Source organism: Staphylococcus sp. GDY8P54P (genome assembly GCF_017892645.1).
Lineage (GTDB): Bacteria > Bacillota > Bacilli > Staphylococcales > Staphylococcaceae > Staphylococcus > Staphylococcus ureilyticus.
In genome coordinates this window covers 1-57,671 of sequence record NZ_JAESLN010000009.1, presented here as the reverse complement: position 1 = coordinate 57,671, position 57,671 = coordinate 1, and the positions used below count along the sequence as shown (strand labels likewise).

Here is a 57,671-nt window from a genome sequence, read left to right as displayed (position 1 = left end):
AAAGATATGATGAATATTGCTTCTAAAACAGCAGAAGTAATGAAAGATAGTTTTTCATTAGAAATGTGGGGCGGCGCAACATTTGATGTTGCTTACAACTTCTTAAAAGAAAATCCGTGGGAAAGACTTGAAAGATTAAGAAAAGCTATTCCAAACGTTTTATTCCAAATGCTTTTACGTGCATCTAACGCTGTTGGCTATAAAAACTATCCAGATAATGTCATTAAAAAATTTGTGAAAGAAAGTGCTGATGCAGGTATAGATGTCTTCCGCATATTTGATTCATTAAATTGGATAGATCAAATGAAAGTGGCAAATGAAGCCGTTCAAGAAGCAGGTAAGATTTCAGAGGGCGCTATTTGCTATACAGGTGATTTCTTAAATAGTAATCGTTCTGATATTTACACATTAGATTACTATATAAATATGGCGAAAACACTTGAATCAGAAGGATTCCACATTTTAGCAATTAAAGATATGGCCGGTTTATTAAAACCAAAAGCTGCGTATGAATTAATCGGTGAATTAAAAGCAGCGGTCAATTTACCAATTCATTTACACACACATGATACAAGCGGAAATGGGCTATTAACTTATAAAGAAGCTATAGATGCAGGTGTAGATGTCATTGACACAGCAGTTGCATCTATGAGTGGTTTAACCAGTCAACCTAGTGGTAATTCGTTGTATTATGCACTGAATGGTTTCGGTAGAAGCATGCGTGCAGATATTGATGGTATGGAAGAATTATCACATTATTGGGGTACTGTACGTCAATACTATAGCGATTTCGAAAGTGATATTAAGTCACCTAACACAGAAATTTATCAACATGAAATGCCAGGTGGACAATATTCGAATTTACGTCAACAAGCGAAAAGTTTAGGCTTAGGCAATAGATTTAATGAAGTGAAAGATATGTATAAACGTGTTAATTTCTTATTCGGTGATATTGTTAAAGTAACACCTTCATCAAAAGTTGTTGGTGATATGGCTTTATACATGGTTCAAAATGATTTGGATGAACAAACGATTATAAAAGATGGATATAAATTAGATTTCCCTGAATCTGTCGTATCATTCTTTAAAGGAGAAATTGGTCAGCCGGTAAATGGATTCAATAAAGACCTTCAAAAAGTGATATTGAAAGGTCAAACACCATTAACTGAACGCCCAGGAGAATACTTAGAGCCAGTCGATTTTGAAACAGTGAGACAAGAATTAGAGGAAAAACAACAAAAAGAAGTCACTGAGCAAGATGTAATCAGTTATGTGTTATATCCTAAAGTCTATGAACAATTTATTTCGACACAAGAACAATATGGCAATGTATCACTTCTAGATACGCCAACATTTTTCTTTGGCATGAGAGCAAATGAAACTGTAGAAATTGAGATTGATACAGGTAAACGATTAATTATTACACTTAAAACGATTACAGAACCTGATGAAAAAGGCGTACGTACGATATTTTATGATATGAATGGTCAGGCTAGACGTATCTTTATACAAGATGAAAATGTGAAAGCCAATGCCAGCGTTAAACCCAAAGCGGATAAACTGAATCCAAATCATATTGGTGCACAAATGCCAGGATCAGTTACAGAAGTAAAAATTACAGAAGGTGAATCTGTGACGAGTGGGCAAGCATTATTGATTACTGAAGCTATGAAGATGGAAACAACTATTCAAGCACCATTTGATGGTGTCGTAAGAAAAGTGACAGTACAAAATGGTGATGCGATTGAAACAGGAGATTTATTAATAGAAATTGAAAAAGAGCAAGAAGATTAAACTAAAAAATGCTGGGATACGGTTAACGTATCCCAGCATTTTTGTAAGTTAATTAAAGTAGATTATCCGCCACTTCTTATCGTTCTTAGCATCAATACAATAAAGTAAGCAATTAAACCAAACAATATTGTTATGAATAGTGCGTGCAATAAAGCAATTAATAAATTCACTTCAGTAATAATAGATAAAGCACCTGTAATCACTTGTAAAATTATTAAAATAAATGCAGCGGTATAACCAAAACGAATTGTTCGATTTTCTTTGTAATTATTAATTGCGTGTATAAACGTAATTAAAATCCAAATAAAAGCGATTAAAGCCATACCTCTGTGAGTGAAGTTCACCCAATCTTGTACGTTATGAGGTATTAAATCATTAAATGGAAGCGGCCATTGACCATAAGCTAAACTTGCTTCTTTATGTCTAACTAAAGCTCCAGTATAAATCGTTAAATATACAATGACTGCCATAATCCATGTGTAGATTCTAAGTGGTTTACGAATAAATAATTCATCAGCTTCGTATTTACGGTCTACTTCAAAGATAATTAACGCTAAAACAAATACTGAAGAAAATGAAATTAATGAAATACCAAAATGTAACGCTAAAACATAATCGTTTTGTTGCCACATGACTGCTGCTGCACCAACAAGTGCTTGTAATAATAAGAAACCAATACTAATCATGCATAACGGTTTAACTTCTTTGATATAACCAATATGTTTCCAAGCAACTATCACTAGCCATAAAACAAGAATTAAAGATAGACCTGATACTGCACGATGACTTAATTCAATAATTGTTTGTATAGGCAAATTTTGAGGTAAAAAAGCACCATGACATAACGGCCAGTCAGAGCCACAACCATCAGCTGAACCAGTTTTAGTAACTAGGGCACCTCCTAGCTGTACAAATGCCATTATTATCGCTGCCAATACAGATAACCATTTCAGGTTTTTTTTGTTAAACAAGAATTAACCCCCCACAAATAAATAAAACAGAATATGAGTAATGGTTCAGCTCAAATGATAAAAACCATTATACTGTAAACCAAAGACTCTTTACATTTACTTCTTTATTTTTAAATAAAACTTAATTATTATTATAACAAGAAATACACTTCTAATTGTGTCACAAAAATGACTATTTGTGAATGTCGATAAAGTGTCACAAATAACTTTGTATAAATGTAGTCAATGACCTTAAATTGATATATCATTGTATTATATGGAAAATTTAGGAGGGAAATTATGAACAAAGAACAAACTTTGTCGCATAATTCTAGTCGTGTAACGTTTAAAGAGTTACAACAAATTATTAAGATGGGACTAGTACAGGGCAATTTAATTCCAGCGTTTGCCGGTTCATGGCTTGCAATTGTGTTGGCAAATCATTCCTTCCTCTCGTCAATACCACAGATTTTAATGATGTTGGTAGGTTCGACATTAATTATGGGGGGCGCATGCGCTTTAAATAATTACTATGATCAAGATATTGACAGTATCATGCCAAGTAAACAGCAAAGACCTTCAGTTAATGGGAAAATTTCAAATAGAAATTTATTATTACTTAGTTTTGGAATGATGCTCGTAGGGGAAGCATTATTATTTGCTTTAAATATACCATCCGGTGTAATTGGATTGTTAGGTATCGTTGGCTATGTGTCATTTTATTCAATTTGGTCTAAACGTCATACAGTTTGGAATACAGTAATTGGGAGTTTTCCTGGTGCTGTACCACCGTTAATAGGTTGGACAGCTATCGAGAGTAATATTAGTATAATTGCTGTAGCGCTATTCTTAGTAATATTTTGTTGGCAACCAGTACATTTTTATGCATTGGCAATAAAACGTAAAGATGAATATAGCTTGGCAAATATTCCGATGTTACCTTCTGTTAAAGGTTTCAAACGCACGAGAGTGAGTATGTTTATATGGCTAATATTGTTATTACCATTGCCATTATTATTGAGTGATCTTGGTACAACGTTTATGGTATTAGCTACGTTATTAAACTTAGGCTGGTTATATTTAGGTTTAACTAGTTTTAAAAAAGATTCAGATCAAACAAAATGGGCAACAAAAATGTTTATTTATTCTTTAAACTATTTAGTAGTTTTCTTCGTACTCGTTGTTGTTGTTTCATTAATTAAAATGTTCTAATAAATATTAATAAGGATGGAATTTATGAATTTACCAATCTTACCTACAATTAGCACAACATGTATAGTGATAAGCGCAATCCTTATTGCAATCGGATGGCGTAAAATATGGAAAAGAGAAATCGAAAGTCATAAAAAATTTATGTTGCTTGCTGCCGTATTTGCGCTAACGTTTTTTATTATTTATGCTTCGAGAACGATATTTATTGGTAATACTGCTTTTGGCGGTCCAGAATCAATTAAGATTTATTATACAATATTCTTAATTTTTCATATCAATTTAGCTACCATTGGTGGGTTATTGGGACTTTTCCAAATTATCACTGCGTTCAAAGACAAGTTTAAACTTCACAGATTTGTAGGACCAATTGCATCAATTGTTTGGTTTTGTACTGCTATCACAGGCGTGATGGTTTATGTACTACTCTATGTATTATATCCAGGCGGAGAAACGACATCATTATTGAAAGCAACTTTCGGTTTTATAAATATACTTAGCTAAGGATGCGAGAGACTAATCTAGCTAAAATATTGATTATATCTAAAAATAACCTGCGACACTTTTGTGTCGCAGGTTATTTTTATTTAAAGGTTACAGATACATTTGGATTTATTTTATATTAATAAAAATGTGAAAATATGAATTAAGTGTAGAAGCATCTTAACCTAAGATAAATATCTATTTAAGTGTTTTGCTGTAACAGAAGCAGTGTTTGTTAATAGACCATCCGGTTTCCCTTGATATAGTAATTTGCCACCTTTATTTCCAGCATATGGACCAATATCTATAATCCAATCCGCATGCGTCATCATTGTTAAATTATGTTCAATGATTATCACAGTGTTCCCTTGCTCAATTAAATTATCAAAACTAGCTAAAATAATTGGTATATCATCTTCATGTAAACCAGTGGTAGGCTCATCAAATACAAAGATATGGCCGCTTACAGTGTGTGTTAAATACTTGCTGAGTTTAACACGTTGTATTTCACCACCAGAAAGTGTATCAAGTGTTTGACCTAAACTCATATAATTTAAGCCAGTTGCCTTCAATGATTGTAAAGGTTCTGCAATAGACCTATTTGTATGGAAGAAATCTAACGCTTCATCCACCGTTAAGTTTAATATATCTGCTATTGAATAGCCTGCAATCGTTGCACTTAATACTTCAGGTTTATATCTTTTACCTCCACATACATTACAAATTTGAGTGAAGTCTGGCATAAACGCAAGCTCAGTTTTTAACACGCCTTTGCCATGACACTCAGGACAAGCGCCTTCAGAGTTGTAACTGAATAATGATTTCTTTAAGCCTGTATGATTACTGAAATAGTTACGAACGTCTTCAAATATATCAAGATATGTTAATAAATGAGAACGACTTGAAGCGTGCACCGGTTTTTGATCAATAATAATAGCATCAGTATTATTTTTTAAGCCCCCGTGTATAAGTGTGCTCTTGCCAGAGCCAGCTACACCGGTTACCACAGTCATTGCATGTTTAGGAATACGCGCTGAAATATCCTTTAAATTGTTTTGCGTCATATGGTTTAAGTTAATAAACGCATGAGTTGGTCTTACTTTTGATTTTAATTTGTGTTTTTTCTTTAGTGCTTGTCCAGTACTAGAATTTGATGATAACAGACTAGAATAACTACCAGTGAAAATAATTTCACCGCCATTTTTTCCGGCATAAGGTCCTAAATCTATGATGTGATCAGCGATTTTGATAACGTCAGGGTCATGCTCTACAACTAGAACTGTGTTACCTTTGTTTTTAAGCGATTGAATAATTTCATTTATTTTTTGAATATCCTCAGGATGTAGCCCGACACTCGGTTCATCAATGATATAAACTAGGTCACTTAAAGGACTATTTAGATGTCTGATAAGTTTAATACGTTGAGACTCTCCACCTGACAGGGTCTTCGTTTCACGATCCAAAGTAAGATAGTTAAGACCGATATAACTAAGAGATTCTAATTGCTTTAGCAAAGGGTTAATTATAAATTGTGCTTTACTAGATTCTAGTTTTTTTATGAAATGCATCGCATCATCAATAGATAAGTGTGTGAAATCAGCAATATCTAAGCCGTTAATTTTAGATTTTAATACATTTTGATTTAATCTCTTGCCATCACATGTCGGACATTTTTGTGACGTCACAACTCTTTCAATATCATTTTTGAATTTATTTTTTTCGAAATTATCATTTAATAAAAATGAACGTCTGAATCGATGAATCAGCCCTTCGAATTTTGCAGTTTTTGGCCAGTTTTCAGGAGGATTTTTCAATTTGGTAGGTTTCGTGTATAACAAAGTATCCAATTCTTCTTTAGTATAATGCTTTAATTTCTTGTCATTATCAAATAAACCTGAATATAAATAACGTTTACCACGCCAACTATCCGGTCTGAAAGAAGGGAAACGGATTGCATCTTCATTTAAAGATTTTTCAAAATCTAATAACTCTTCTAAGTTAATATCTTCTATGTATCCAAGGCCAGAGCATGTTTCGCACATACCTTTTGGGTTATTAAAAGAAAAGATATCAGAATATCCTACAAAAGGTGTACCGATACGTGACCATAATAAACGGACTGAAGCATATATATCAGAAATTGTACCTACAGTTGAACGTGAATTTCCCCCTAATCTTTTTTGATTGATAATCATAGCTACGGGTAAGTGTTCTATTAAGTCTACGTTTGGTTTACTATATTGTTTTAATTGGTTTTGTATATATGTAGAATATGTTTCGTTAAGTAAACGTTCAGATTCGGCAGCAATTGTATTGAAGACTAATGATGACTTACCTGAACCAGAACGACCAGTGAATACAGAAATTTTATGTTTTGGTATATCTACGGAAATATCTTTCAAATTATTTTGTTTCGCACCGTGAATACGAATGATTGACATTTTTGTCACCCCTTTATTTATTTTATACCCAAAATTTTATTGTCTATTAAGTCGTGTTAAGATAATCTATGATGAAAATGTAAAGGGATGATTACAAATCAATAAATTTGAGGACATGCCTTGCTTGTATCTGTTATAAACATGTACAATAAACCAAAGAATAATGTAGGTGGATGAGCGATGAAGAAACTGATAATTAAAGTTATTGGTGTATTAGTATTGATTTGTTTTATAATTTATTTATTTTACTCACCGCGTTTGAAATTCGATGTTTTAGAAAATCCTAATAAAGATACGTCAAAAACAACACAAAATAAAGATTTTCGAAACACAAAAACAAATGTTGAAAATCCAAAGCTTAAAAAAGGTGTGGGTACTTGGATTGGACAAGATTTACATAATTTAACTGAAAATTATGGACAAGCTGATAGAGTGTATGCATATAAAGGTGGTTTTAAAAACTACGTCTTTAAACAAAAAGATCAATATTATCTTGTAACAACTAAAAAAAATAAGATTAAATCTGTGTATGCCACTGGTAAAAATGCTAACGCTAATCCGGTAGAAATTGGTGACAATGCATCTCATGTTTTCGAAAAGTACAGTATCAATCCGGAACCGACGATTAAAGCTAATGGCAAAACGTATGAAATAGAACTTTCTGATTCAGATATGAAAACACAGACATTAATTAAATTTAATGATGTTTATGCACAAATATATATTGATCAACAAGCTAACGAAATCGTAGGTGTAAGATATTTAGATAGTGAAGCATTAATGGCATTTAAACCTTATCAAATGATAACTGCACAAGAAGATAAAAAGGTGAAAAATAATTATAAAAAAATACCATATGAACAGAATGCAAATCAATTGATGACACTTTATGAAATAACTAATGAAATGCGTAAATTAAAAGATGCAAAACCTTTAAAAATCAACAATGACGTAGCTCATATCGCATCATACAATTTATACGAAGCTATTGATACTGACAGTGTAGAATTCACAGAAGATGCATTAAAACAAAAGCTGAATGAACAAAATATTTCTTTTGTTTCCACTAGTCAAAATGTGGGTTATGATTTTAACGAAGTACCAACTTTAATCCACAGTTGGTTAAACTCTGATATTCATAGATCAAGGATGTTAAATTCTAAATACAATGAAGTTGGCGGCGAAGTGTCAAACGGATATTATACAATTATTTTCATTGAAGATAAGTAGGAGAGATTATTATGATAACAGAAGAAACGGTGAATATTCTTGATGATATTGAGCATTTAAGTGATAAAATACTTGATTCACGATTATATCATTCATTTAAAAAAGCAGAACAAAATTTACAAGAAAACGATGAAGCACATTTACTCTATCAAGCCTTTTTAAAATCAAAAGAACAATATGATGAAATCATGAGATTTGGTAAATATCATCCAGATTACCAAAAAGTGATGTTAGAAACACGTAAACGTAAACGTGCTTATGAAATGCTACCTGTAGTTATGGATTACAAACAAAAAGAGGTTGCATTACAAAACTTAATAGATGAGGTTATCGTGAAAATAGCTTATGCTGTATCTGAAAATGTAAAGATAGAAACTGGCAATCCATTTTTCCAAAAAGATGCAAGTGGTTGTGCTACAGGTGGTTCTTGTAGCTGTTCTTTATAGCAAATCAACGCTGTAGTGTTAATTCATATAAAAGCTGGGCACTTGTAGTGACCCAGCTTTTGTATAATTATTTATTTCGATAGGTGTTTTTAAAACGTTCTGCTAAATCAGGTCTATCAGTGACTAACGTATGCACCCCAGTTTTAACTAAATCATTCATTAAATCTAAATTGTTAATGCCATAAAAGCCTGGAACGATGTTACGTTCATTTAACCACTGAATAAATCTAGGAGAAGTCAATTTAATACCATTAAAATTCACTGGCATTTGAAATGTATGTGCTTGTGGTTTAAACGTGTTACCTAAACCTGATTTGAATTTTAAGAAGCCTTCTGCCACTTCATTTTGGCTTGCGCCAATCGCTATTGTATGGTTGCTTTCTTTTTTGAACAAATTAATTTGATCGCTTTGAAAACTAGTAACTAAAACTCGATTTTGCGCGTGGTTTTTAACAATGATATCGTAAATTATTTTAGGTGCTAATTTACCTAGATTACTTTGTGAATCATCTTTAAGATCAACATTTATCAGTGTGTTAGGATATAATGTTAATAATTCATCAAAAGTCAGTATTTTAGCGTCAGGATGATTACGATAAGGTGTTGAGCCGTTTAAATCCTTGAAATGATAACCTGCGTCTAGTTGTTTTAATTCAGTTAAAGTATGTGTTGCTACTTTTCCAGAGCCATTTGTTGTACGATCAACATCTGCATCATGAAAAACCACTAATTGTTGATCTTTAGTCAATCTCACGTCAATTTCGAATCCGTCTACGTGATGTGATAAAGCATTGTCAAATGCGAGTTTTGTTAGCTCAGGTTTTACTGCCATACCACCACGATGTGCGAAAATGTACGGTGCAGGCTTAGAGAAAAAAGCTGGAACTTCTTGGTTCGTAGGTTTAGCTTTATATTTAGAAAAGAAAATAACACTACCTACTAAACCAACCGTACCTAAAAATGCACCTTTTATTAATTTGTTTATTGTTGTCATGCGCAAATCCTCCTTGATTTGAGTATATACAGTAATATAGCAAATGTTAGCTATTGTTCAAAATAATTGTTATTTATTAATAGAATTAGGCATGATATTATAAAGTGGCTAATAAATGGAGTGATGATAGTATGAATATTGTATCTAGAACAAGTTTAGTTATATATTTAAAACATATGAAACACGAACGCCAAATTAGAAAATTTGGACATATAGTCAGTACGAATAAGTTACAACGTTATGTTATTATGTATATAAATGAAGAAGAGGCTGACGCTATTGTAAACAAACTGATGAACTTAAAATATGTAAAACATATAGCAGGTTCTCCTTATAAATATCTTAAAAAAGAGTATCCAAAAGAACAACATGAATTTTCGTGATTGTATTAAATTTAAATATTTTTTATTAACAAACAAAGTCACATTAGCTTTAAATATAACTACGTGACTTTGTTTTATTTAAGACTATTGTAATGGTGGTATCCATCGTTGAAGTCTCAATACACTGATTAAATAATTGAAATAAATACTGTTGGAATGAAAATGCTCGGGTGGTTGCACATCAATTTCTTTCACATCAATGTTGAAGCGTGCTGCTTGTTCATTAATTAAATTGAATTTTTTATTCGAATGCGGATACGGATATTTAACTGCATTTACCATAATATACATCGCCTGAAAATGTTGACCTTGAGTAGGTTTCATAATAATAGCCACTGAAGATAATTGTTTATCAAAAGTAGGGGTGTGGAAGTAAACGATATGCTCGATTCGTGCGTGATTGTATTCAATGAGCGTTGTAAATTCAAATAAGTCTGTAAGGCCCTCGCCCAATTGTATAAAGGCTTGTTTCATTTTGCCCCTCCTTTCATGCAGTATGTATTATATAAAAATAACTTAAAGAATGGAAGTGTTTCTCAATGAGAGTGATTTCTGGAATCCATAAAAGTAAACCACTAGAAAGTATGGAAGGTCGTAACACTCGGCCTACGATGGACAAAGTTAAGGAAGGAATTTTTAACAGTCTACACGAAGTATCAGGCATTGGGTTAGATTTATTTGCCGGAAGTGGTGCCTTGGGTATTGAAGCATTGTCTCGAGGAATGGAAAAAGTGATTTTTGTAGATCAAAATTTCAAAGCAATAAAAATTATCAAAGCGAACCTTCAACATTTAAACATTGATGAACAAGCGGAAGTTTATAAAAATAATGCAGATAGAGCACTTAAAGCACTTTCAAAAAGAGAAATACAATTTGATGTTATATTTTTAGACCCACCTTATGATAAGGGATTAATTGATGAAGCGTTAGACGGAATTATAAAGTTTAATTTATTAAAAGAAAATGGTATTATCGTTTGTGAGTTCAATCATAAAGAAGAGATTGATACAAAATCATTTCATGTGATTAAAAGATATCACTATGGATTAACAGACACTTTGTTATTAGAAAAAGGAGATTAAAATGTCTACAACTAAAGCAGTGATTCCAGGAAGTTTTGATCCAATTACATATGGTCATATTGACATCATTGATAGGAGTGCCGATCGCTTTGATGAATTGCACATTTGTGTTTTGAAAAATAACAACAAGTCGGGCACTTTTTCAGTCGATGAGCGCATTGAGTTAATAGAAGCATCTGTAAAACACCTTGATAATGTTACAGTACATCATTTTAATGGATTACTTGTAGATTTTTGTGATGAAATTGGTGCGCAAACAATTATTAGAGGTTTGAGAGCTGTAAGCGATTTTGAATATGAATTGAGATTGACTTCAATGAACAAAAAGTTAAATAGTAATGTAGAAACGATGTACATGATGACAAGTACAAATTATTCCTTTATTAGTTCCAGTGTAGTGAAAGAAGTGGCTGCATATAAGGCTAATGTATCCGATTTTGTACCAGAACATGTTGAAAAAGCATTGAATGAAAAGTTTAAGAAATGATAAAGAACCACTTCCCAACTTGTTGGGTTAGTGGTTCTTATGCATGAGCAGAAGCTCAAGTAATCCAAAATACACTTCCCAACTTGTTGGGTTAGTGGTTCTTATGCATGAGCAGAAGCTCAAGTAATCCAAAATACACTTCTCAACTTGTTGGGTTAGTGGTTCTTATGCATGAGCAGAAGCTCAGGTAATCCAAAATACACTTCCCAACTTGTTGGGTTAGTGGTTCTTATGCATGAGCAGAAGCTCAAGTAATCCAAAATACACATCCCAACTTGTTGGGTTAGTGGTTCTTATGCTTTCGAGCAACAGAGAGAAAGTCAACAATGTACACCTGTGATGAAAAATTCCTATCAAAAGGATGATAACCATTAATAATAATTCGAACTCACTATTTAATAAATTAAAAGAAACGAAATTAGCCTTTTCGTTTGAAGCCTTAAATATTGAAAACTGGAATCAAGCATATGAAGCTATCAATTTTATGTTTAATCACGTCACTTTTAAAAGTAGATTAGCTAAAAAAACACCAAAGAAACACGGCTATTTTGTTGCGATATGGCGTAAAAATGATCATGGAAACAACGTACCTTTTAATTATGATGAGATGGAAGATAAATTAGTTATTAATATATTAGATGGAGTGAAAAAAGGACAATTCATTTTTCAAAAAGAAATTCTTATGCGCAAAAATATTTTAAGTTCTGAAAAGCAAAAAGGGAAGATGGCTTTTCGTGTTTATCCAAGTTGGGAAAAAGACTTAAACAAAACTGCAAAACTTACTCAAAATTGGCAACTCGACTATTTTGTAGATTTATCATATGATGTCGATGAACAGAAACTAATTGAATTATATACATAGTGTTGATTCGAGCTGTTTAATATAGACATCAGTCATTTTCGTACGCTATAAATACGAAAACTAAATGAGACAAACGGATTTATTTTGATAAAAGTCAAAATGTAGGTAATTAATTACCATTATTACTGAAAATACCTATGAGATACTACTATTGAAAATTAAGCTAAATAATAAAAATAACGCTATATATAAAGCCTGTAAATAAAATTCTAAAAATTTGGTTACAGGCTCCAATACTAGGATCTTGTTTTAATTGTTTTGATTAGCATTCAGTCATTTTCAGTACGTATGACATGTGTATTGAAATCTGTTTCTGTATGGTGTGTGAGCAAATTATAAATATTTGTTGAATGGATTTCTCGTTCAAATAAATGCGCGTTTTGTTGATTTATTTGCGTAATAAAATGACGTTCTGGAAATTTTTGTTTTAAGTATTTTAAATATTGTTGACCCTTTGCTGACATACCAAGAATGTGCACTGCATTTACAGCGTTATGTTTATGGTTTTGTTGAAAGTTTAGTAAAACATTCATTAAAATACGCTGTATATGCGTATAAGTATACCTTTTTGTTTTAATAAGTGACATGAAATGCTCGAATGATGTAGCATATCTAATTTTATCTAATATGCGATTTTCTAATCCTTCGGACATCGTATAGATATTTTTCAGAGATTGTGGCGTATGACTTAAAACAGCATATTTAATATATGGAAACGTATCTTCTACAGTTGCTTGTGGTTCTTGATAGAGCTGTTGTATTGAGTCGGGAACAACTGATTTCCATTGGTCGTTATGGGCTTGTATTGCATTGCGAATGGAAGTGCCACTAGCGAAATCTAAATTTGAAATATTGGAATCATGGTGGTGACTGCTTTCTCTTGGTATCGTCCAAGGTTTGATATGAGGTGCTAACTTTTGAATCGCTCGCATATAAGAAATACCTAATGTATTATTGGGTGAAGATAATAATGTATGATTGTTTAAAAGTTCACTTAATATTCTTGGATAACTTTTGCCTTCTTTTAGTTTCTTAATAAATTCAGGCGATTGTTCTATTTTAGAGATATTTTGTAGCAATTCATGAAATGAATCGATGTCACCTGATTCACTACCAAATGATAGATGATCTGCATCAACGTAACTCGCTATTTGGACAGCTGTTTCTGCAAAATATTGGCCTGCTGATAATGCAGCTACCGCTGGTAATTCAATGACTAAATCCACTGCACTCAATGCCATTCGAGTACGTGTAAATTTATTATATATGGCAGGTTGACCTCTCATAACAAAATTACCACTCATAATGGCTATAGATATTTCAGAAGCAGTTATTGACTTTGATGTCTGGGCATGGTATAAGTGACCATTGTGGAAAGGATTATATTCAGTGACTAGTGCAACGCTTTTCATTTGCAATTCTCCCTTTCAGAATTCATTATAGATATTGTATCAGATTAATTTGTGTTAAGAAAAAATCTTGACAACTTTTGTCTATAAAGTTAAAATAAATTTTGTGCTTGTTAGAGGTGAAGCCATATGAAATGGTCAATAACACAATTAAGAAAATTCCAAGATAAACCATTTGAGTTCCATCAAACGGTGAATTTTGATCATTTAGTAAAATCATTAGATTTAATAGATTTATCTGATATTGATGTTGAGGGTGAACTAACTGTCAAATCAAATGAAGTCATTGCAGATATGCATATAACTGGAACCTATACGATGGCGTGCGCGCGTACGTTAGTACCAGTCGAAGTGCCAATTGACATAAAATCACAAGAAATTTTTGATTTGGAAGGTAACGCGTATATAGGTGATGACGAAGAGGATGAGCATTATCATGATGCCACAGACGGCATGATTAGTCTAAAAGATATTGCTGAAGAACTTGTTATTATAGAAAAGCCAATGCGTGCTTTTGCAAATAATAGCGATCAGATGCTACGTGAAGGTAATGGTTGGGAAGTTATTGACGAGGAACAAGCGGTTGAGCTTGCTGAAGAAGAGGAAGCTGAGCAAATCGATCCTAGGCTTCAAAAACTACAACAATTATATGACGAAGAGCAATAGCGGATTTAAATAATTTATAGTATAATAGATTATTGAGTCTGAAAATAATTTAGTAATGTATGAATATAAGGAGGATATATCATGGCAGTACCAAAAAGAAGAACGTCAAAAACAAGAAAAAATAAACGTCGTACGCATTTTAAAATTTCAGTACCTGGTATGACAGAATGCCCAAATTGTGGTGAATACAAATTATCTCACCGTGTTTGTAAGAACTGTGGTTCATACAAAGGTGAAGAAGTTGTATCTAAATAATTTCATTTATTTAAAGGCTAATGTTTAGCCGAGATTAATCGTTCATTAATTATTCATATAATAATTTATGAGCGATTTTTTATTTTTAATAGTAATGTTATATACAATTGATGGGTTGTGTAAATGATGATTGAAATAAATGCACAAGTAATATTAGAAAAAATAGAAAATAGTGACAGCGAATGGTTGTATAATCAGTTTAGTGATTATTTTCAAGAAATTTCCTCCTATCACGAGTTAGAAAGATTATTGAAATCATATAATACAATTAGACATAAAAATAAATTATACAAACATATACAACTCAATTATAAAGAAGAATACATATGGTTAGATGTAAAGAAAACATCTGGTATTAGTGTGACGTTAAATAAGTATCATGAAATTATTGGTTTCGTGCTTATTCCTATGAATTTGTCAAACAGACATAAAGAAACGAAATTAAGGTATACGATACCAGTTCTAGACACGTGGTTTGTATACGCTGGTGGTGAAAATGAGCTTGTAAATCATCATTACTCATACAAAAATCAACGTTATGCATTAGACCTGATTCTAGTGAAAAATCATCTGACTTATCATGGCAATCCTAATTGCTGTGAAAGTTATTATAGTTATAATCAAAGTGTGATTGCTCCAGCAAATGGTGTTGTAATAGATATCGTAGACGGTATAGCAGATGCACTACCAGGAGAAAATAATATGAAACATCCAGAAGGTAATTACATCATTATTAAACACACGGACAAAGAGTTTAGTATGATAGCGCATCTTAAACCAAATTCCTTTGAAGTCAGTGTCGGAGAGCAGATAAGGCGTGGACAATTAATTGCACGAGTAGGAAATTCGGGCAACACAATGGAACCGCACGTACATTTTCAAATTATGAATCAAAGCAATCCACAATTTGCTAAAACATATAAGTGTAAGTTGCTTGATAATGTTTTGCCTGAAAAAGGTGATATGGTAAGTTATAGTGGAGATAGTATAATATTAGAAAATCAGTTTGACTTAGCTAGAAGATGCAAACAATTAAGTTCAAATATAAGACATATATTTAAAATTTGAAATAAAGAGGCTATATTATGGAAATGATAACTTCTGCACAAAACAATAAGATTAAAAACGCAAATAAATTGAAAAAGAAACGTGAAAGAGATAAAACAGGTCATGTGCTTATCGAAGGCGTACACTTAATTGACGAAGCACATAAGAGTAATATCAAAATCCTTCAATTATTTGCTATTGATATCGATAGATTAGATGAACAACTCGTAAATGATGTTGAAGAAGTATATGAAATCAATTTAAAAGTAGCAGAATCACTGTCTGGTACGGTTACGCCGCAGGGGTTCTTTGCGATTATAGAAAAAGTGCATTATGAGGAAAAAGCATATCAACAAGTACTGTTACTAGATCGTATACAAGACCCAGGAAATATGGGAACATTAATACGCACTGCAGATGCAGCAGGCATCGATTTAATCGTGTTAGAAAAAGGAACCGCAGATCCTTATCAAGACAAAGTACTCCGTGCAAGTCAAGGTAGCGTTTTTCATATACCTATTATAACGAGAGATTTAAGTGAATTTATCGAAGGTTTTAATGGAAATGTTTATGGTACAGCATTAGAGCATGCGATTCCTTATAATCAAGTGAAGCATCAAGAAAGTTTTGCACTGCTCCTTGGAAATGAAGGAGAAGGTGTCAATCCTGATTTATTAAAACAAACGACTCAGAATTTAAACATTCCTATATATGGTCAAGCCGAAAGTTTAAATGTTGCAATTGCAGGAAGTATATTATTGTATCATTTGAAAGGTTGACCCTTTGAATGAATTTCGTATATAATAAACACATCAATGAAAAATATTAACCTATAAAAAGACGTAAACTAATAGTAGCAGTTGTTCAAGGGAGATTATTCATAGACTGAAAGATAATCCACTGTGATTAGTTTTTTTCATCTTTTTGGTTACTTAAAGAAATTTAAGTCGGAAATCATTTCCGTTATCAAAGATTACAAGTGTATGCGTGTGCATAAATTTGGGTGGTACCACGGAAAGCTTTCGTCCCAGTTTTAAGGGGTGAAAGCTTTTTTGTATGCAATTATTGATCATTTGAAAATATAGATTTTAAATAGGAGGCAAAGTATGGCGCAAACAGAGGCAATGTCTGAGATTAAACAACAAGCATTAGTAGATATAAATGAAGCTCAAAATGAAAAAGAACTACAATATGTCAAAGTCAAATATCTAGGTAAAAAAGGTTCTGTGACTGGTTTGATGAAACATATGAAAGAATTATCGAATGAAGAAAAACCAGCATACGGACAAAAAGTAAATGAAGTGAGACAAACAATTGAAGGTGAGATTGAATCACGTCGAGAGATTTTAGCAAATGCAAAATTAGAGCAACAATTAACAGAAGAAAAAATCGATGTGACTTTACCTAGCCGTAAAATTTCAATAGGTGCTAAGCATCCGTTAACAAGAACGATTGAGGAAATTGAAGATTTATTTTTAGGTTTGGGTTATGAAATTGTAGATGGATATGAAGTTGAAAAAGATTATTACAATTTCGAAGCATTAAATTTGCCAAAATCACACCCGGCGAGAGATATGCAAGATAGTTTTTATATTACTGAAGATATCTTAATGCGTACGCATACGTCACCGGTTCAAGCAAGAACAATGGAACAACGTAATGGCCAAGGGCCAGTGAAAATTTTATGTCCTGGTAAAGTTTACAGACGTGATTCTGATGACGCAACGCATAGTCACCAATTTACGCAAATTGAAGGATTAGTTGTAGATGAAAATATTCAAATGAGCGATTTAAAAGGTACATTAGAATTGTTAGCTAAACAACTATTTGGTGAAGACAGAGAAATTCGTCTGCGCCCAAGCTACTTCCCATTCACTGAACCATCTGTAGAGGTTGACGTATCATGTTTCAAATGTGGCGGAGCAGGTTGTAATGTCTGTAAACAGACAGGGTGGATAGAAATTTTAGGTGCTGGTATGGTTCACCCTAATGTTTTAGAAATGGCTGGATTTGATGCATCGAAATATACAGGTTTTGCTTTTGGCATGGGACCAGATAGAATTGCGATGCTCAAGTATGGTATCGAAGATATACGACATTTTTATACAAATGATGTGCGTTTCTTAGATCAATTTAAAGCGGTAGAAGATAGAGGTGAATTATAATGTTTATTTCAAAAGAATGGTTAGAGTCGTTTGTAGCAATTAATCAACCTGTAAATGTTCTTGCAGAAAAAATAACACGCACAGGTATTGAAGTGGATGATATTATTGATTACACAAAAGACATTAAAAATTTAGTGGTTGGCTATGTTCAATCTAAAGCACCCCATCCAGATGCAGATAAATTAAGTTTATGCCAAGTTGATATTGGTGAAGAAGCGCCAGTACAAATTGTCTGTGGTGCACCAAATGTTGATGCAGGGCAGAGCGTCATTGTAGCTACAGTAGGTGGACGTTTACCTGGAGGTATAAAAATCAAAAGAGCAAAATTACGCGGTGAACGTTCGGAAGGTATGATTTGTTCATTACAAGAAATAAGTATTTCGCCAAACCTTGTTCCAAAGCAATTTGAATCAGGCATATATGTATTTACTTCAGATGTCAAACCTGGTACTGATGCACTTACTGCTTTATATTTAAATGATCAAGTTATGGAATTTGATTTAACACCAAATAGAGCAGATGCGTTAAGTATGATAGGTACTGCTTATGAAACAGCTGCACTTTATAATGTGCCAATGAAAAAGCCAGGAACTCAAAGTGAATTAACGAATGAACAAGCCACAAATGAATTAAGTATCAATGTTCAAAATCAGGACAAGGTGCCTTATTACAGTGCTAGAATAGTGAAAAATGTTAAAATTCATCCTTCACCAGAATGGATGCAAATGAGATTGATTAAAGCAGGTATTCGACCAATCAATAATGTTGTTGATATTTCAAATTATGTATTATTAGAATATGGTCAACCGTTGCATATGTTTGATAAAGATCAAATTGGTTCTGATCAAATAGAAGTGCGTCAAGCTAAGGCAGAGGAAAAAATGACAACACTAGATGATCAAGAGAGAATATTAAAAGATAGCGATATTGTTATTACTAATGGTAATACTCCAATTGCAATTGCAGGTGTGATGGGCGGAGATTTCTCAGAGGTGACTGAAAATACTACAAATGTCATTATTGAAGGTGCGATTTTCGACCCAGTTTCAATTAGACATACTTCTCGACGACTAAACTTACGTAGTGAAGCTTCAAGTCGATTTGAAAAAGGTATTGCAACCGAGTTTGTAGACGAAGCCGTGGACAGAGCATGTTATTTGCTACAACAATATGCAAGTGGAACAGTACTACAAGATCGTGTAGCTGAAGGCAATCTAGGTCAATTTGTGACACCTATTGAAATCACAGTTGAAAAAGTGAACAAAACAATTGGTTTTGAATTATCTAAAGAAGATATTGAAGCGATATTTGTTCAATTAGGATTTGAAACGACACAAGAAGGTAATACATTGACAGTAATGGTTCCTTCGCGCCGTAAAGATATTACAATAAAAGAAGATTTAATCGAAGAAATTGCTCGAATCTATGGTTATGATGAAATACCATCAACGTTACCAGTTTTTGAACACGTAACACCAGGCACACTAAATGATAGACAAGCAAAAACAAGAATTGTTAAAGCGACATTAGAAGGTGCTGGATTAAGCCAAGCGATTAATTATTCACTTGTAGATAAAGCACGTGCAACTGATTTTGCATTGCAGGATCGCTCAACGATATCATTACTGATGCCTATGAGTGAAGCTCATGCCACTTTGAGACAGAGTTTGATTCCACATCTTATTGATGATGTGTCTTATAATGTTGCTCGAAGTAATCATCATGTTGCGCTTTATGAATTGGGCCGTGTATTCTTTGGCAATGGAAAAGATCAATTGCCAGACGAAGTAGAATACTTAAGTGGTATACTAACAGGAGATTATGCTGTCAATACTTGGCAAAGTAAAAAAGAAGCGATTGATTTCTTTATAGCAAAAGGTGTTGTTGAACGTATTGCTGAAATTTTAGATGTTCAATTTGAATATGAAGCTGGTGAAATAAGTGGATTACATCCAGGCAGAACTGCATTGGTTAAGCTGAATAATGAAATTGTTGGATTTGTAGGGGAATTACATCCACAAACTGAAAACGACTATGATTTAAAACGAACTTATGTATTTGAACTCAATTATGATAAGTTGATGTCAGTTTCCGTTGGTTATATTAATTATCAACCAATTCCAAGATTCCCTGGTGTATCGAGAGATATTGCATTAGTCATTAATCGCGCGATGCCATCAGCCAAAATCGTTAATGTGATTAAAAATAACGGTGGCGACATTTTACAAAATGCAGAAGTCTTTGATGTATATGAAGGTGAACATGTGGCAGAAGATGAAAAATCAATTGCACTTCGTTTATCATATTTAGATACAAAACAAACACTCACTGATGATAAAGTAAATGAAGTACACGATCGTATTTTAGAAGCGTTACAAGCAGAAGGTGCGACGATTAGATAATATTATAAAGCCTTGAATCTATGCCAAATGTGGCGATGATTCAAGGCTTTGTTTTTTACATTAAGAACGTTTTGGGTTATAAATTATCGTTTATTGATGTTTTTTATTTATTAAATTCAAAGCTTTTGTTCTGTTCGCAAAATGCTTTTTAGTCATAGCGTCTAAATATTGGACACCGTTTTTATCAATTATTTTTGCAGCAGCTAAATCTACTTTATTGCTAGCGCCTTTAGGTAATTCAACTTTTGCATGCTTTGATAGTTGATCCATATTTTTCACAAAGGCATAACGTGAAATAATACTTGCAGCAGCAATTGCAATAGACTTTGATTCACCTTTTGTTTCAAATTTTGTCTTATTTTCAAACGGTAGATTGCTAAGTGCATATCTTTTATATACACCAGGCTCAGCAAATTGGTCAATCACAATATAATCAAGTTCATCCGTGTCAATTTTTGCAACGACATTTTTTATAGCTTCGTTATGTAACACTGCCTTCATTTTAACTTGAGACCAACCGGCTTTTTGTTTCTCATTGTATTTTTCATTATGCATTGTTAATAAAGAATGCGGGATGAAAGTTATAATTTGTTCGGCAATCTCTATAATTTTAGCATCAGTAAGTCTTTTAGAATCATCTACACCAAGTGTTTTTAAAATTTGAGCGTGCTTTTTGGATACATAGGCTGCACAAACCGTTAGTGGCCCGAAATAATCACCACTACCTGCTTCGTCGCTGCCGATACATTGAAATTGATTATAGGAGATGTGCTGTTTAGTTTGTTTGCTTTGATTGTGTTTGGTGTCGCTTTTTGAAGGTATTGATTTATTAGGCAACATAGCGTTTGCTACAGATTCGGCATCTTTACCTTGAAACATTACTTTATTAGAATTGTATATCGTAATAGCGGTGTTACGATATTTCGTCCGTGCTTTCATACCTTGTGAAAGATTAGTCGTATTAAAATCAATTTTAGTCATTAATTGTTGTATTTCTTGGTTTGTTAATTTTTGTACTATATTAGCCATTTAGTGACCTCTCTTTGTTCAAATAACTTATTTTAAAATTGGATAATGCATATCATATCATAAATTTAAATAAGTTAGCTATTTATGATATAAATGGCAATATGATATGAAATAAAAATGATTTAAATAATTGTTGTATAATCATTAAATATTTCAAATAGAACAATTCACACCTCTTACAAAAAAATATCTTGTCGTGTATAATAGTTCGTAATAAATATTATAAATTACCAACATATAAATATAAATAAAGTAAAATCATTCAGATTAGAAATAAAATTTAAAAGTCAGGAGTTATTATATGGGTGAGTTTAAAAATCGGATTAACGTAACTATAAATGATCAACATTATACAATAGTCGGAGAAGATAATCCTGAGCATATCCGTTATGTAGCACATTTGGTAGATGAGAGACTCAAAGAGTTAGCAAGTAAAAGTGCAGGTTTAGATACAACTAGAAAAGCAATTCTTACTGCGGTTAATATCATGCATGAAAAAGTGCAAGTAGAAGAAGAAAATGACCGTTTAAGACAAGAAATAAATCAATTGAAGCATAGTGAAGATTAATGATTTTTGATTTAGCGATAGTTGTCATCTTCATATATATTGGCATCATTGGCTTTAGAAGAGGCGTGTGGTTATCGACGATACATCTAAGTGCAACTATTTTTGCTTTGTGGATGGCTCAAAAATATTATTTACAGATAGCACAGCGTTTGGAGTTATTTGTGCCATATCCTAAGACACGCGCTTACGATATGAATTTTGCATTTCAATTTGCAGATTTGCAGCAACGATTTGAGCATATTGTCGCATTTGTAACGATAGCGCTGATTACAAAAGTCATATGTTATGGCATTATCGTTATATTCGATTATACCCTTAAACAAAAATTACCGAATATAACAAGCAGGTTATTTGGTATGATGTTAAGTATTATTCCATCAGTAACTATTAATATAATTTTGTTGTATAGTTGTGCCATTTATCCTAATAGGATGATACAGCAACAACTATCTAATTCGATTATAACAGAACATATATTATTACATATTCCGTTTATCTCAATGTTTATCACACAACTATAAAAATAGTGATGTGAAATTTATAGCTTTAAAAAACTAGGAGGTCAAGGCATAACTTAAATACCAAAATGGTTAGGTGATGCTGTCTTGACCTTTTTCTATGGAGTGAAACAAATGACTAAAAAAGAAATTATTCAATTATTAGAAAAAATTGCGGTATATATGGAAATAAAAGGCGAAAACACTTTCAAAATTTCTGCTTATAGAAAAGCTGCTCAAAGCTTGGAAATAGATGAGCGCCCTTTAGACCAAATCGAAGATGTTACAGAGTTAAAAGGTATTGGTAAAGGCGTAGGAGAGGTGATTAATGAATATAGAGAAACAGGTCATTCTACGACTTTAGCAACATTACAAGAAGAAGTGCCAGAAGGATTAATTCCTCTACTTAAAATACAAGGACTCGGTAGCAAAAAAATAGCGAAATTATATAAAGCGCTTAATATTGATGGAAAAGAAGCATTGCAAAAAGCGTGTGAAGAAGGAAAAGTAAGTGAGCTAAGTGGATTCGCTAAAAAAACTGAACAAAATATCCTTGAAGCAGTAAAAGCGTTAGGAGCGAAAAAAGAGCGTTATCCAATTGATCAAATGAGAGGACTCAATATAGAAGTTAGCGATTATTTATCCTCAATCGAGTCGATAGAAAAATACGAAGTTGCAGGGAGTTTCCGTCGCTATAAAGAAATGAGTAAGGACTTAGATTATATTATAAGCACAGAACAACCATTAGAAGTTCAAAAAGCTTTATTAAAAATCCCTAACAAGGTTAAAGAAGTAGCAGTTGGAGCAACGAAAATTTCGTTAGAGTTAACCTATGATGATGAAACCATTGGTGTAGATTTTAGATTAATCGAGCCATCTGCTTTTTACCATACACTACAGCATTTTACAGGTTCAAAAGAACATAATATTCGAATCCGTCAATTGGCTAAAGAAAAAAACGAGAAGGTTAGTGAGTATGGTATAGAAGAAGCGGATGGTTCATTAATTCAATATAATAGTGAACAAGAAATTTATAATCATTTTGGAGTAAATTGGATTGCACCTTCAATACGTGAAGATGGTAGTGAATTTGACAAAGATTTAACAGATATAATCAATATCAATGACATCAATGGTGATATTCATATGCATACAACATATAGTGATGGCGCGTTTAGTATTGAAGATATGATAGAGGCTAATATCGCTAAAGGTTACCAGTTTATGGTTATTACAGATCATTCTCAGAGTTTAAAAGTAGCAAATGGACTTTCTGTTGAACGGTTGTTGCGACAAAATGAAGAAATTAAAGCACTAAACGAAAAATATGATGATATTGATATATACTCAGGCATTGAAATGGACATTTTACCTGATGGACGTTTAGACTATGATGATGAAATATTAGCACAGCTAGATTATGTCATTGCAGCGATACATCAAAGTTTTAACCAATCTCAAGAAGATATCATGTTTCGTCTAGAGCAAGCATGTCGTAATCCTTATGTCCGTCATATTGCACATCCAACGGGGCGTATCATAGGTAAACGTGCAGGTTATGGGCCTGATATTGATAAATTATGTGAAATCGCAGAAGAAACAAATACTATTTTAGAAATCAATGCGAATCCTAAACGCTTAGATTTAAATGCAGATATAGTTAAAAAGCATACGAATGTGAAACTAACGATTAATACTGATGCGCATCACGTAGACCATTTAGAATTTATGAAATACGGTATAGCTACTGCACAAAAAGGATTTGTAAATAAAGAGAGAGTTATAAACACAATGGATCGAGAATCTTTTAAAGCATTTATTGACAATAATATAAAATTGAAGAAATAGAGGGATTGTATGAGACAAAAATCATTAAATGTCCTAGAGTTCGATAAAATTAAAACACTTGTTGAAAAAGAAACAATGAGTGATTTAGGGAGAGAGAAAGTTGTTGAAATGGAACCAGCAACTGATATTCAAACAGTCGAATTTCAAATGAATGAAACAGATGAAATTGCTCAAATATACAATAAACACCGTTTACCTAGTTTGAGTGGATTATCAAAGGTTTCATCATTGATTCATAGGGCTACAATTGGTGGTGTATTAAGTGTTAAAGAACTTAATACAATTAAAAGATTAATTCAAATTCAAAATCAATATAAAACATTTTATAATAATTTATTGGAAGAAGAGGAAGCAGTGAATTATGCTATTCTACATGATAGGATGGAACAATTGCCTGTACTTTCAGAGTTGTATCAACATATTCATCAAAAATGTGATGCTAATGATTTATTCGATAATGCGAGTTATGAACTACAAGGTATCCGGAGTAAAATTTCTGGTACGACGCAACGGATAAAACAAAACTTAGATAAAATCGTAAAACGTCAAGCAAATCAGAAAAAATTGTCAGATGCTATTATAACGGTACGTAATGACCGCAATGTTATTCCTGTAAAAGCAGAATATCGTCAAGATTTTAATGGTATCGTTCATGACCAATCAGCTTCTGGTCAAACACTCTATATTGAACCTTCGTCTATTGTTGAAATGAATAATCAGATTAGTCGTCTGCGCAATGATGAAGCGGCTGAAAGTGAACGAATTTTAACTGAGTTAACAGGTTATGTAGCCGCTGAAGCAGATGCCTGCTTAATTTCGGAAAATATTATGGGACAAATTGACTTTTTAACTGCTAAAGCGCGCTATGCACGTTCAATCAAAGGCACGAAACCTGAATTTACAAGTGAACGAACTGTTTATTTACCTAAAGCATTTCATCCTTTATTAGATAGAGACACGGTTGTAGCTAATACGATTGAATTTGCCGACGATATTGAAACGGTAATCATCACTGGACCTAACACAGGTGGTAAAACAGTAACGTTAAAAACACTGGGACTTATAATTTTGATGGCACAATCAGGGATGTTGATACCTACCTTAGACGGGAGTAAATTAAGCATTTTTGAAAATGTTTATTGTGATATCGGAGACGAACAATCTATTGAACAATCACTATCAACATTTTCATCACACATGAAAAATATTGTTGAAATTTTACAGCATACAAGCAGAAATAGTTTGATACTTTTTGATGAACTTGGTGCTGGAACAGATCCAAGTGAAGGTGCTGCTTTAGCTATGAGTATCCTAGATTATGTTCATGAAATAGGCTCATTAGTTATGGCGACAACGCATTATCCTGAACTTAAAGCATATAGTTACAACAGATCAGGAGTAATGAATGCTAGTGTAGAGTTTGATGTAAATACATTAAGCCCAACATATAAGTTGCTCATGGGTGTGCCAGGCCGTTCTAATGCTTTCGATATTTCAAAAAAATTAGGCCTTAATATGAAAGTGATTCAAAATGCGAAAGCAATGATTGGACAAGATGAACAAGAAATAAATGAAATGATTGCTTCATTAGAGAAAAATTCTAAACGTGTAGACGAACAGAGAATTGAATTAGATAGCTTACTGAGAGAAGCTCAAGAAACACATGATGAACTTGAAAAAGAATACGATAAATATCGTAATCATGAGAAACAATTAATGAGCGAGGCGAAAGACAAAGCCAATCAGCGTGTGAAAGCCGCTACTAAAGAAGCTGATGAGATTATTAAAGAATTACGTGAACTTAGAGACAAAAAAGGTGCCGATGTAAAAGAACATGAGCTCATCAATAAAAAGAAACAGTTAGATGATCAATATGAAGCCAAATCATTGAAACAAAATGTTGAAAAGAAAAAATGGGATGAAATTAAAGTTGGCGATGAAGTAAAAGTTCTAACATATGGGCAAAAAGGTGAAATATTAGAGTTACTAGATGATAATGAAGCAGTTGTTCAAATGGGCATCATTAAAATGAAATTACCTACCAGCGATTTAGAAAAAACAAAAAAGACAAAAGAAGCACCTTCTAAAATGGTTAAACGTGAAAATCGTCAAAGTATTAAAATGGAACTAGACTTACGTGGCTACCGTTATGATGAAGCAATGGTTGCCGTTGATCAGTATTTAGATCAAGCAGTGTTAAGTAATTACGAACAAGTATATATTATTCACGGTAAAGGAACTGGTGCGTTGCAAAAAGGTGTGCAAAAACATTTAAAAAAACATAAAAATGTGTCATCATATAGGAACGGCATGCCAAGTGAAGGTGGATTTGGCGTGACCGTCGCAGAATTGAAATAAATGTGAGCAAGAGGTATGCAGATTTGCTTAAAGTCTGTTATAATTTCTTCATCATTTGAAATTTAAGGAGGATTGGCAGTTATGGCAATCGTAAAAGTAACAGATTCAAACTTTGATGAAAATATTCAATCAGGTGTCAATTTAGTAGATTTTTGGGCAACTTGGTGTGGCCCATGTAAGATGATTGCTCCAGTATTAGAAGAATTAGCTGGTGATTATGATGGAAAAGCTAATATTTTAAAACTTGATGTAGATGAAAATCCATCAACAGCTGCTAAATTTGAAGTAATGAGTATCCCAACTTTAATCTTATTTAAAGATGGCGAGCCTGTCGATAAAGTTGTAGGTTTCCAACCTAAAGAAAACTTAGCAGAAGTTATTGAGAAACATTTATAAAAGTACAACGCAACGACCTGGGGCATCTATGAATGTCTCAGGTTTTTTCTGTGACTTTTTGTTATTCCAACTGAAGTCAAAGTTGTTTGAAGTGTCTTTTTTCAGAGCCACACTTCCATTTTGAGGATGAAAGCATTTTATGAATAACAATTAAAATATCTAGTTGTTAGATTTTTGATATGGAAATGAATACTTTGGTTTAATGCTAATGTATATTCTATAATGTAGGTAAGAGTTGAAAAGTTTTATTTGCAAACAAGCGTTAATCTCTATATAACTGTTATGCAAATTTTTATAATTACTATTTTAACAATGTACTTTTATTAAGAAAGGAGGGGAACTTAAATGGAAAAATACCAAGAAGATATTAAACAAAAATTAACGGTAGTCCCCACTGAACCAGGTTGCTATTTAATGAAAGATCGAAATGATCAAGTCATTTATGTCGGCAAGGCTAAAAAATTAAGAAATAGATTAAGGTCTTATTTTACAGGTGCACATGATGCTAAAACGACACGACTTGTTTCAGAAATTAGAAACTTTGAATATATTGTAACTTCGAGTGAAACAGAATCTTTACTACTCGAACTTAATTTGATTAAACAATATCAACCGAGATATAACATTTTGTTGAAAGACGATAAAAGTTATCCTTTTATCAAAATTACAAAAGAAAAGTATCCTCGTTTAATCGTGACACGCACAGTTAAAAAAGGCACAGGAAAATATTTTGGACCTTATCCTAATGCTTATTCAGCTCAAGAAACAAAAAAGTTATTAGATAGAATTTATCCATTTAGAAAATGTGATAAAATGCCCGACAAATTGTGTTTATATTACCATATTGGTCAGTGTTTAGGACCTTGTGTTTACCCGGTAGATTTAAATAAATATGCGGAAATGACTAAAGAAATCACTGATTTTTTAAATGGTGAAGATAAAACAATACTGAATAACTTAGAACAGAAAATGAACGAAGCGAGTGAATCGTTAGACTTTGAAAGAGCAAAAGAGTATCGAGATTTAATCCAACATATTCACAATTTAACTAAGAAACAAAAAATCACTACTTCAGATAATACTATAAGAGACGTATTTGGCTACAGTGTGTCAAAAGGTTGGATGTGTATTCAAGTGTTTTTCATAAGACAAGGGAATATGATTAAACGAGATGCTACTATGATTCCGCTGCAGCAAACAGAAGAAGAAGAATTTTATACTTTTATAGGTCAGTTTTATGATTTAAATCAACATATTCTCCCTAAAGAAGTGCATATTCCTAAAAATTTAAACAAAGATATTATCCAATCGGTTGTAGATACAAAAATAGTTCAGCCGATTAAGGGCAAGAAAAAAGAAATGATTGATTTAGCAAATCATAATGCTGAAGTTACTTTAGAGAATAAATTTGAACTCATTGCTAAAGATGAATCACGTACCGTGAAGGCGATTGAAGAATTAGGTGACCGCATGGGAATTCAGACACCTATTCGTATAGAAGCTTTTGATAATTCAAACATCCAAGGTGTACACCCAGTTTCAGCCATGGTGTCGTTTATTGATGGTAAACCAAATAAAAAAGGATACCGCAAATATAAAATCAAAACGGTAGATGGCCCAGATGATTATAAATCTATGAGAGAAGTTGTGCGTAGACGTTATACTCGTGTTTTAAATGAAGGTACTCCATTACCAGATTTAATCATCGTTGATGGTGGTAAAGGTCATATGAGCGGGGTTATCGATGTGCTTGAAAACGAATTAGGTTTGGATATACCAGTCGCTGGGTTGCGTAAAAATGATAAACACCAAACTTCAGAGATTTTATACGGTGAAAGTGCAGAGATTGTACCTTTGAAAAAAAATAGCCAAGCATTTTATTTACTTCAAAGAATACAAGACGAAGTTCATAGATTTGCAATTACATTTCATAGACAAACTCGCCAAAAAACTGGCTTGCAATCAGTATTAGATACCGTCGATGGTATTGGTTCTAAACGAAAAACTAAATTATTACGAACTTTTGGTTCCATAAAGAAAATGAAAGAGGCAAGCATTGAGGATTTAAAATCTTCTGGTTTACCTCAAAAAGTTGCTGAGAATCTTCATCACGCACTATATAACAAATAGATAAAAAAGAATATGGCATGAGAATCATTCTCATGCCCAAAATTTTATGAATTAGTGTTACAATAGCAAATAACAGGAATTCTTTTTTTAAAAGTATATGGAAGCGTTTACTAATTGAGAAAAGTTATCACTTAAATCTATATAATAAAACAATTGTCAAATTCAACTAGGGGTATTACTTCATTGTTTTATACATACATGTTGAAGTTTATATTGCTATAAATATAAAGCGATTGCATAACATGTTGTTGTTTAGTTTTAGTTGATAAGTATCATCACATTTATACTTTAAAAAAAGATACCAAAAAATTAATTGTTTCACAGGGGGGACTTCCTTTTGGCATATTCGAAAAATCAATTCTATTTAAGACGCTTACATTCTTTGTTAGGCGTAATACCGATAGGTGGATTCTTATTAGTGCATCTACTTGTTAACCATCAAGCTACAAAAGGCGTTGAAGCGTTTAACAAGGCTGCTGGATTTATGGAATCTTTACCATTCTTGATTGCATTGGAGTTTATCGTGATTTATATTCCAATTCTTTATCATGCGGTATATGGTGTACATATTGCCTTTACGGCAAAAGAAAACGTAGGACATTATTCTCAATTTAGAAATTGGATGTTCTTATTACAACGTTTGACTGGTATTATAACGTTTATTTTCATCGGAATACATTTGTGGCAAACACGTATTCAGCGTGCATTAGGTGAAGAAGTTAACTTCGATATGGTACATGATATTGTATCTAATCCAATTTGGTTAATTTTCTATATCATCTGTTTACTTGCTGTAACATTCCACTTTGCAAATGGCTTATGGTCATTTTTAGTTACATGGGGTGTTTTACAATCTAAAAGATCACAACAAATCTTTACATGGGTATCACTTGTTGTATTTATCGTAGTTTCATATATCGGAATAAGTGCTATCCTTGCTTTCGTATAATTTAAAAATGTTTCAGATATATTTAGGGGAGTGACTATTTATGGCAGAGAAGAAAATTATTGTTGTCGGTGGAGGACTTGCCGGTCTGATGTCAACAATTAAAGCAGCAGAACAAGGCGCACATGTTGACTTGTTCTCATTAGTGCCTGTTAAACGTTCACACTCTGTATGTGCACAAGGTGGCATAAACGGAGCAGTGAATACAAAAGGTGAGGGTGACTCACCTGCTGTTCACTTTGATGATACAGTTTACGGTGGAGATTTCTTAGCGAATCAACCACCAGTAAAAGCAATGGCAGAGGAAGCGCCAAACATTATACATTTACTTGACCGTATGGGTGTAATGTTCAATAGAACAAATGAAGGCTTGCTAGATTTCCGTCGCTTCGGTGGTACCATGTATCATAGAACGGCATATGCTGGAGCAACAACTGGTCAACAATTAATGTATGCCTTAGATGAACAAGTACGTAGCTATGAAGTGGATGGTTTAGTTACAAAATATGAAGGATGGGAATTCTTGGGCATTGTCAAAGATGATGACAATATGGCTAGGGGTATTGTGGCTCAAGACATGACATCTTCTGAAATAAAATCATTCGGTTCAGATGCAGTTATTATGGCTACTGGTGGTCCAGGTATCATATTTGGTAAAACAACTAACTCAATGATTAATACTGGTTCTGCTGCGTCAATCGTCTATCAACAAGGTGCGATTTATGCAAATGGTGAGTTTATTCAAATTCATCCAACTGCAATTCCTGGCGATGACAAACTACGATTGATGAGTGAATCAGCTCGTGGTGAAGGTGGCCGAATTTGGACATATAAAGATGGTAAACCATGGTACTTCTTAGAAGAAAAATATCCAGATTATGGTAACTTAGTACCTCGTGATATAGCTACACGTGAAATTTTTGATGTATGTGTGAATCAAAAATTAGGCATTAATGGTGAAAACATGGTCTACCTTGACCTTTCACATAAAGATCCGCATGAGTTGGATGTAAAATTGGGCGGAATCATTGAAATTTATGAAAAATTCACTGGTGACGATCCAAGAAAAGTACCGATGAAAATCTTCCCAGCGGTGCACTATTCAATGGGTGGACTTTATGTAGATTATGATCAAATGACAAATATCAAAGGTTTATTTGCAGCTGGTGAATGTGATTTCTCACAACATGGTGGTAACCGTTTAGGTGCTAATTCATTGTTATCTGCCATATACGGTGGAACAGTTGCAGGACCAAATGCGATTGAATATGTCGCTAATATTGAAAAATCATATACTGATTTAGACGATAGTATTTATGAAAAACGTGTTAAAGAAGAACAAGATAAATTCGATAATTTATTGAAAATGAACGGTACAGAAAATGCGTATAAACTTCATAGAGAACTTGGTGAAGTCATGACAGCAAACGTTACTGTTGTACGTGATAATAAAGCATTATTGGAAACAGACAAGAAAATCGTAGAATTGATGGAACGTTACCAAAATATTGATATTGAAGATACTCAAACTTGGAGTAACCAAGCGGTATTCTTTACGCGTCAGTTATGGAATATGTTAGTATTAGCACGTGTAATTACAATCGGTGCATATAACCGAAATGAGTCTCGTGGGGCACATTATAAACCTGAATTCCCTGAAAGAAACGACGAAGAATGGTTAAAAACGACTTTAGCATCATATCAAGGAAAAACAGAAGCGCCTAAATTTACATACGAGCCAGTAGATGTAAGTTTAATCCCACCTCGTAAACGTGACTATTCAAGTAGTTCTAAAGGAGGTAAATAAAATGGCAGATACTAAAGAAGTAAATGAAACTCAAGCGCAAGACGAACAACAAAGCCAACAACAAAATCAAAATACAATTAAGCTCATCATTAAACGACAAGATGATGCAGAGTCTAATCCTTATGAAGAAGAATTTGAAATTCCTTACAAAGAGAATTTAAATGTTATTGCTTGTTTAATGGAAATTAGACGTAATCCAGTCAATAGTAAAGGTGAGAAAACAACACCTGTTATTTGGGATATGAACTGTTTAGAAGAGGTTTGTGGTGCTTGTTCTATGGTTATCAATGGTAAAGCAAGACAATCTTGTACAGCAATTGTTGATCAATTAGAACAACCAATAAAGTTAGAACCAATGAGTACATTCCCAGTTATTCGTGACTTACAAGTTGATCGTAGTAGAATGTTTGATAATTTGAAACGTATGAAAGCATGGGTACCGATTGACGGTACGTATGACCTTGGACCAGGTCCTCGTATGCCAGAGAAAAAACGTCAAACTGCATATGAATTATCTAAATGTATGACGTGTGGTGTATGTTTAGAAGTTTGTCCAAACGTTACAAGAAACAACGATTTTGTTGGTGCGCAAGCTATTTCACAAGTTAGATTGTTTAACTTACACCCAACAGGTTCAATGACTAAAGATGAACGTTTAAATGCATTGATGGGTGCAGGTGGGTTACAAGAATGTGGTAACTCACAAAACTGTGTTAACGCATGTCCGAAAGGCATTCCTTTAACGACATCAATTGCTGCATTAAACCGTGAAACTTCTTTCCATATGTTCAAATCATTCTTTGGTTCAGACCACCAAGTAAACTAATATATAATGAAAATGCCAACAAAGTTTAAACTTTGTTGGCATTTTTTTATGAAATATTTTATAGATACAAATTTAATACAGTGATTAAGCTTTAAAAAAGTATATATACTATAATAAAAATTTTAAGTTATTAGTGTATTAAAATATTAATATATAGATTATCTGATTATATAAAAATTTTCCATTAGTAATATTGTGAATTTTGTTAAATAGCGAAGAACTGGTATGACTCTATGATTCAATGATGCTAACCTATTGATAAGTATAATATTTGAATTGTCTGCTATTTTGTATTTTAGGTCTTGGAAAATGATTTTGAAAACGCAGCTATGCTACAATAAAAGACAAGTAAATATATAAGGATGAACAAGATATGGAGAAACCAATTGGAGTTATTGACTCTGGCGTTGGAGGTTTAACAGTTGCTAAAGAAATCATGCGCCAATTACCAAATGAAACCATTTATTATTTAGGAGATATAAAACGCTGTCCATATGGACCAAGAGAAGCTTCTGAGGTAAGACAATTTACTACAGAATTAGCTGAAAAACTCATGACGTTTGATATCAAGATGTTAGTGATTGCATGTAATACTGCAACGGCAGTGGCATTAAAACATTTACAAAACTTATTGGCAATACCTGTTATTGGCGTTATTGAACCAGGTGCTAGAACAGCGATTATGACAACAAAAAATCAAAATGTTTTAATATTAGGTACAGAAGGTACGATTAAATCAGAGGCATATCGACATCACATTAAACAAATAAATCCAAATGTAGAAGTATCTGGTGTGGCATGCCCAGGCTTTGTGCCTCTCGTAGAACAAATGAGATACAAGGATCCAACGATTACGAGTATCGTTATACATCAAACGTTAAAACAGTGGAGAAATAGCAAAGCAGATACAGTTATTTTAGGATGTACACATTATCCTTTACTTTATCAGCCGATTAATGATTATTTTCACGGAGAAAAAGTAGTTATTTCATCTGGACTAGAAACAGCCAGAGAAGTGAGTGCATTATTAACATTCAGTAATGAACACGCAGGTTATAAGAAACAGCCCGCACATAAATTTTTTGCGACAGGAGAAACAGAACATATCGAACGTATTATTGAAGAATGGTTAAATATGAAAGCAACAGTTGAAAAAATAGAAGTTTAAAGTGAGGCGTAAAAATGGAAGATATTGTTATTGCATCAAATAATAAAGGGAAAATAAATGATTTTAGAGTTATTTTCCCTGATTATAATGTTATAGGCATTTCAGAACTCATCGAAGATTTTGACGTTGAGGAAACAGGTGACACGTTTGAAGAAAATGCAAGACTAAAATCTGAAGCAGCTGCAGAAGCATTAAATAAGCGTGTTATTGCTGATGATAGTGGATTGGAAGTTTTTGCTTTAAATGGAGAGCCAGGTATATATTCAGCGCGTTATGCTGGAGAAACAAAAGATGATAATGCAAATATTGAAAAACTTCTAACTCAGTTAGGTGATGAAACAGACCGTAGTGCACAATTTGTTTGTGTTATTAGCATGAGCGCACCGGGTGAAGATACAGTACAATTTAAAGGAACTGTACAAGGAGAAATCACACTAAATAAAATTGGTGAACATGGCTTTGGATATGATCCTATCTTTTTTGTAGAAGACAAAAATAAAACAATGGCTCAGCTAACTGCAGAAGAAAAAGGACAAATTAGTCATAGAGGTAAAGCAATAGAACAGCTACAAGAATATCTAGAAGGTGATCAATAATGTCGAAATGGATTATAGTTAGTGACAATCATACTGAACAAGGTGTGCTATTTGATATTATAAATCAGCATGAGGATATAGATGCTGCCATTCACTTAGGTGACTCTGAATTCGCTTATGATGATAGTGAACTCAGTTACTTTTATAGAGTAAAAGGGAATACTGATTTTTATCCTGAGTTTCCAAATGAGCAAACAATCGATATAAATGGTATTAAGGCATTTTTAACTCACGGTCATTTATATCAAGTGAATCGTACAAGAATGCCTTTAGCGGAACAAGCAAAAGCAACAGACTGTAAATTTGCTTTTTATGGTCATACACATGTTGCTAAACATGAAACAATAAATGGTGTGCATGTCATAAATCCAGGTAGTATTTCACAGTCGAGAAGTAATATTGAAGAAACATATGCAGAATTGCTTATTGATGATACGAGATTAGAAGCAACTTTAAATTTCCGTAATCGAAATCATGAAATCATCAGTAGTGAAAATTTTGTACTCTAAATAAGTGGGGTGAATCTACGTCTAGAAATGATTGAATCGTAGGTTCATCTTCGTATTACTGTAAAGCGTTGAATGTAAGAAACATTTTACATTTCAGTGTTGTAAAAATAGTGCTCACGTTAATGGATTGTACTATTTAAAGAATTTAAATAAATTAGCAATATTATGATAAAAAGTTTACAATAGTGAAAAATCATATTTATTTTTAAGGGATAGAGTATTGCTTTATCAGTGTAAATTAGATATAATTATTCTTGTGTTCAAAAGATAATGTCCTGGTAGCTCAGCTGGATAGAGCAATGGCCTTCTAAGCCATCGGTCGGGGGTTCGAATCCCTCCCAGGACGCTAATAACGTAAAATACATAATAAATTATGTGTTTACTGACTAGATCGCTAATATATTAGCGGTCTTTTTTTGTTTTTTTACATGCGCAGTGAACAACATATACTGTTAATTTATGGCTTAATAAAGTTAAACTGCTAATTGCAAAATAGGGTTACTTATGAAATTTGTTATTGAATCAAGTAAATTATACTCAAAATATATGAAAGTTTTGTCAGAAAGTAATGCTTTAGCTAGTAAATTTAAACGCGGCTTTGATCATATAGTTATGGCATAACAATTATTATTATATATTGTTGTAATCATTTAAATTTATTAGTTGCTTAAATTGTATATAGACGATTAAGACAATAAATATGTTTTAGGCTAATGCTAAGTGGTATTGAATATATAACTATAAGGTAATATAATTTAATGATTATTTGCGTTTGCGCTACTTCAATTTGAAGTGGCGCTTTTTTGATGTTTGTATCGAATCAATAAATGCATGTATAAACTGTCAGATAAAAATATTGAGAAATACCACAACAAATATAATCATCGTTAAAGCATTTGTTAATTTTATTTATATATAAATTTTATAAATAAATTCCATTTTGTAAATTGTATGACATGGAATTGCGTAAAATACAGTTGGGCATTCAAAACTGTAAACCAATGTATCTTTTGCTACAGTTTTTACTACTATTTAACGAAGTATGAAATAAAACACAAATTTATATGCAAATGTCTTATAGTTATAGATAACAAACGATACTTAATTAAATAACAAATTAACAGTATCGTTTAAAACATAAAAAGCAGTCATAAGCATTTATCTTATAATAAGGAGTGTTTATAATGGAAGGTTTATTTAATGCAATTAAAGATACAGTACAAGCTGGCATAGCAGGAGACGGTGCTAAATTAGGTACAAGTATCGTAAGTATCGTAGAAAACGGAGTAGGTTTAGCAAGTAAATTATTTGGATTCTAATATAAATATATAAATAATAAAGGAGAAATAAATTATGACTAAATTAGCAGAAGCAATTGCAAACACAGTAGAAGCAGCAAAATCAGGTAACGGTTCAGAATTAGGTACAAGTATTGTAGATATCGTTTCAAGTGGTGCAGGTTTACTAGGAAAACTTTTCGGATTTTAAAAAATAGCAGATTATTTATTCTAAATAATGTAATGAGGAGTGTTTATAATGGAAGGTTTATTTAATGCAATTAAAGATACAGTACAAGCTGGCATAGCAGGAGACGGTGCTAAATTAGGTACTAGTATTGTAGATATCGTAGAAAATGGTGTAGGTTTAGCAAGTAAATTATTCGGATTTTAATTTGAATTTCTATGACGGACTGGCCAAGGTAATAACCTTGGCCTTTTTTGTTTGCTAATATTTGAAATATGGTATGATGAAATAAAATTCGACTATGTTTATACATTAACGATGACATAATTAATTGACTTTATTAAGTGAATTCATTAAGGGGTTAGAAAATACTATGAATAAAAGATGTTTGCTTATCGATTTTGACGATACAATTGTAGATTTTCATGATGCTGAAGCATATGCATTTCATCAACTTACAAAAAAATATAATTTAGAGACAGATCAAAATGATTTAAATCAATTTATAACTGTAAACCAAGCACATTGGGAAGCGTTTCAACAAAATCAATTAACAAAAACTGAAGTGTTAAGTAAAAGGTTTGAAGTGTATTTTGATTTACATCAAATCAATGTGAATGGGCAAGAAGCGGATGTAATCTTTCGGGATGAACTCGCAAATGCCCCAATAAAGTATTTTATGAATACGGTGGAAACATTGAGCATGCTCAAAAACACTCACGATCTATATATTGTTACCAATGGAGTTTTGGAAACACAACAAAGACGTATAGCAAAAACAGAAATGGGAGATTGGTTTAAAGGTGTGTTTGTATCTGAGCAAACTGGATATCAAAAACCTATGCCAGAGTTTTTTGATTTTGTTTTTAATAAAATCGGTCATGACAAAAGAGCTCATGCAATGATTGTTGGTGATTCAATAACATCAGATATTTTAGGTGGAAAAAATGCGTCAATAAAAACATGTTGGTTTAATCCAAGAAATAAAATAAATGATACAGAAATTAATCCAGATTATACTATCGAATCGCTTGATCAATTGTTAGATATAGCAAAATAAAAGAAGCGTGAATTATAATCAGAAAAATTGATTGTAATTCACGCTTCATATTATGTTAATGATAATTTAAGAAATGAAAAAGTTTACTTTATAAAAAACATATACTATATATTAAAAATGCGTGTATCATTATTTAGTGGTATTGGACAGGAAAATCATGGTGTCCAAATAAGTATATCGTGACCGTCTTTATTTTGTTGTTCGATATCTTTAAAGCCATGTTTAATGAAGAAATTTTTTGATTGATTACGAGCAATGACTTTAATAGGTTGACCTTGTTCCTTAGCAAAATCTAGCAGTGCTTCGCCGTAACCACGACCTTGGAAATCACGTAAAACTTCTAATTTCCATAAAATATTATAATCATCAAAATCTGAGAAGTATACTTCTTCAACTTCTCCTTTACGGTATAAAGCCATACGAGCACCTAACCTATCACCGACATATATGCCATAAAATGGTGAGTCCGAACTAGCGTCTATCATTTCACCGCGTAATTCATCTACTAAATATAAATCTTCATTTCCGAAGTTCCTAAAATCTTCAAATAATTCATCTGTTTTGTAATTAATATCTAGTCGTTTAACATTACTCACTTTAGCTTCCCCCTTTGCTTTATTACTAACTATTATACCTTATTTTATTGGATATTTCACAAAAATGAATGCTTAAAACATTTTATGTAAAATCAATATTAATTTGTGCTTTGTTTTAATATATTTAAAGGTACTGATCGTATGTATAAGCATTGGATTACAATGTTGAAAGAGAGTAAGTATATTTTCTAATAAATTTATAAGCCGTAAAATTGTCAATGTTGAATATAAACTTTATACTAAATAGGAATAGAGTAACGTAAGGAGAATTACGAATGGATTGTATGACAACGAAACTTAATGAAAAAGATCAATTTATAGCGAATATTAAAAATAGTGATTCAACTTTAGCTAAGTATTATCATCTTGATGCAATGGATGAACAAAATTATAAAAAAAGACTACTTTCAGAAAATAACGGAAGAGAAGCGTCTCTAGCCAAAATCATTGAAGCATATATGGATGATTTAACATTAGATTATCAACAAAATAAAAATTTAAAAGCGCTTAGTAAAGGTGCGAAAGTTGTAATCGGTGGTCAACAAGCTGGTTTGTTTGGTGGACCTTTATATACGTTTCATAAAATATTTTCGATTATTACATTAAGTGAAAAACTATCGAAAGATTACGATACACATGTTGTCCCTGTTTTTTGGATTGCAGGTGAAGATCATGATTTTGATGAAGTAAATCATACTTATGTTTTTAATGAACATACGGCAACGTTACAAAAAATAAAATATAGTACTATGACGCCTCCAGAATCTAGTGTTTCAAAGTATACGCCAGATAAAGAAGCGTTACATAAAGCATTAAATGAATTTTTCAAAGAATTAAAAGAAACTGAGGCTTCTCCAAAACTACTAAACATGTGTAGAAAGATTATCGATAACTATGATGGTTGGACTGACATGTTTAAAGCGTTATTACACGAAGTTTTCAAACATTACGGATTATTACTGATAGATGCAAATGATAAAGCATTGCGCCGTTTAGAAAAGCCAATGTTCAAGGACATTATTAAAAATCATAATTTAGTTGACGATGCCTTTAGGCAAACACAGGCTCAAACTATCACTGACGGTTTAGATCAAATGATACAGACAGAGACGAATGTACATTTGTTTATGGATGATGGTGGTGTAAGACAACTATTAACTTTTGAAAATGGACGTTTCTATTTAAATAAATCAGAGAAATCGTTTTCGGAACAAGAACTTCTTAATATGGTAGAAACAGACCCAGAAAAATTTTCTAATAATGTCGTTACGAGACCAGTAATGGAAGAATGGCTATTTAATACAGTAGCATTCATAGGCGGCCCTAGTGAAATTAAATATTGGACAGAATTAAGTGAAGTTTTTCGAACATTACAAGTAGATATGCCTATCGTTTTACCACGATTAAGGATTACGTATTTAAATACCAGAATAGAAAAATTAGTAGCACAATATCGATTGAATTGTAATAATATCATTGAAAAAGGAATTGAAGCAGATAAAACAAAGTTTATTAGATCTAAAGCTTCGCAATCTTTTATAGAACAGATTGAAGCTTTAAAAGAACAGCAAAATGATTTGTTTCAATCTCTTCAGGCAGAAGTTAAAGACAATCATGATAATAAGGTATTGTTGAACAAAAATAACGAAATTCACCAAAAGCAATTTGATTATTTAATAAAACGGTATTTATTGAATGTTGAAAGAGAAAATGACATTAGCATGAAACATTTTGAGCTCATAAGTCAAACACTCCATCCAATGGGTGGATTACAAGAAAGAATTTGGAATCCACTTCAAATTATGAATGATTTTGGGATAGATGTGTTTAGTCCCTCCACTTATCCACCACTTTCATACACATTTGATCATATATTGATAAAACCTTAGAGTATCAAGGGAAGCACCCGGTTCATTTAAAAGATGAATCGGGTGTTTTTTTCTATGTTTCAAGAAATTTTGGTGAAATTTGTATAATTAGTGGAGGATAGTGGTGAGATGTGGTAAATTATATATATAAGAAGGTGAGGTGATTATAAATGTTCATGGGTGAATACGAGCATCAATTGGATACTAAGGGACGTATGATTGTTCCGTCCAAATTTCGTTATGACCTAAATGAGCGTTTTATAATTACCCGTGGCCTTGATAAATGCTTATTTGGTTACACTTTAGAAGAATGGCAAGTAATTGAAGAGAAAATGAAAACCTTACCAATGACAAAAAAAGATGCGCGTAAATTCATGCGTATGTTCTTTTCAGGTGCTGTTGAAGTGGAATTAGATAAGCAAGGGCGTATAAATATTCCTCAAAATTTGAGGAAATATGCCAATTTGAGTAAGGAATGTACGGTAATAGGTGTCTCAAACCGTATTGAAATTTGGGATAGAGAAACTTGGAATGATTTTTATGATGAATCAGAAGATAGTTTTGAAGATATTGCCGAAGACTTAATTGACTTTGATTTTTAAATGGAGGCGTTAAATTGTTTCATCATGTCAGCGTTATGCTAAAAGAAACTATAGATTATTTAGATATTAAAGAAGATGGCATATATGTCGACTGTACATTAGGTGGAGCAGGCCATGCCCTCTATTTATTAAATCAAATTGGAGACGAAGGTAGACTTATTGCAATTGATCAAGATACAACAGCCCTTGAAAATGCAAAAGAAGTATTGAAAGACCATATACATAAAGTTACCTTCGTCCATAGCAACTTTAGAAAATTAACTGAAATTTTAGATGATTTAAATATTGAAAAAGTAGATGGCATTTATTATGACTTGGGTGTGTCTAGCCCCCAATTAGACGTACCTGAAAGAGGTTTTAGTTATCATAATGATGCGAAATTAGATATGCGTATGGATCAAACCCAATCATTATCAGCGTATGAAGTAGTTAATGATTGGTCATTTGAAAAATTAGTGAGAATTTTTCATCGTTATGGCGAAGAAAAATTTTCGAAACAAATTGCTAGACGAATAGAACAAAATAGAGCACAAAAGCCAATTGAAACAACTTTAGAACTGGTGGATGTTATTAAAGAAGGAATACCTGCTAAGGCAAGACGAAAAGGCGGGCATCCTGCTAAAAGGATTTTCCAAGCAATTAGAATTGCAGTTAATGATGAATTGTCTGCATTTGAAAATTCATTAGAACAAGCAATCGAGCTTGTGAAAGTGAACGGAAGAATATCTGTGATTACGTTCCACTCGTTAGAAGATCGCCTTTGTAAACAAATGTTCCAAGAATATGAAAAAGGCCCCGAAGTGCCAAGAGGCTTACCTGTTATTCCAGAAGCTTATACACCAAAATTGAAAAGAGTTAATCGAAAACCAATTATTGCTACAGATGAAGATTTAGAAAAAAATAATCGAGCGCGTAGTGCCAAGTTACGTATAGCTGAAATACTAAAATAAGGAGTGATTTTTGAGTGGCAGTAGAGAAGATATACCAACCGTATAGTGGAGCAGAACAACAAATACCACAAACGCAACCGTCGCCTCATCCCCAGAGTCAACCCCAGACAGTTAAGCGTAAAGTAATTGTCAAGCTAACTAAGTTTGAAAAGATGTTATACATAGGACTTATAACAGTGATTGCTTTAATAAGTATTTATATGCTATCTTTAAAAATGGATGCGTATGAAACTCGAGAAAAAATTGCAGATTTAGATACAAAAATTGAAAAACAATCTAGTGAAAACAGCGCAATAAAATCTGAAATTAAAAAGAACTCCTCATATGAACGCATTTACGATAAGGCCAAAAAAGATGGAATGAGCCTTAAGAACGATAATGTAAAGGTAGTGCGTAATAATGGCGAAGCGAAGAATTAAATTAAAGAAACCGAAGTTTTCAATTAAAAAAAGTAAAATAGGGGCAGTCCTACTCATTCTTGGATTTGGACTGCTCTTTTTTACGTTGGTTTTAAGATACTCATATATTATGTTGACAGGACACTCTTCTGGTGAAGATTTAATTATGAAAGCGAACGAAAAATACTTAGTAAATAGTCAGCAGCAACCAGAACGAGGTAAGATTTATGACAGAAATGGCAAAGTGTTAGCGGAAGATGTGGAACGGTATAAAGTTGTGGCAGTTGTTGATAAAAAAGCAAGCGAAGGCAGCGATAAACCTAAGCATGTAAAAGACAAAAAAGAAACTGCAAAAAAACTTGCGACAGTGATTGATATGTCAGCAAAAGAAATTGAGAAAAAACTAGATAATAAAAAAGCCTTTCAAGTTGAATTTGGTCAAAAAGGCACAGATTTAACGTATCAAGAGAAAGAAAAAATTGAAAAAATGAAACTTCCTGGTGTGACGTTATATCCAGAAACTGAAAGATTTTATCCTAATGGAAACTTTGCATCTCACTTGATAGGTATAGCTCAAAAAGATCCAGATAGTGGAGAATTAAAAGGTGCTTTAGGTGTTGAAAAAATATTTGATAGCTATCTTTCAGGACAAAAAGGTGCTTTATCGTATATTCATGATATTTGGGGGTATATTGCACCAAACACCAAAAAAGAAAAAGTGCCTAAACGTGGAGATGACGTACATTTAACACTTGATTCAAATATACAGGTTTTCGTTGAAGAAGCGCTAGATGGCATGGTTGAACATTATAAGCCAAAAGATTTGTTTGCCGTAGTGATGGATGCGAAAACAGGAGAAATCTTGGCATTTAGTCAAAGACCAACTTTTAATCCAGAAACTGGTAAAGATTTTGGAAAAAAATGGGCAAATGATTTATATCAAAACACATATGAACCAGGGTCAACTTTTAAATCTTATGGTCTAGCGGCAGCAATTCAAGAAGGTAAATTTAAACCTGATAAAAAATATACTGCTGAACCTAGAGAAGTAATGGGCTCTAAAATATCTGACTGGAATAAAGTAGGTTGGGGAAAAATCTCAATGTCTACTGGTTTCACGTATTCTTCAAACACTTTAATGATGCACTTACAAGATTTAGTTGGCTCAGATAAGATGAAAGAATGGTATGAAAAATTTGGTTTTGGTAAATCTACTAAGAGTATGTTTGATGGTGAATCTACAGGTGGTATAGCTTGGGATAATGAAGCACAGCAAAAAACATCCTCATTTGGTCAATCTACAACCGTAACACCAGTCCAAATGTTAAGAGCGCAATCCGCTTTTAATAATGAAGGTAAAATGCTGCAACCATGGTTTGTAGATAGCGTGAGCAATCCTGTTACTGATGATACTTTTTATAAGGGTAAAAAAGAGTTTGCAGGAAAACCAATTACTAAAGACACTGCTAAGAAAGTGCGTACTGAATTAGACAAAGTTGTAAACAGTGAAGATAGTCATGCTAAAAACTATCAAATTGATGGTTATGACGTAGCAGGTAAAACAGGTACAGCACAAGTTGCTGACTCTGATAATGGTGGTTATGTTCAAGGGGAAAATCCATACTTTGTAAGTTTTATTGGTGATGCACCTAAAGATGATCCAGAAGTAATAGTGTATGCTGGTATGAGTTTAGCACAAAAAAATGACCAAGAAGCTTATGAAATGGGTGTAAGTAAAGCGTTTAAACCTATTATGGAAAACACATTGAAATACTTAAACGTAGGAGATAAAAATTCTAAAGATAAATCTGATGTGAAGTATAGTAAAGTGCCAGATGTTCAAGGTCAGGAAACGCAAAAAGCACAAGATAAGGTGAATGGTAAGTCTCTCGAACCAATTGTCATAGGAAGTGGAGATAAAGTTGTTAAACAATCAGTATCACCAGATAAAGAAGTGCTACCGAATAGTAAGGTATTATTACTGACAGATGGGGATATAACTATGCCAGACATGACAGGTTGGACAAAAGAAGAAGTGATTGCTTTTGAAACCTTGACGCAAACAAAAGTAACTACAAAAGGTAGTGGCTTCGTTTCTAATCAATCTGTTAGTAAAGGACAAAAAGTTGATAAAAAAGATAAAGTAGAAGTGACGTTATCTGCAGAAGCGGTTAATGGTGAGGCTTCGACGACATCATCCAAAGAAAAAGAATCGTCCAAAGATGATTCTAATAAAAAAGATGATAATAACTCAGATTCAAACAGTGACAAACAAAGTGAATAAAAATTTATTGTATTTCTGACGTCACTGGTAAAACATGTTAAAATGTATCATTTGAAAATTGATGCGAGGTAGTAATTTAAATGTTGAATACAAAATATAATTTTGAAATTTGAAACATACTTACTGCCTCGTTACATATGATTTATAAGTTGCACTTAGCATTAACGACATCAATCCAATTTAATATTAAAGGAGCATAATATGGTTTATTTACTAGCGATCATTGCACTACTAATAACATTTATATTAGTCCCTGTATTGATACCAACACTAAAGCGAATGAAATTTGGACAAAGTATAAGAGAAGAAGGCCCTCAAAGCCATATGAAAAAAACAGGTACACCGACGATGGGAGGATTAACTTTCCTACTTAGTATCATTGTCACATCAATATTAGCTATTATTTTTATGGATAATGCAAATCCGATTATATTGTTGTTGTTTGTGACGATTGGTTTTGGATTAATTGGTTTTATTGATGACTATATCATTGTTGTTAAAAAGAACAATCAAGGATTAACGAGTAAACAAAAATTCCTTGCTCAAATCGCTATTGCAGTTGTTTTCTTCATATTAAGCCAAGTGTTTAATCTAACAGACTTTTCAACGGGAATTCATATTCCATTTACAGGTTTAGAAGTACCATTATCAATTGCATATGTAATTTTCATTGTATTTTGGCAGGTTGGTTTTTCTAATGCGGTCAATTTAACAGATGGATTAGATGGACTTTCTACTGGGCTTTCTATTATTGGATTTATTATGTATGCGCTTATGGCATATATCCAAGGCGCAAATTCTATTGGCTTGTTTTGTATTATCATGATTTTCGCATTACTTGGATTCTTACCTTTTAATTTAAATCCCGCTAAGGTATTTATGGGAGATACAGGTAGTTTAGCTCTAGGCGGTATTTTTGCTACAATTTCAATTATGCTAAATCAAGAATTGTCACTTATTTTTATCGGTTTTGTATTTGTAGCTGAAACATTATCAGTTATGATTCAAGTCACATCATATAAGCTTACAGGAAAAAGAGTTTTCAAAATGTCACCACTACATCACCACTTTGAGCTAGTAGGTTGGAATGAGAGAAAAGTTGTTACTGTATTTTGGACAGTTGGTATTATTTCAGGTCTTATTGGCTTATGGATTGGAGTGAATTAAATTGCTGAAATATACAGGTTTAGAAAATAAAAATGTATTAGTAATAGGATTAGCAAAAAGTGGGTATGAAGCTGCGAAATTGTTACAAAAACTTGGTGCAAATGTCGTTGTTAACGATGGCAAAGATTTAAGCCAAGATGCACATGCAATCGATTTAGAAAATATGGGTGTCAAAGTTGTTGGTGGAGCGCATCCATTTTCCTTACTTGATAATGAACCACTCATTTTTAAAAATCCAGGTATTCCATACACGGTTCCGTTAATTCAAGAAGCGGAATGTCGAGGATTACACATACTTACTGAAGTAGAACTAAGTTATTTAGTTTCCAAAGCGCCCATTATTGGCGTGACTGGAACAAATGGAAAAACAACGGTCACTTCTTTAATAGGTGATATGTTTAAAAAAAGTAGAATTACTGGTAAATTATCTGGCAATATAGGTTATGTAGCTTCAAAAGTGGCACAAGAAGTAGAAGAAGAGGATTACCTTATAACTGAACTCTCTTCATTTCAATTACTAGGTATCGATCAATATAAGCCGCATATATCGATTATTACAAATATTTATTCTGCACATTTGGATTATCATGAGAATTTAGAGAATTATCAAAATGCAAAAAAACAAATATATAAAAATCAAACTGAAGAGGATTATTTAATATGTAATTATCATCAACGTCACCTGATTGAATCAGAATCCTTAAAAGCAAAAGTGTATTACTTTTCTACACAACAAGAGGTTGATGGTATATACGTAAAAGATGGTTATATTACATTTAAAGGTTTCCGACTTATTCATAAAGATGACTTAGTATTACCTGGTGAACACAATTTAGAAAATATACTCGCAGCTGTGTTAGCGGCACTGTTAGCAGGGGTTTCAGTAAGAGCCATAATAGATAGTTTGACAACTTTTTCTGGTATAGAGCATAGACTTCAATATGTAGGTTCAAACAAAACCAATAAATATTATAATGATTCTAAGGCTACCAATACTTTAGCGACACAGTTTGCTCTAAATTCATTTGAACAACCCATTATTTGGTTGTGTGGTGGTTTAGACAGAGGCAATGGATTTGATGAATTGATTCCATATATGAATAATGTCAGAGTGATGGTGACCTTTGGTGAGACGCAAGAAAAATTTGTGAAATTAGGCGAGAATCAAGGTAAATATGTAATAAAGGCCACAGATGTAGAAGATGCAGTCGATAAAGTACAATCAGTTATTGAGCCTAATGACGTTGTATTATTATCACCAGCTTGTGCAAGTTGGGATCAATACAATACATTTGAAGAGCGCGGAAATAAGTTTATTAAGAGCTTCCAAGCGCACTTACCTTCACTTTAAAGGTTGTGAAATAAATGTCAGATAAAGTTAGTGAATTTGATTCTGAATATTTAAAAGAGAAACGTGCAAAACGACGTAAAAAACAAAAACAAATCCAATACGCAATCTTCGGTATTTTGCTATTTATTATTTTACTGATTCTTATTTATATGTTCACGCCATTGAGTAAAATCAACTCGGTGACAATTGAAGGTAATGACAATGTATCTAAAGCTTCTATAAAAAAAGCGATAGATATAAAAGATGACTCTAGAATGTATACCTATAGTACTTCATCAGCTGTTAATAATTTAAAAAAGAATAAATTAATAAAGCATGCAGAAGTAACTAAAGTATTGCCGAATAAGGTGAAGGTTAAACTGACAGAAAGCCAAATCGTTGGTTTAGTTAAAAAGAAAGATCATTATGTACCGATTCTTGAAGATGGAACAGAATTAGAAAATTATGAAGAAAGTAATGTAACAGATGACGGTCCCGTCCTTGAAGGATTCAAAAAAGAGAAAAAAGAAAAAATAATACAAGAATTAGCAAAAATGCCTACAAAAGTGCGTAGCATGATCGCCGAAGTGCAATATGACCCGCAAGAAAATTTACAAAACCAAATCAAGTTATATACGACAGATGAGATTCAAATTGTGGGTAATTTGAATACTATTGCAAATAAAATGAAGTATTATCCTCAAATGTCACAGTCGTTAGAACGTGATGAATCAGGAAGCTTAAAAAAATCAGGCTACATTGATTTGTCTGTTGGTGCTTCTTTTATTCCTTATAGTGGTGGAAGTACTACTAAATCAACAAGTGATCAAAATGTTGACAAAGGAAACACAGAAGAAGATAAGGCGAAAGACGAGTTACAAAGTGCCTTAAATAAGATAAATAAAGAATCAGACAAAAATAATTAAAAAATTTAGACAAATACATGTGTTTATAGTTCACAAGCGTCAAAACGTATTGTAAACTGTTAATAGTGTGAACATGAATAAGTTATTGTCAGGAGGTGCCTATCTATGGAAGAGCATTATTATGTAAGTATAGATATCGGTTCGTCAAGTGTTAAAGCGATAGTGGGCGAAAAATTTCACAATGGAATAAATGTGATAGGTACAGGACAGACCTACACAAGTGGTATAAAAAATGGTCTTATTGATGATTTCGACATCGCAAAACAAGCGGTTAAAGATACAATCAAAAAAGCCTCTATTGCATCAGGCGTCGATGTTAAGGAAGTATTTTTAAAACTTCCAATTATCGGAACTGAGGTATTTGATGAGTCAAATGAAATTGAATTTTATGAAGATACTGAACTAGATGGTACACACATTGAGCGTGTACTTGAAGGTGTTCGTGAAAAAAATGATGTACCCGAAACAGAAATAATAAACGCTTTCCCAATTAAATTTGTTGTGGATGGCGATAATGAAGTGTCAGATCCTAAAGAACTCATTGCAAGACATAGTTTGAAAGTTGAAGCTGGTGTTATTGCGATTCAAAAATCAATTTTAATAAACATGATTAAATGTGTAGAATCTTGTGGTGTAGATGTATTGGATGTATACTCTGATGCATATAATTATGGCTCAGTACTTTCGGCAACTGAGAAAGAACTTGGCGCATGCATTATTGACATTGGTGAGGATATAACACAATTGGCATTTTACGAAAGAGGAGAGCTTGTAGATGCTGATGCTATAGAAATGGCTGGTAGAGATATAACGGAAGATATTGCAAAAGGTTTAAATACTTCTTATGAAACGGCTGAAAAAATCAAACATCAATATGGTCACGCTTTCTTTGATTCAGCGTCGGATCATGATGTGTTTACTATTGATCAAATAAATAGCGAAGAAGAAGCACAATTTACTCAAAAAGATTTGGCAGATGTGATAGAAGCACGTGTGGAAGATATATTCTTTAATGTGTTTGATGTATTACAAGAGTTAGGTCTTACAAAAGTAAATGGTGGTTTCGTTGTAACAGGTGGTTCGGCCAATTTACTAGGCGTTAAAGAATTGCTGCAAGACATGGTAAGTGAAAAAGTAAGAATTCATACGCCATCCCAAATGGGTATAAGAAAACCAGAGTTTTCTTCAGCGATTTCAACGATTTCTAGTAGCATTACTTTCGACGAATTACTAGATTATGTTACAATAAATAATCATGACAGTGAAGAATTTGAAGAAGAAGTCATAGAATCAAATGATCGAGAAAATAGTACGAAGTCAAGCGGATTTGATTGGTTCAAAAAGAAATCAAACAAACAAGAAGAGCCACATACATCAACTTCTGATATAGAAGAACCAGAAGTGTCTGAGGCATACGAACATGAAGACAACATAGAACAAGAAGAAGAAAGTAAACCTCAAGACAAAGAAGAAAGTAAGTTCAAGAAACTTATGAAATCTCTATTCGATTGATTGGCCACTAAAACTAGGAGGAAATTTAAATGTTAGAATTTGAACAAGGATTTAATCATTTAGCGACGTTAAAAGTCATCGGTGTAGGGGGCGGCGGAAATAACGCTGTTAACCGAATGATTGATCATGGTATGAATAATGTTGAATTTATTTCAATCAATACGGATGGACAAGCTTTAAACTTATCTAAAGCTGAGTCTAAAATCCAAATTGGTGAAAAATTAACACGTGGTTTAGGCGCCGGTGCAAACCCTGAAATTGGTAAAAAAGCTGCCGAAGAATCTCGTGAGCAAATTGAAGATGCAATCCAAGGTGCTGATATGGTATTCGTAACAGCAGGAATGGGCGGCGGTACTGGTACAGGTGCTGCTCCAGTTGTAGCAAAAATTGCAAAAGAAATGGGAGCGTTAACAGTTGGTGTTGTTACACGTCCATTCGGGTTTGAAGGCCGTAAGCGTCAAACACAAGCAGCTGCTGGTGTAGAATCAATGAAAGCTGCTGTTGATACATTAATCGTCATCCCTAACGACCGTTTATTAGATATTGTTGATAAGTCAACACCAATGATGGAAGCATTTAAAGAAGCAGACAATGTATTACGTCAAGGTGTTCAAGGTATTTCAGACTTAATCGCTGTTTCAGGTGAAGTTAACCTTGACTTTGCAGACGTTAAAACAATTATGTCTAACCAAGGTTCTGCATTAATGGGTATCGGTGTATCTTCTGGTGAAAACCGTGCTGTAGAAGCTGCTAAAAAAGCTATTTCTTCTCCATTATTAGAAACTTCTATTGTAGGTGCGCAAGGTGTGCTAATGAACATTACTGGTGGAGAGTCATTATCATTATTTGAAGCACAAGAAGCAGCAGACATTGTTCAAGATGCAGCTGATGAAGATGTTAATATGATTTTCGGTACTGTGATTAACCCAGAATTACAAGATGAAATCGTAGTAACAGTCATTGCTACTGGATTTGAAGATAAACCTTCATCTCAAGGTCGCAAAGCTTCAAATACTGGATTTGGCAACAGTGCATCATCTGGAAGTACAACTGCAAAAGAAGATTCATTCTCTTCTAGTGCATCACAAACGACAGACAGTGCAAATGAAGGTAGAACACATACTACAAATGAAGATGATATTCCTAGCTTTATCAGAAATCGTGAAGAAAGACGTTCTAGAAGAACTAGACGTTAATCTCGAATGGACTTCTTCTTCTGTTAGTTTTTCATAATAATTAATAATAATTTAGACAATATAAAATATATAAATGTCATCAGGTCCAAAGATCTGATGACTTTTTTGAATTTAGAAGTTGGCATATCATTTGTTGTGAACTACATTATTATGTAGAAAAATATAGTTTTCAATTATTTAGAATCTCCCGAATGTCTTTAGATAGTTTATAAATGTTGAATAGCTGGAGGTTTATAGCATGCAAGAGAAATTTATCAAAGATCGTCATATTTTAAAATATGACGATAATCAATTAAAGAATGTGAAATTGGGTATAACAACAAGAGAAGAAGGATACAGCCATTACCCGAAAGATGCATTTAATATGGCTAGATACATTAATGATGATCAAGATAATGTAACGAGGCACCAAGCGTTACTTGCTTCTGTAATTCAGTTTCCGAGAAATCAATGGGTTTTCCCGATTCAAACACATGAAAATAAGGTAGTTGAAATTACAAACAAAGATAAAGGTACTAATATTGATAGTCTTTCTAATGCATTACATGGTATAGATGGTATGTATACATTTGAAAATGACATTTTATTAACTATGTGTTATGCAGATTGTGTACCAATTTATTTTTATAGCGAAAAACATCACTTTGTAGGCTTAGCTCATGCAGGTTGGCGTGGCACAGTAGGTCAAATTGTCAATCAAATGTTAAAACGTATACCATTTGATTGGAACGACTTAAGCGTTGTTATTGGACCAGCAACTGCAAATTCATATGAAATTAATGATGATATTAAAAGCAAGTTTGAGCAATTACCTATAGATGCTCATCAATATATCGAAACAAGAGGTGACAATCGTCATGGCATAGACCTAAAAAAGGCGAATGCTATGTTGTTAGAGTATGATGGTGTTCCGAAAAATAATATTTATATAACGAATTATGCGACATCGGAAGATTTAAATTTGTTCTTTTCATATAGAGTAGAGAAAGGCGATACAGGTCGTATGTTAGCTTATATTGGTCAATAACTAAGAGGTGTATAAAAATTGGATGTACAACAAAGTTTAGCGCAAATAAATGAACAATTGAAAATACATTGCGAAAAAGGTAATATTACAACAGTCCCGCACGTGATAGCAGTGACAAAATATGTTACAATAGAGCGAGCTAATGATGCTTATCAAGCAGGTATTAGACATTTTGGTGAGAATCGTTTAGAAGGTTTTCAACAAAAGAAAGCAGCTTTACCAGACGATGTAGTCATGCATTTTATCGGTTCTTTACAAACAAGAAAAGTTAAAGAGGTCATTAACGATATCGACTATTTTCACGCTTTAGATCGTCTGAAATTAGCAAAAGAGATTAATAAAAGAGCTGAACATAAAGTGAAATGTTTTGTTCAAGTCAACGTTTCTGGAGAAACGTCAAAACAAGGTATCGCTTTAAATGAGGTAGATACGTTTATTAAGGATTTAGAGCAATATGAAAACATAGAAATAATTGGTCTTATGACGATGGCACCTTATACGGATGATGAACCGTATATTAAAGATTTATTCAAATCATTAAGAGCAAAGAGAGATGAAATTAAAGCGCTCAATTTAAATTATGCACCATGCACAGAATTATCAATGGGAATGAGTAATGATTACCATTTAGCAGCCGAAGAAGGTGCATCATTTGTGAGAATTGGGACTAAACTTGTAGGAAAAGAGGAGTGAGCCCCGTGGCTTTAAAAGATTTATTTAGTGGTTTTTTCGTAGTTGAAGAGGAAGACGATGATTTACAAGCGCCACCTGAAGAAGAACAAGATAGACAACAAGCGCAGTCTCAAACAAATTATAATAATCAACAAAATGACAATACAGAAAGACAACGCATACAGTCCGTACCCAAAAAACAACCAACAAGATTACAACAATCAACCGGGGAAAGGAAGTATCAAATGAATAACAGTGCACCTAAAAATAATACTAGGAACGTTGTGAACATGAATAATCAAGATCAAAACAATTATGGTTTTACGCAAGAAAGTTCTAAAATGTGTTTATTTGAACCACGCGTCTTTTCAGATACTCAAGACATTGCGGACGAATTAAAAAATCGCAGAGCAACTTTAGTGAACTTACAACGTATTGATAAAGTATCTGCAAAAAGAATTATCGATTTTCTAAGTGGTACCGTTTATGCAATTGGTGGAGACATTCAACGTGTAGGTTCTGACATATTCTTATGTACGCCAGATAATGTTGAAGTTGCAGGAAGCATAACAGACCAAATCGAAAATATGGAATACCAAGGTGAATAGAGGTAAACATTCATGGATATAGGTTTATTAGCAAATATATTTCAATTTATTTTATTCTTGGTTCAAATTTATTACTTTGGGATGATTGTATATTTCTTTATGTCATGGCTTCCAGGCGCACGTGAAAATAAATTCGGTCAATTTTTATCAAAATTGTATGAACCGTTTTTAGAACCATTCCGTAAAATTATTCCACCTATTGGCATGATTGATATTTCATCCATTGTTGCAATAATTGTACTTGTATTATTCCGAACTGGTTTAGAAAATATTTTTAATTTGATTTTAAATTATTTAGTGTAAGTTTTGTATTGAGGATAAAATGATATTTGAATAAATTATAAAATAAATGTTAAGCACCTAACGTTAAAAACGCGAGGTGCTTTAACTTATATTTGGAGTGAAATCACATCGATATTTATCAACATTTTAGAAAAGAAGAACATGAATTAATCGATCAACTCATCGATAAGTGTTATCGTGCCAACGACCAGTTTGCACCTGTATTAACTTCCTTTTTAGATCCCAGAGGCCAATATATATTAAATGTTGTAGTTGGTAGTTTTCAAGATTTAGAAGTTACTTTTTATGGTGGGCCATATGCTGAGAGACAAAGAGCCATCATAGCACCAGATTACTTTCAACCTGAGGTGGAAGATTTTGAAATCATTCTTTTTGAAATCGATTATCCTCAAAAATTTGTCACACTTCAACACCAACATGTCTTGGGCACAATTATGTCATTGGGAATCGAAAGAGACCAATTAGGTGATATTGTTGTAGATAATCGCATACAATTTACTTTGACAAAGCAATTAGAATCATATATTATATTGGAATTAAATAAAATTAAAGGCGCGACAGTTAAACTAAATGCGCTACCAATAAAAGATATGATACAATCAGTAGAGAACTGGCACTCATCCGAAACAACCGTATCTGGTTTACGATTAGATGTCGTTCTAAAAGAAATGATTCGTAAATCTCGTTCCATTAGCAAACAGTTAATCGAAAAGAAACGTGTTAAAGTTAATCATACGATTATTGATTCTGCAGATTTCCAACTGGATAAAGGAGACTTACTATCTATTCAAGGTTATGGCAGAGCAATGATTACTGATATTGGTGGAAAAACAAAAAAAGATAAAGTACGAATTTCCTACAAAACTTTATTTAAATAAGTTATACTTATAAAGTGTAGAACAACCGAATTTTAACGACTAAAATAAGCAATGATACCATATAAGATGAAATTTTATTTATGATATTTAATGAAATTACAAAATAGTGTATGATAGAAGGAGGATAATGACGCATGGCTTTTACACCAAGTGAAATAAAAAACAAATCCTTTACTCGTGTGAAAACGGGTTTTGAACCAACTGAAGTTGAAAGTTATCTAGAACAGCTCAGTAATGAAATTGAACGTTTAAAAGAAGATAAAGCACAACTAGAAAAAGTTGTCGAAGATAAAGAAACAAATATTCAATCTTATAAAGATGTGCATCAATCTGTGAGCGATGCATTAGTTCAAGCGAAACAAGCTGGAGAAGAGACGAAAGCAGCAGCTAATAAAGATGCAGAGGCAACAATTGCTAAAGCAAAAAGCGAAGCAGATCGTATTGTCAATGATGCAGTTGAAAAAGCTCGCCGCCTTTCTTTCCAAACAGAAGATATGAAACGCCAATCTAAAATATTTAGATCTCGTTTCCGTATGTTAGTAGAAGCACAGTTAGATTTACTTAAAAATGATGATTGGGATTATTTATTAAATTATGACCTTGATTCTGAACAAGTAACACAAGAGAATATTAATCATTTAAATGAAAATGAATTAACTGAAGAAGAAAAAGCGATGAAAGCAAAAGCTGAAGCAGATAGTACGGCAGAGGCGGATGCAGAAGCAACAGATAACAGCGGTTCAACAGATAATGAGAATAATAAACAATAAACAGCAGACGCGTAAGAAACAGTCGATATATTCAAGCGAGTTAGGGATAGTGTGAGCCTAATATATATTTGTTTCTTATATCACTGTAGTTTTAACTGAATAACATGCAATGAGAGAACTCTAAGTTGAGTTAATCAGGGTGGTAACGCGGTATATATCGTCCCTGTTAATTGAACTTAGAGTTCTTTTTATTGTTAAATACTAATCAAGTCAGAATATTGTAATAAGGAGTGTAGGAAATGGACTACAAAGATACGTTATTAATGCCGAAAACGAATTTTCCAATGCGTGGAGGATTACCGAATAAAGAGCCAAAAATCCAAGAAGAATGGGATGCTAATGATATTTATCAAAAAGCATTAGACAAAAATAAAGATAACGAACATTATATTTTACATGATGGTCCACCATATGCAAATGGTAACTTACATATGGGACATGCGTTAAATAAAATTTTGAAGGATTTTATTACGCGTTATAAAACAATGCAAGGTTTCTATACACCATATGTTCCTGGTTGGGATACACATGGGTTACCAATTGAACAAGCGCTTACTAAAAAAGGTGTTAAGCGTAAAGAATTATCAATTGCTGAATTTAGAAGAAAATGTGAAGCATTTGCGTTAGAACAAATAGAAAATCAAAAAAAAGATTTTAAACGCCTTGGTGTTAAAGGAGATTTTGCTGATCCATATATTACATTAAAACCGGAATATGAAGCTGCACAAATTCGTTTATTTGGTGAAATGGCTGATAAAGGTCTTATTTACAAAGGTAAAAAACCAGTTTATTGGTCACCATCTAGTGAATCATCGCTTGCTGAAGCAGAAATTGAATATCAAGATAAGCGTTCGCCATCTATTTATGTAGCATTTGATGTTAAAGATAGCAAAGGTATTGTTGATGAAGATGCAAAATTCGTTATTTGGACTACTACACCTTGGACATTACCATCGAATGTTGCGATCACAGTACACCCAGATTTAATTTATGGTCAATATAATGTGAATGGTGACAAATATATCATCGGTAAAGACTTAGTTGCTAATGTTGCTGAAGCATTAGGATGGAATGAAGATGCCATTGAATTAGAAAAAGAATTCAAAGGTAGTGACTTAGAGTATATCGAAACACAACATCCTTTTGTTGATCGTGTGTCACTCGTGATTAATGGATTACATGTGACAACAGATGCTGGTACAGGGTGTGTTCATACGGCACCTGGACATGGGGAAGACGACTTTGTAGTAGGTCAAAAATATAACTTGCCTGTTATTAGCCCTGTAGATGATAAAGGTGTATTTACAGAAGAAGCCGGTCAATTTGAAGGTATGTTCTACGATAAAGCGAACAAAGAAATTACAGATTTATTAAAAGAAAATGGTTCATTATTAAAATTAGAATTTATTACTCATAGTTACCCACATGATTGGCGTACTAAAAAACCTGTTATTTTCCGTGCAACACCACAATGGTTTGCCTCTATTGATAAAGTACGTCAAGATATTTTAGATGCAATCGAAGATACACACTTCAAGGTTGATTGGGGTAGAACTCGTATTTATAACATGGTAAGAGATCGTGGCGAATGGGTTATATCACGTCAACGTGTTTGGGGTGTACCATTACCAGTATTTTATGCGGAAAATGGCGATATTATTATGACTAAGGAAACTGTTAATCATGTTGCAGATTTATTCCAAGAACATGGTTCAAATGTATGGTTTGAGCGAGAAGCTGCAGAGTTACTACCTGAAGGGTTCACACATCCAAGCAGTCCAAATGGTGTGTTTACAAAAGAAACAGATATCATGGACGTTTGGTTCGATTCTGGATCATCACACCGTGGTGTATTAGAAGAACGTCCGGAACTTTCATATCCTGCTGATTTATATCTAGAAGGTAGTGACCAGTACCGTGGTTGGTTTAACTCTTCAATTACAACTTCTGTTGCTACGAGAGGAATTTCACCATATAAAATGTTACTTTCACATGGATTTGTGATGGATGGTGAAGGTAAAAAGATGAGTAAATCATTAGGTAATGTCATTGTACCTGATCAAATCGTCAAACAAAAAGGTGCAGATATTGCGCGTCTTTGGGTAAGTAGTGTAGATTATTTATCAGATGTGCGTATTTCTGATGAAATTTTAAAACAAACTTCTGATGTATATCGTAAAATTAGAAATACCTTAAGATTTATGTTAGGTAATTTAAATGATTATAATCCTTCAACAGATGCAATTGCAGAATCTGAGCTATTAGAAGTAGATAAATATTTATTAAATAGATTACGTGAATTTACTGCGAATACGCTAGACAATTATGATAATTATGATTATTTAGATATATATCAAGAATTACAAAATTTCATTAACGTTGAATTAAGTAATTTCTATTTAGATTACGGTAAAGATATCTTGTACATTGAAGAGCAGAATGCACATAAACGTCGCAGTATGCAAACAGTGTTGTACCAAATTGTAGTAGACATGACAAAATTATTAGCGCCTATCCTAGCGCATACGTCTGAAGAAGTGTGGTCACATATCCCACATGTAGAGGAAGAAAGTGTTCATTTAACACGTATGCCTGAACGTGTAGCAGTTGATGCTGAATTCATGGAAAAATGGAATACATTTATGAAATTGCGTGACGATGTGAACCGTGCTTTAGAAGTTGCGCGTAATGAAAAAGTAATTGGTAAATCATTAGAAGCCAAAGTGGTAATCGGTAGCAATGATAACTTTGATGCGACTACATTTTTACAACAATTCTCTGACCTACAACAATTATTTATTACTTCACAAGCGGAGGTAGTTGATAAAGTTGAAAATGGAGAATCATATCAATATGGTGATATCCACATTGAACATGCTCACGGAGAAAAGTGTGAACGTTGTTGGAACTATAGTGAATCATTGGGTTCAGTAGGTGAATTAGATAACCTATGTCCACGTTGTCAAGCAGTAGTTAAAACACTTGTTTAAATATTGATAAATGTTAAAGTAAGAACATGGCAAATACGTTATTCATAAAATATTAAACGGTTTTGTTAGTCAAGTCCAGACTCCTGT

Annotated in this window: 55 protein-coding genes and 1 tRNA gene (1 of these 56 running past the window's edge); 49 read left to right on the top strand and 7 right to left on the bottom strand. The window is 32.9% G+C overall.

Going from position 1 to position 57,671, the window contains the following annotated elements; genetic code table 11:
• Positions 1-1,794: the 3' portion of a pyruvate carboxylase gene (locus tag KA883_RS04030; protein WP_046207856.1), read on the top strand. 1,662 nt of this gene lie to the left of the window's left edge; the window shows 1,794 of its 3,456 coding nt (coding positions 1,663-3,456); the start codon falls outside the window, past its left edge; it ends in the stop codon at positions 1,792-1,794.
• Positions 1,795-1,856: 62 nt separating this feature from the next.
• Here the strand turns inward: KA883_RS04030 and KA883_RS04025 are convergent, their stop codons facing one another.
• On the bottom strand, positions 1,857-2,765 hold the full coding sequence (locus KA883_RS04025) for a COX15/CtaA family protein (protein ID WP_046207855.1): 909 nt from the start codon (positions 2,763-2,765) through the stop codon (positions 1,857-1,859).
• A gap of 279 nt (positions 2,766-3,044) precedes the next feature.
• Between KA883_RS04025 and cyoE the strand changes: the two genes are divergently transcribed.
• Both cyoE and KA883_RS04015 read left to right on the top strand, forming a co-directional pair.
• Entirely contained in the window at positions 3,045-3,956 is a 912-nt protein-coding gene (gene cyoE / locus KA883_RS04020) for a heme o synthase (protein ID WP_046207854.1), read from the top strand.
• A gap of 24 nt (positions 3,957-3,980) precedes the next feature.
• On the top strand, positions 3,981-4,457 hold the full coding sequence (locus KA883_RS04015; RefSeq protein WP_046207853.1) for a DUF420 domain-containing protein: 477 nt from the start codon (positions 3,981-3,983) through the stop codon (positions 4,455-4,457).
• 164 nt (positions 4,458-4,621) lie between these two features.
• Here KA883_RS04015 and KA883_RS04010 read toward each other — a convergent pair whose 3' ends face one another.
• Complete coding sequence (locus KA883_RS04010; protein ID WP_046207852.1) at positions 4,622-6,877, bottom strand: ATP-binding cassette domain-containing protein; 2,256 nt, start codon at positions 6,875-6,877, stop codon at positions 4,622-4,624.
• Between the two features lie 180 nt (positions 6,878-7,057).
• Between KA883_RS04010 and KA883_RS04005 the strand changes: the two genes are divergently transcribed.
• Both KA883_RS04005 and KA883_RS04000 read left to right on the top strand, forming a co-directional pair.
• Positions 7,058-8,107 carry a CAP-associated domain-containing protein gene (locus tag KA883_RS04005; protein WP_046207851.1) on the top strand — a complete coding sequence of 350 codons (1,050 nt, stop codon included), beginning with the start codon at positions 7,058-7,060 and terminating at the stop codon, positions 8,105-8,107.
• Between the two features lie 11 nt (positions 8,108-8,118).
• On the top strand, positions 8,119-8,553 hold the full coding sequence (locus KA883_RS04000) for a YlbF/YmcA family competence regulator (RefSeq protein ID WP_046207850.1): 435 nt from the start codon (positions 8,119-8,121) through the stop codon (positions 8,551-8,553).
• A 67-nt stretch (positions 8,554-8,620) separates the two neighbouring features.
• On the opposite strand, the gene KA883_RS03995 is transcribed toward KA883_RS04000, so the two are convergent.
• Entirely contained in the window at positions 8,621-9,547 is a 927-nt protein-coding gene (locus KA883_RS03995; RefSeq protein WP_046207849.1) for a glycerophosphodiester phosphodiesterase family protein, read from the bottom strand.
• 131 nt (positions 9,548-9,678) lie between these two features.
• Here KA883_RS03995 and KA883_RS03990 point away from each other — a divergent pair, with 131 nt between their 5' ends.
• Positions 9,679-9,930 (top strand): YlbG family protein, encoded by a 252-nt coding sequence (locus KA883_RS03990; protein ID WP_046207848.1) that lies wholly within the window; start codon positions 9,679-9,681, stop codon positions 9,928-9,930.
• Between the two features lie 84 nt (positions 9,931-10,014).
• Here the strand turns inward: KA883_RS03990 and KA883_RS03985 are convergent, their stop codons facing one another.
• A complete protein-coding gene (locus KA883_RS03985; RefSeq protein WP_046207847.1) occupies positions 10,015-10,404 on the bottom strand; it encodes a DUF7147 family protein in 390 nt (129 codons plus the stop codon).
• Positions 10,405-10,469: 65 nt separating this feature from the next.
• Here KA883_RS03985 and rsmD point away from each other — a divergent pair, with 65 nt between their 5' ends.
• The 3 genes from rsmD to KA883_RS03970 all read left to right on the top strand — a co-directional run bounded on the left by rsmD (position 10,470) and on the right by KA883_RS03970 (position 12,361).
• On the top strand, positions 10,470-11,012 hold the full coding sequence (gene rsmD / locus KA883_RS03980; RefSeq protein ID WP_046207846.1) for a 16S rRNA (guanine(966)-N(2))-methyltransferase RsmD: 543 nt from the start codon (positions 10,470-10,472) through the stop codon (positions 11,010-11,012).
• Between the two features lies 1 nt (position 11,013).
• Positions 11,014-11,499 carry a pantetheine-phosphate adenylyltransferase gene (gene coaD / locus KA883_RS03975; protein ID WP_019469279.1) on the top strand — a complete coding sequence of 162 codons (486 nt, stop codon included), beginning with the start codon at positions 11,014-11,016 and terminating at the stop codon, positions 11,497-11,499.
• A 361-nt stretch (positions 11,500-11,860) separates the two neighbouring features.
• Positions 11,861-12,361: a MepB family protein gene (locus KA883_RS03970; RefSeq protein ID WP_046207845.1), complete on the top strand. Its 501-nt coding sequence runs from the start codon at positions 11,861-11,863 to the stop codon at positions 12,359-12,361.
• A gap of 269 nt (positions 12,362-12,630) precedes the next feature.
• On the opposite strand, the gene KA883_RS03965 is transcribed toward KA883_RS03970, so the two are convergent.
• Complete coding sequence (locus tag KA883_RS03965) at positions 12,631-13,773, bottom strand: nucleotidyltransferase (protein ID WP_046207844.1); 1,143 nt, start codon at positions 13,771-13,773, stop codon at positions 12,631-12,633.
• A 126-nt stretch (positions 13,774-13,899) separates the two neighbouring features.
• Here KA883_RS03965 and KA883_RS03960 point away from each other — a divergent pair, with 126 nt between their 5' ends.
• The 6 genes from KA883_RS03960 to pheT all read left to right on the top strand — a co-directional run bounded on the left by KA883_RS03960 (position 13,900) and on the right by pheT (position 20,305).
• On the top strand, positions 13,900-14,436 hold the full coding sequence (locus tag KA883_RS03960) for a YceD family protein (protein WP_210139875.1): 537 nt from the start codon (positions 13,900-13,902) through the stop codon (positions 14,434-14,436).
• 81 nt (positions 14,437-14,517) lie between these two features.
• Positions 14,518-14,691, top strand: a complete 174-nt coding sequence (gene rpmF / locus KA883_RS03955) for a 50S ribosomal protein L32 (protein WP_019469283.1) — start codon at positions 14,518-14,520, stop codon at positions 14,689-14,691.
• 123 nt (positions 14,692-14,814) lie between these two features.
• Positions 14,815-15,759 carry a M23 family metallopeptidase gene (locus KA883_RS03950; RefSeq protein WP_080937831.1) on the top strand — a complete coding sequence of 315 codons (945 nt, stop codon included), beginning with the start codon at positions 14,815-14,817 and terminating at the stop codon, positions 15,757-15,759.
• A 17-nt stretch (positions 15,760-15,776) separates the two neighbouring features.
• Positions 15,777-16,517 carry a TrmH family RNA methyltransferase gene (locus KA883_RS03945; RefSeq protein ID WP_046207842.1) on the top strand — a complete coding sequence of 247 codons (741 nt, stop codon included), beginning with the start codon at positions 15,777-15,779 and terminating at the stop codon, positions 16,515-16,517.
• Positions 16,518-16,844: 327 nt separating this feature from the next.
• Positions 16,845-17,903, top strand: a complete 1,059-nt coding sequence (pheS, locus tag KA883_RS03940) for a phenylalanine--tRNA ligase subunit alpha (protein WP_046207841.1) — start codon at positions 16,845-16,847, stop codon at positions 17,901-17,903.
• Positions 17,903-20,305 (top strand): phenylalanine--tRNA ligase subunit beta, encoded by a 2,403-nt coding sequence (gene pheT / locus KA883_RS03935; protein ID WP_210139874.1) that lies wholly within the window; start codon positions 17,903-17,905, stop codon positions 20,303-20,305. The genes pheS and pheT overlap by 1 nt, the downstream gene beginning before the upstream one ends.
• A 90-nt stretch (positions 20,306-20,395) precedes the next feature.
• Here the strand turns inward: pheT and rnhC are convergent, their stop codons facing one another.
• Entirely contained in the window at positions 20,396-21,334 is a 939-nt protein-coding gene (gene rnhC, locus KA883_RS03930; protein ID WP_046207839.1) for a ribonuclease HIII, read from the bottom strand.
• Between the two features lie 301 nt (positions 21,335-21,635).
• Here rnhC and zapA point away from each other — a divergent pair, with 301 nt between their 5' ends.
• From zapA to KA883_RS03845, 17 genes are all read left to right on the top strand, one after another.
• Positions 21,636-21,902: a cell division protein ZapA gene (zapA, locus tag KA883_RS03925; RefSeq protein ID WP_019469289.1), complete on the top strand. Its 267-nt coding sequence runs from the start codon at positions 21,636-21,638 to the stop codon at positions 21,900-21,902.
• Positions 21,902-22,423, top strand: a complete 522-nt coding sequence (locus KA883_RS03920) for a CvpA family protein (RefSeq protein WP_046207838.1) — start codon at positions 21,902-21,904, stop codon at positions 22,421-22,423. The genes zapA and KA883_RS03920 overlap by 1 nt, the downstream gene beginning before the upstream one ends.
• 111 nt (positions 22,424-22,534) lie before the next feature.
• The gene (polX, locus tag KA883_RS03915) at positions 22,535-24,247 is read left to right on the top strand and encodes a DNA polymerase/3'-5' exonuclease PolX (protein ID WP_046207837.1); all 1,713 of its coding nucleotides are present in this window, start codon (positions 22,535-22,537) and stop codon (positions 24,245-24,247) included.
• A 9-nt stretch (positions 24,248-24,256) separates the two neighbouring features.
• Positions 24,257-26,605, top strand: coding sequence for an endonuclease MutS2 (locus KA883_RS03910; protein ID WP_210139873.1), 2,349 nt, complete (start codon positions 24,257-24,259; stop codon positions 26,603-26,605).
• An 81-nt stretch (positions 26,606-26,686) separates the two neighbouring features.
• Positions 26,687-27,001: a thioredoxin gene (gene trxA, locus KA883_RS03905; protein WP_019469293.1), complete on the top strand. Its 315-nt coding sequence runs from the start codon at positions 26,687-26,689 to the stop codon at positions 26,999-27,001.
• A 345-nt stretch (positions 27,002-27,346) separates the two neighbouring features.
• Positions 27,347-29,131: an excinuclease ABC subunit UvrC gene (gene uvrC, locus KA883_RS03900; protein ID WP_046207835.1), complete on the top strand. Its 1,785-nt coding sequence runs from the start codon at positions 27,347-27,349 to the stop codon at positions 29,129-29,131.
• A 337-nt stretch (positions 29,132-29,468) separates the two neighbouring features.
• Complete coding sequence (gene sdhC, locus KA883_RS03895) at positions 29,469-30,080, top strand: succinate dehydrogenase, cytochrome b556 subunit (protein WP_046207834.1); 612 nt, start codon at positions 29,469-29,471, stop codon at positions 30,078-30,080.
• A gap of 40 nt (positions 30,081-30,120) precedes the next feature.
• Positions 30,121-31,884 carry a succinate dehydrogenase flavoprotein subunit gene (sdhA, locus tag KA883_RS03890; RefSeq protein WP_046207833.1) on the top strand — a complete coding sequence of 588 codons (1,764 nt, stop codon included), beginning with the start codon at positions 30,121-30,123 and terminating at the stop codon, positions 31,882-31,884.
• Position 31,885: 1 nt separating this feature from the next.
• Positions 31,886-32,710 (top strand): succinate dehydrogenase iron-sulfur subunit, encoded by an 825-nt coding sequence (gene sdhB, locus KA883_RS03885; protein WP_046207832.1) that lies wholly within the window; start codon positions 31,886-31,888, stop codon positions 32,708-32,710.
• A 373-nt stretch (positions 32,711-33,083) separates the two neighbouring features.
• Positions 33,084-33,878 (top strand): glutamate racemase, encoded by a 795-nt coding sequence (racE, locus tag KA883_RS03880; protein WP_046207831.1) that lies wholly within the window; start codon positions 33,084-33,086, stop codon positions 33,876-33,878.
• 14 nt (positions 33,879-33,892) lie between these two features.
• Positions 33,893-34,474 (top strand): XTP/dITP diphosphatase, encoded by a 582-nt coding sequence (locus KA883_RS03875; RefSeq protein ID WP_046207830.1) that lies wholly within the window; start codon positions 33,893-33,895, stop codon positions 34,472-34,474.
• On the top strand, positions 34,474-34,983 hold the full coding sequence (locus KA883_RS03870; RefSeq protein ID WP_046207829.1) for a YfcE family phosphodiesterase: 510 nt from the start codon (positions 34,474-34,476) through the stop codon (positions 34,981-34,983). The genes KA883_RS03875 and KA883_RS03870 overlap by 1 nt, the downstream gene beginning before the upstream one ends.
• 272 nt (positions 34,984-35,255) lie before the next feature.
• A tRNA-Arg gene (locus tag KA883_RS03865) sits at positions 35,256-35,329 on the top strand.
• A gap of 838 nt (positions 35,330-36,167) precedes the next feature.
• Positions 36,168-36,302, top strand: a complete 135-nt coding sequence (locus KA883_RS03860; protein WP_019469301.1) for a beta-class phenol-soluble modulin — start codon at positions 36,168-36,170, stop codon at positions 36,300-36,302.
• A gap of 34 nt (positions 36,303-36,336) precedes the next feature.
• Complete coding sequence (locus KA883_RS03855) at positions 36,337-36,471, top strand: beta-class phenol-soluble modulin (RefSeq protein WP_046208718.1); 135 nt, start codon at positions 36,337-36,339, stop codon at positions 36,469-36,471.
• Between the two features lie 48 nt (positions 36,472-36,519).
• Positions 36,520-36,654: a beta-class phenol-soluble modulin gene (locus tag KA883_RS03850; protein ID WP_019469303.1), complete on the top strand. Its 135-nt coding sequence runs from the start codon at positions 36,520-36,522 to the stop codon at positions 36,652-36,654.
• 166 nt (positions 36,655-36,820) lie between these two features.
• Positions 36,821-37,507 carry a YjjG family noncanonical pyrimidine nucleotidase gene (locus KA883_RS03845; RefSeq protein WP_046208717.1) on the top strand — a complete coding sequence of 229 codons (687 nt, stop codon included), beginning with the start codon at positions 36,821-36,823 and terminating at the stop codon, positions 37,505-37,507.
• A 155-nt stretch (positions 37,508-37,662) separates the two neighbouring features.
• Here the strand turns inward: KA883_RS03845 and KA883_RS03840 are convergent, their stop codons facing one another.
• A complete protein-coding gene (locus KA883_RS03840) occupies positions 37,663-38,103 on the bottom strand; it encodes an N-acetyltransferase (protein WP_046208716.1) in 441 nt (146 codons plus the stop codon).
• 275 nt (positions 38,104-38,378) lie between these two features.
• Between KA883_RS03840 and bshC the strand changes: the two genes are divergently transcribed.
• From bshC to ileS, 17 genes are all read left to right on the top strand, one after another.
• Positions 38,379-39,992 (top strand): bacillithiol biosynthesis cysteine-adding enzyme BshC, encoded by a 1,614-nt coding sequence (bshC, locus tag KA883_RS03835; protein ID WP_046208715.1) that lies wholly within the window; start codon positions 38,379-38,381, stop codon positions 39,990-39,992.
• Between the two features lie 149 nt (positions 39,993-40,141).
• Positions 40,142-40,573, top strand: coding sequence for a division/cell wall cluster transcriptional repressor MraZ (gene mraZ, locus KA883_RS03830; RefSeq protein WP_046208714.1), 432 nt, complete (start codon positions 40,142-40,144; stop codon positions 40,571-40,573).
• Between the two features lie 14 nt (positions 40,574-40,587).
• Entirely contained in the window at positions 40,588-41,523 is a 936-nt protein-coding gene (rsmH, locus tag KA883_RS03825) for a 16S rRNA (cytosine(1402)-N(4))-methyltransferase RsmH (RefSeq protein WP_046208713.1), read from the top strand.
• Between the two features lie 14 nt (positions 41,524-41,537).
• Positions 41,538-41,942, top strand: coding sequence for a cell division protein FtsL (ftsL, locus tag KA883_RS03820; RefSeq protein ID WP_046208712.1), 405 nt, complete (start codon positions 41,538-41,540; stop codon positions 41,940-41,942).
• On the top strand, positions 41,923-44,205 hold the full coding sequence (locus KA883_RS03815) for a penicillin-binding protein (RefSeq protein ID WP_046208711.1): 2,283 nt from the start codon (positions 41,923-41,925) through the stop codon (positions 44,203-44,205). The genes ftsL and KA883_RS03815 overlap by 20 nt, the downstream gene beginning before the upstream one ends.
• A 201-nt stretch (positions 44,206-44,406) precedes the next feature.
• Positions 44,407-45,372: a phospho-N-acetylmuramoyl-pentapeptide-transferase gene (gene mraY / locus KA883_RS03810; protein WP_046208710.1), complete on the top strand. Its 966-nt coding sequence runs from the start codon at positions 44,407-44,409 to the stop codon at positions 45,370-45,372.
• A gap of 1 nt (position 45,373) precedes the next feature.
• Complete coding sequence (murD, locus tag KA883_RS03805; RefSeq protein WP_046208709.1) at positions 45,374-46,723, top strand: UDP-N-acetylmuramoyl-L-alanine--D-glutamate ligase; 1,350 nt, start codon at positions 45,374-45,376, stop codon at positions 46,721-46,723.
• A gap of 14 nt (positions 46,724-46,737) precedes the next feature.
• On the top strand, positions 46,738-47,628 hold the full coding sequence (locus tag KA883_RS03800; RefSeq protein WP_052722066.1) for a cell division protein FtsQ/DivIB: 891 nt from the start codon (positions 46,738-46,740) through the stop codon (positions 47,626-47,628).
• Positions 47,629-47,733: 105 nt separating this feature from the next.
• Positions 47,734-49,140, top strand: coding sequence for a cell division protein FtsA (gene ftsA, locus KA883_RS03795; protein ID WP_210139872.1), 1,407 nt, complete (start codon positions 47,734-47,736; stop codon positions 49,138-49,140).
• 29 nt (positions 49,141-49,169) lie between these two features.
• A complete protein-coding gene (gene ftsZ, locus KA883_RS03790) occupies positions 49,170-50,336 on the top strand; it encodes a cell division protein FtsZ (RefSeq protein WP_046208707.1) in 1,167 nt (388 codons plus the stop codon).
• A 238-nt stretch (positions 50,337-50,574) separates the two neighbouring features.
• Positions 50,575-51,363: a peptidoglycan editing factor PgeF gene (gene pgeF, locus KA883_RS03785; protein WP_046208706.1), complete on the top strand. Its 789-nt coding sequence runs from the start codon at positions 50,575-50,577 to the stop codon at positions 51,361-51,363.
• An 18-nt stretch (positions 51,364-51,381) separates the two neighbouring features.
• Positions 51,382-52,056, top strand: a complete 675-nt coding sequence (locus KA883_RS03780) for a YggS family pyridoxal phosphate-dependent enzyme (protein WP_046208705.1) — start codon at positions 51,382-51,384, stop codon at positions 52,054-52,056.
• Between the two features lie 5 nt (positions 52,057-52,061).
• Positions 52,062-52,643, top strand: coding sequence for a cell division protein SepF (locus KA883_RS03775; protein ID WP_046208704.1), 582 nt, complete (start codon positions 52,062-52,064; stop codon positions 52,641-52,643).
• A gap of 12 nt (positions 52,644-52,655) precedes the next feature.
• Positions 52,656-52,946 (top strand): YggT family protein, encoded by a 291-nt coding sequence (locus tag KA883_RS03770; RefSeq protein WP_046208703.1) that lies wholly within the window; start codon positions 52,656-52,658, stop codon positions 52,944-52,946.
• Positions 52,947-53,053: 107 nt separating this feature from the next.
• Positions 53,054-53,824, top strand: a complete 771-nt coding sequence (locus KA883_RS03765) for a YlmH family RNA-binding protein (RefSeq protein ID WP_046208702.1) — start codon at positions 53,054-53,056, stop codon at positions 53,822-53,824.
• A 134-nt stretch (positions 53,825-53,958) separates the two neighbouring features.
• Complete coding sequence (locus KA883_RS03760) at positions 53,959-54,594, top strand: DivIVA domain-containing protein (protein WP_046208701.1); 636 nt, start codon at positions 53,959-53,961, stop codon at positions 54,592-54,594.
• A 239-nt stretch (positions 54,595-54,833) separates the two neighbouring features.
• On the top strand, positions 54,834-57,584 hold the full coding sequence (gene ileS, locus KA883_RS03755; protein ID WP_046208700.1) for an isoleucine--tRNA ligase: 2,751 nt from the start codon (positions 54,834-54,836) through the stop codon (positions 57,582-57,584).
• Positions 57,585-57,671: the final 87 nt, after the last annotated feature.

Coding starts and splice junctions, on each gene's coding strand:
- KA883_RS03960 (WP_210139875.1), top strand. CDS start 13,900: ATGAAATGGTCAATAACACAATTAAGAAAATTCCAAGATAAACCATTT.
- rpmF (WP_019469283.1), top strand. CDS start 14,518: ATGGCAGTACCAAAAAGAAGAACGTCAAAAACAAGAAAAAATAAACGT.
- KA883_RS03950 (WP_080937831.1), top strand. CDS start 14,815: ATGATGATTGAAATAAATGCACAAGTAATATTAGAAAAAATAGAAAAT.
- pheT (WP_210139874.1), top strand. CDS start 17,903: ATGTTTATTTCAAAAGAATGGTTAGAGTCGTTTGTAGCAATTAATCAA.
- KA883_RS04010 (WP_046207852.1), bottom strand. CDS start 6,877: ATGTCAATCATTCGTATTCACGGTGCGAAACAAAATAATTTGAAAGAT.
- rsmD (WP_046207846.1), top strand. CDS start 10,470: ATGAGAGTGATTTCTGGAATCCATAAAAGTAAACCACTAGAAAGTATG.
- bshC (WP_046208715.1), top strand. CDS start 38,379: ATGGATTGTATGACAACGAAACTTAATGAAAAAGATCAATTTATAGCG.
- KA883_RS04005 (WP_046207851.1), top strand. CDS start 7,058: ATGAAGAAACTGATAATTAAAGTTATTGGTGTATTAGTATTGATTTGT.
- KA883_RS03770 (WP_046208703.1), top strand. CDS start 52,656: ATGGATATAGGTTTATTAGCAAATATATTTCAATTTATTTTATTCTTG.
- KA883_RS03990 (WP_046207848.1), top strand. CDS start 9,679: ATGAATATTGTATCTAGAACAAGTTTAGTTATATATTTAAAACATATG.
- pgeF (WP_046208706.1), top strand. CDS start 50,575: ATGCAAGAGAAATTTATCAAAGATCGTCATATTTTAAAATATGACGAT.
- polX (WP_046207837.1), top strand. CDS start 22,535: ATGACTAAAAAAGAAATTATTCAATTATTAGAAAAAATTGCGGTATAT.
- KA883_RS03845 (WP_046208717.1), top strand. CDS start 36,821: ATGAATAAAAGATGTTTGCTTATCGATTTTGACGATACAATTGTAGAT.
- KA883_RS03920 (WP_046207838.1), top strand. CDS start 21,902: ATGATTTTTGATTTAGCGATAGTTGTCATCTTCATATATATTGGCATC.
- mraZ (WP_046208714.1), top strand. CDS start 40,142: ATGTTCATGGGTGAATACGAGCATCAATTGGATACTAAGGGACGTATG.
- KA883_RS03965 (WP_046207844.1), bottom strand. CDS start 13,773: ATGAAAAGCGTTGCACTAGTCACTGAATATAATCCTTTCCACAATGGT.
- KA883_RS04015 (WP_046207853.1), top strand. CDS start 3,981: ATGAATTTACCAATCTTACCTACAATTAGCACAACATGTATAGTGATA.
- KA883_RS03800 (WP_052722066.1), top strand. CDS start 46,738: ATGTCAGATAAAGTTAGTGAATTTGATTCTGAATATTTAAAAGAGAAA.
- KA883_RS03945 (WP_046207842.1), top strand. CDS start 15,777: ATGGAAATGATAACTTCTGCACAAAACAATAAGATTAAAAACGCAAAT.
- ileS (WP_046208700.1), top strand. CDS start 54,834: ATGGACTACAAAGATACGTTATTAATGCCGAAAACGAATTTTCCAATG.
- rnhC (WP_046207839.1), bottom strand. CDS start 21,334: ATGGCTAATATAGTACAAAAATTAACAAACCAAGAAATACAACAATTA.
- KA883_RS03870 (WP_046207829.1), top strand. CDS start 34,474: ATGTCGAAATGGATTATAGTTAGTGACAATCATACTGAACAAGGTGTG.
- sdhB (WP_046207832.1), top strand. CDS start 31,886: ATGGCAGATACTAAAGAAGTAAATGAAACTCAAGCGCAAGACGAACAA.
- KA883_RS03995 (WP_046207849.1), bottom strand. CDS start 9,547: ATGACAACAATAAACAAATTAATAAAAGGTGCATTTTTAGGTACGGTT.
- KA883_RS03855 (WP_046208718.1), top strand. CDS start 36,337: ATGACTAAATTAGCAGAAGCAATTGCAAACACAGTAGAAGCAGCAAAA.
- KA883_RS03760 (WP_046208701.1), top strand. CDS start 53,959: ATGGCTTTTACACCAAGTGAAATAAAAAACAAATCCTTTACTCGTGTG.
- KA883_RS03985 (WP_046207847.1), bottom strand. CDS start 10,404: ATGAAACAAGCCTTTATACAATTGGGCGAGGGCCTTACAGACTTATTT.
- KA883_RS03860 (WP_019469301.1), top strand. CDS start 36,168: ATGGAAGGTTTATTTAATGCAATTAAAGATACAGTACAAGCTGGCATA.
- racE (WP_046207831.1), top strand. CDS start 33,084: ATGGAGAAACCAATTGGAGTTATTGACTCTGGCGTTGGAGGTTTAACA.
- ftsA (WP_210139872.1), top strand. CDS start 47,734: ATGGAAGAGCATTATTATGTAAGTATAGATATCGGTTCGTCAAGTGTT.
- pheS (WP_046207841.1), top strand. CDS start 16,845: ATGGCGCAAACAGAGGCAATGTCTGAGATTAAACAACAAGCATTAGTA.
- trxA (WP_019469293.1), top strand. CDS start 26,687: ATGGCAATCGTAAAAGTAACAGATTCAAACTTTGATGAAAATATTCAA.
- cyoE (WP_046207854.1), top strand. CDS start 3,045: ATGAACAAAGAACAAACTTTGTCGCATAATTCTAGTCGTGTAACGTTT.
- KA883_RS03875 (WP_046207830.1), top strand. CDS start 33,893: ATGGAAGATATTGTTATTGCATCAAATAATAAAGGGAAAATAAATGAT.
- mraY (WP_046208710.1), top strand. CDS start 44,407: ATGGTTTATTTACTAGCGATCATTGCACTACTAATAACATTTATATTA.
- KA883_RS03850 (WP_019469303.1), top strand. CDS start 36,520: ATGGAAGGTTTATTTAATGCAATTAAAGATACAGTACAAGCTGGCATA.
- uvrC (WP_046207835.1), top strand. CDS start 27,347: ATGGAAAAATACCAAGAAGATATTAAACAAAAATTAACGGTAGTCCCC.
- zapA (WP_019469289.1), top strand. CDS start 21,636: ATGGGTGAGTTTAAAAATCGGATTAACGTAACTATAAATGATCAACAT.
- KA883_RS03970 (WP_046207845.1), top strand. CDS start 11,861: ATGATAACCATTAATAATAATTCGAACTCACTATTTAATAAATTAAAA.
- KA883_RS04000 (WP_046207850.1), top strand. CDS start 8,119: ATGATAACAGAAGAAACGGTGAATATTCTTGATGATATTGAGCATTTA.
- KA883_RS03910 (WP_210139873.1), top strand. CDS start 24,257: ATGAGACAAAAATCATTAAATGTCCTAGAGTTCGATAAAATTAAAACA.
- sdhA (WP_046207833.1), top strand. CDS start 30,121: ATGGCAGAGAAGAAAATTATTGTTGTCGGTGGAGGACTTGCCGGTCTG.
- ftsZ (WP_046208707.1), top strand. CDS start 49,170: ATGTTAGAATTTGAACAAGGATTTAATCATTTAGCGACGTTAAAAGTC.
- coaD (WP_019469279.1), top strand. CDS start 11,014: ATGTCTACAACTAAAGCAGTGATTCCAGGAAGTTTTGATCCAATTACA.
- KA883_RS03815 (WP_046208711.1), top strand. CDS start 41,923: ATGGCGAAGCGAAGAATTAAATTAAAGAAACCGAAGTTTTCAATTAAA.